The following is a 56296-nucleotide window of genomic DNA, read 5'->3' as shown; positions in this document are numbered from 1 at the left end:
GCTTTTTCAAGGTGGGAGTCAGGCAGCATGGCGCAGCAGTATCAACCGGGGCAACGCTGGATCAGTGACAGCGAAGCCGAGCTGGGTTTGGGCACCGTTCTGGCACAGGACGGCCGCTTGTTGACCGTGCTCTACCCGGCCACTGGCGAGACTCGCCAGTACGCGCTACGGAATGCGCCCCTCACCCGCGTGCGGTTTTCACCGGGTGACAGCATCACTCACTTCGAAGGCTGGAAACTGACCGTACAGGAAGTCGATGACGTCGATGGCCTGCTGGTCTACCACGGCCTCAACGCGCAAAACGAAGTGGTTACCCTGCCGGAAACCCAGCTGTCGAACTTCATTCAGTTCCGTCTGGCCAGCGACCGTTTGTTCGCCGGACAGATCGACCCGCTGGCCTGGTTCTCCCTGCGCTACAACACCCTGGAACACACCAGCCGCCAGTTGCAGTCCTCGCTCTGGGGCTTGGGCGGCGTGCGTGCGCAACCGATCGCGCACCAGCTGCACATTGCCCGTGAAGTCGCCGACCGCATCGCGCCGCGCGTTCTGCTGGCAGACGAAGTGGGCTTGGGCAAGACCATCGAAGCCGGTCTGGTGATCCATCGCCAACTGCTCTCGGGCCGCGCCAACCGCGTATTGATCCTGGTGCCGGAAAACCTCCAGCACCAATGGCTGGTAGAGATGCGCCGCCGCTTCAACCTGCAAGTCGCGCTGTTCGACGAAGAACGCTTCATCGAAAGCGATGCCGCCAACCCGTTCGAAGACACTCAGCTTGCATTGGTTGCGCTCGAATGGCTGGTGGATGACGAGAAAGCCCAGGACGCATTGTTCGCGGCCGGCTGGGATTTGCTGGTGGTCGACGAAGCGCACCACCTGGTGTGGCACGAAGACCAGGTCAGCCCTCAGTACTCCCTGGTGGAGCAACTGGCCGAAGTCATTCCCGGCGTATTGCTGCTGACCGCGACCCCGGAACAACTGGGTCAGGACAGCCACTTCGCCCGTCTGCGCCTGCTCGACCCGAACCGTTTCCATGACCTGCACGCCTTCCGCGCCGAGAGCGAAAACTATCGCCCGGTGGCCGAAGCCGTTCAGGAGCTGCTGGACAAAGGGCGTCTGTCGCCTGAAGCGCACAAGACCATCCACGGTTTCCTCGGCAACGAAGGCGAAGCCCTGCTGACCGCCGTCAATGATGGCGACACCGAAGCCAGCGCTCGTCTGGTCCGCGAACTGCTGGACCGTCACGGCACCGGCCGCGTGCTGTTCCGTAATACCCGCGCCGCCGTGCAGGGTTTCCCGGAGCGCAAACTGCACCCGTACCCGCTGCCGTGCCCGGCCGAATACCTCGAACTGCCATTGGGCGATCACGCCGAGTTGTACCCGGAAGTCAGCTTCCAGGCCCAGCCGGACGCCAATGAAGAAGAGCGCTGGTGGAAATTCGACCCGCGTGTCGAGTGGCTGATCGACACCCTGAAAATGCTCAAGCGCACCAAAGTGCTGGTGATCTGCGCCCACGCCGAAACCGCCATGGACCTGGAAGACGCCTTGCGCGTACGTTCCGGCATTCCGGCCACGGTCTTCCACGAAGGCATGAACATCCTCGAGCGTGACCGCGCCGCCGCCTACTTCGCCGACGAAGAGTTTGGTGCTCAGGTGCTGATCTGCTCGGAAATCGGCAGTGAAGGTCGCAACTTCCAGTTCTCGCACCATCTGGTGCTGTTCGATCTGCCGTCGCACCCGGACCTGCTGGAGCAGCGTATCGGTCGTCTCGACCGGATCGGTCAGAAGCACATCATCGAGCTGCACGTGCCGTACCTGGAAACCAGCCCGCAAGAGCGGCTGTACCAGTGGTATCACGAAGCGCTGAACGCGTTCCTCAACACCTGCCCGACCGGCAACGCCTTGCAGCATCAGTTCGGCCCGCGCCTGCTGCCGCTGCTGGAAAACGCCGATGACGGCGAGTGGCAAGCGCTGATCGACGAAGCCCGTGCCGAACGTGAGCGTCTGGAAGCCGAACTGCACACCGGTCGCGACCGCTTGCTGGAACTCAACTCCGGCGGTGCTGGCGAAGGTGATGCGCTGGTCGAGGACATCCTCGAACAAGACGATCAGTTCGCCCTTCCGATCTACATGGAAACCCTGTTCGACGCCTTCGGCATCGACAGCGAAGACCATTCGGAAAACGCGCTGATCCTCAAGCCAAGCGAAAAAATGCTCGACGCCAGCTTCCCGCTGGGCGACGACGAAGGCGTGACCATCACCTACGACCGCAACCAGGCGTTGTCTCGCGAAGACATGCAATTCATCACCTGGGAACACCCGATGGTTCAGGGCGGCATGGACCTGGTCCTGTCCGGTTCGATGGGCAACACCGCCGTGGCGCTGATCAAGAACAAGGCGCTGAAACCAGGCACCGTGTTGCTGGAACTGCTCTACGTCAGCGAAGTGGTTGCCCCGCGCTCGCTGCAACTGGGCCGTTACCTGCCGCCGGCCGCGCTGCGCTGCCTGCTCGACGCCAACGGCAACGACCTGTCGACCCGAGTGTCGTTCGAAACCCTGAACGACCAATTGGAAAGCGTACCCCGCGCCAGCGCCAACAAGTTCATCCAGGCCCAGCGCGACCAGCTGACGCCACGGATCAACGCCGGCGAAGAGAAAATCACCCCGCGTCACGCCGAGCGCGTGGCCGAGGCGCAACGTCGCCTGGCAGCGGATACCGACGAAGAACTGGCACGCCTGACCGCGTTGCAAGCGGTCAACCCGACCGTGCGCGACAGCGAACTGGTTGCCCTGCGCAAGCAACGTGAGCAAGGCCTGGCCATGCTCGACAAAGCGGCGCTGCGACTGGAAGCGATCCGAGTGTTGGTGGCGGGTTAACAACCCTCCCCCACCGCTATAAAAAGAAGGCCTGCAGCGATGCGGGCCTTTTTTTGTCTGCTTGATTGTTGCGCTGTTGCTGATGGCCTCATCGCGGGCAAGCCCGCTCCCACAGGGATTGGTGTTGAATATGAAATCTATCAGCAACCAAATTTACTGTGGGAGCGGGCTTGCCCGCGATGGCGATTAGGCAGTCGCCGCAGAACCCACAGGCTCAACCACCGCCACCAACCCTTCCTTCATCCGCTTGGCATCCCTAACAAAACACCGCGAGGCCAAAAACAGAAACACCATGGTAAAGAACAGCGCCACCGGAATCAGGTACATCGCGTCATGCAAACCAACAGCCTTGAACGCTTCGGTCATCTGCTCGGCGCCGGCCGAGAGCATCGCCGTGTGCGCGAAGTGATCCGACAATCCGCCCACCACCACCGGCCCCAATCCCCCACCCAGCAGATATAACCCGGCAAAGAACAGCGCCATCGCCGTGGCTCGCAGGCGCGGTTCGACCACGTCCTGGATCGCCGTGTACACACAGGTATAGAAGTTGTAGGCAAACAACCACCCCAGGCTGAACACCGCGACAAATACCCCGATCTCGATCCGTCCGGCATGCAGCGCCCAAGCCGTGCACACGGTCGAAATGATCAGACTGAATGCCGCGAACAGCAGCCGACCATTGGCCACGCGCTGGTGAATCTTGTCGGCGATCCAGCCGCCGAGCGTCAGGCCGAACAACCCGGTCACCCCAACGATCACCCCGGTCGCCACTGCTGCGTCCTGCAACGGCATCAGGAAATAGCGCTGCAGCATCGGCACCAGAAACGAGTTGCAGGCATAGGTCGCGAAGTTGAAGCACAGCCCCGCCATCACCAGCCACAGGAAAGTCGGCACCGCCAGCACTCGACGGATCGGCCGGTCCACGCGCTCCTGAGACACTTGCACGCTTTCCGCTGCGCCGCGTTTCGGCTCTTTTATGAAGAACATGAAGACCGCCAGGATCAGCCCCGGCACCGCAGCGATGAAGAACGGCGCGCGCCAGCTGTCGAACGCCTTGACCATCCAGCCGATGGTGAAGAACGCCAGCAACAGGCCCAACGGCAAACCGAGCATGAAAATGCCCATGGCCCGAGCCCGACGATGAGCCGGGAACAAATCGCCGATCAGCGAGTTGGCGGCCGGCGCGTAACTGGCTTCACCGATGCCGATGCCCATGCGCACGATCAGGAAACTCCAGAAACTGCCCACCAGCCCGTTGACCGCGGTCAGCCCACTCCACGCCGCCAGACCCCAGCCCATCAATTTGCTTCGCGAACCGGTATCGGCCAATCGCCCCAGGGGCAGGCCGGCAATGGCGTAAACAATGGTGAATGCGGTCCCGATGATCCCCAGTTGAAAGTCGCTGAGGTGCCACTCCATGCGGATCGGCTCGATGATGATGGCCGGGATGGTGCGATCGAAGAAGTTGAACAGGTTGGCGAGGAACAGCAGGAACAGAATGCGCCAGGCATTCGCCGCTTGGGTCGAGTTCTGCATGGGTCCGTCTCTTTATTGTTATTGGGGCTTCACTGCCAACGCATTCGAGCCCGGAGCCGTCAATCTAGTCAGGCCCGCCAGTGCTGTCTGTAATTATTCGTAATCCTGATACCCCTCCATGGCCACCAATGCGGGCCATGAAACAATTTATTTCCAATCGTTCTAAAAGCCATTCCAAAAACATTGGCATTAATAGGCCACCACCCCTTGCGCTCCATGCAAGGCCTCTATACTGCAAGCATTCGCCAGCGTACATGGCGCAGGATGATTCAGAGATGGGGCAATGCTATGGAGTGGCTTGGTTTGCATTTCATGACCGGGCTACCGGAGAGCGGGCAGGTCATACTCGATTGCACCCATAACCCTTTTCTGGTGCTGCTGGCCTATCTGGTGGCTTGCGTGGCCGGCTTCGCCACGCTGGACATGACCGAGCGGGTCGGCCATGTGGAAAAATCCGCCTCCCAACGACTCTGGCGCTGGGTCGGTGCCGGGTGTCTGGCAGGCGGTATCTGGGCCATGCATTTCATCAGCATGCTGGCGTTCCAGGCGCCGATCGAAATCCATTACCACCTGCCCACGACCCTGCTCTCGCTGTTGTTCGCCCTGACCGCCTCATGGCTGGCCATGCACACCCTCAGCCATCCTCAGTTGAATTTCTGGCAATACCTGCGAGCCGCAGTGTGGATCGGCCTGGGCATCGCAACCATGCATTACGTGGGTATGGCCGCCCTGCGCTCGAATGCGATGGCCTACTACCAACCCGTGCTGTTCGTGCTTTCCATCGTGATCGCCATCGGTGCCAGCCTGGCCGCCCTGTTGATTTCCAGTCACCTGCGCGATGGCGCCGGCGTGTTTCATCAATTGCTCAAATACACCGCCAGCCTGGTGCTCGGAGCCGGCATCTTCAGCATGCATTTCACCGGCATGGCGGCGTTCAGCCTAGTGCTGCCCGCTGGCAGCCTTGAGCCCCTGCCCAGCGACAACAATCACCTGCAATTGGGGCTGACGGTAGCGGTCATGACGCTGCTGATCATCGGCAGCGGCATCAGCGCTGCATGGGCGGACAAGAAACTGCAACACAAAGAGCATGACCTGCAGCGGGTCAACGCCCTGCTCAGTCAACTGGATCAGGCACGCATGTCGCTGCAACAGGTGGCGCATTACGACCCCTTGACCAACCTGATCAACCGCCGGGGCTTCAACCAGATCTTCGCCGAGAAACTCATCGAGAAAACCAACGAAGGCGGCATGCTGGCGGTGATGTTCCTCGACATCGACCACTTCAAGCGGATCAATGACAGCCTCGGCCATGACGCTGGCGACGAATTGCTCAAAGTCCTGGCCGGCCACATCAAGGCCTCGGTGCGCAGTCACGAAGACGTGGTGGCGCGCTTTGGAGGCGATGAATTCTGCATCCTCATCACTCTGTACGACCTTGAAGAAGCGCGGCAAATGGCTCAACGCATCATGCTGAAAATGAAGGAGCCCATCGAGTTGTCCGGACGGCGTATGGTCATGACCACCAGCATCGGCATCAGCCTGTTTCCGGAAGACGGCAAGACCTGTGAAGAATTGCTGAAAAACGCCGACCTGGCGCTGTATCAGTCCAAGGACTGCGGTCGTAACGCCCTGCACTTTTTCAGTTCAAACCTGAAAACCCGCGCCACCCTGGAGTTACAACTCGAAGAGGAACTGCGTCACGCCCTGCGCGAAAACATCGGGTTGATGCTGTATTACCAGCCGATCTATGACCTGAGAATCGGCCAGGTCACCAAACTTGAAGCGCTGATTCGCTGGCAGCACCCGGTTCACGGATTGCTCACGCCAGATCGGTTCATCGCCATCGCCGAAGCCAATGGCCTGATCGCCGATCTGGACAACTGGGTGCTGCGCAAGGCCTGCGAAGACTTGGGCGAGCTGTCCCGGCACGACTGCGAAGAACTCCGAATCGCGGTGAATTGCTCGCCCCTGAACCTGGCGCGAGAAGAACTGGCCGATGAAATCGAACACGCCTTGCACGCCTTCGGGGTGGCGCCACACCGACTGGAACTGGAAGTCACCGAGAATGCGCTGATGGGCAATATCAGCAACACCCTGGTGTTGCTGCGGCAGATTCGCGCCCTCGGGGTCTCGTTGTCGATCGATGACTTCGGCACCGGCTATTCATCCCTGGCCTACCTCAGGCGCCTGCCATTAAACACGTTGAAGATCGACCGCTCGTTCATTCAGGACATCCCCAAGGCTACCCAGGACATGGAGATCGTCCAGGCCATTATCGTCATGGCGCATACCCTGCATTTGCAGGTCGTTACCGAAGGCGTCGAAACCTTCGAGCAATACGATTTTCTCGAACGCCATGGCTGCGATTTCGTTCAGGGCTACCTGCTCAGCCGTCCGGTGCCGCTGGCCGAGTTGCGTCCGGTGCTGGCCGAAATCAACCAGCGCAAGCACGCGCACACCGTCAATCCTTTGAGTCTGGCTCGCGGTATAACTGCACTAGCGTCGACGGATCCTTTTCCAGGAACCCCTGCCCCCCATGGAGGCGCATCAGTTGTGCGGCCAATCCGCTGATCGGCGTGGCCGAGCCTTGTTCACGGGAGAATTTCACGGCAGTGTCGAGGTCCTTGAGCAGCGTGCGCACGTGCCATTTCACCGGCTCGAAACGGCTTTCGGCCATTTGCGGCGCGAGAATCTGCAACGGTTTTGAATCGGCGAAACCACCGGCCAGCGCCTCGGCGATCAGGCGGGCGTCGACCCCGGAACGCTCGGCCAGGGCTACTACTTCGGCAATGACCAAGGCATTGCAGGCGACGATCATCTGATTGCAGGCCTTGGTCACCTGCCCCGCACCGACGGCGCCCATGTGGGTCACGCGCTGGCCAAGGGTCAACAACACCGGCCGCACGCGCGCAAGGTCTGCCGCTTCGCCCCCGACCATGATCGCCAGGCTGCCGGCCTCGGCACCGACCACTCCGCCAGAGACCGGCGCATCGAGCCAACTCATACCGGTTTTACTCGCTAATGCGCTCGCCATTTCCCCCGTCGCGGTGGGTTCCAGGCTGGAAAAATCCACCAGCAACTGTCCGCTTTTCGCCCCCTCGGCAATGCCTGCCGGGCCAAACACTACCTCGCGGACAACCGCGGTATCGGCCAGACACAGCATCACCAGGTCCGCGTGCTGACACAGTTCGGCCGGTGTCGCCACTTGCCGCGCGCCGGCCTCGACCAGTGCTGCGCACTTGGCCGGGTTGCGGTTCCACACCGTCAGCGGATAACCCGCCGCCAACAGGCGTCGGCACATCGGCAAGCCCATCAGACCGATTCCGGCAAACCCCAGCGCAGGCAACGTTGCCATCATTTAGCCCCCTTTTGATTAAAGATCATCGAATATTGGCCGATTCATCATGATTAAGGAAAGGATTCCCCCGAGCGATGCTCAGGCCCAGGCCCTGATGCTTGGGCCACATTCGCGCAGCGAGAAAAGACGCGAGATCCCATTCCGTGATGACTCGATGACACTTGTCGCCGAGCCAACCAGTCCAGGTATATGGCGCACAATGACTTCTAAAAATAACCCGGCCACCGCGGTATCCGACCTGACCCTGAGCCCCGCGGCGAACAGCCCCTCATCGTCGAAGCCATTGAGCCCGTCACGTCCGCTGGCGACTCAGCAATACCTGTATTTCACCGAAACCAATACCGACCGCATCCTCGACAACCTCGACGGCCTGCGCGACCTGGTGTTCCCGCGCCCACCGCACCTGGAAGGCGACAACGAACAGCACAGCGATCAGGAATTCCCGTCGGTGTGCCTGATCGGCCTGGGCCGTTGTGGTTCGAACATCGCGCTGGACGTGGCGGAGCTTGTGTACAACGCCCGCAAGTTCTACCTCAACGAATTCAACAACGAAGACCGTCTGTCGCCGGATAAACGCTACGCCGAAAAGGGCTACAGCCCAGCGCAATGGATTCGCAATAACCTGCGCCTGGGGCCGAACAAGGCCAGCAAACCGGTGTTTCTGGTCGAACCGCTGGTGATGCTCGGCGACCTGGACAAAGACATCGCCGGTCGCATCCGCTTCTCGCGCAAAGGCGAAAAAAGCGGCTTTTTGCGCGACTACAGCAAAATGAAAATCATGGACTTGTCGGAAGTCCACGCCGGTGGCGCCGGTAACGCGCCGATCCTCGGCCAGTACCTGGCCAAGATCATCCTGAACAAGGACACCCAGCGGTTCTCCAGCCCTGACTGGAAGATGATTCACTCGTACCTGATCGACAGCTGCGGGATCAAGGCCAACCAGTCGCGCCTGTATTTCTCGATCTTCAGCGCGGGCGGCGGTACCGGTTCGGGCATGGCCTCGGAGTTCGGCCTGGCCCAGCAGCACTCGTACATGAACAAGACGTTCGACACCAAGCCGATGGACGAGCACGACAGCAAGAGCGGTCACTCCTTCGTCTTCGAGCCGATCTTCACCAGCGGTATTTGCGTACTGCCGAACATTTCCGATCACCGCAGCGAAATGTCCGAGGCGCTGCACATCAACGCCGGTCGCCTGCTGTGTAAATACCTGTCGGAAGAGTGGGACTTCTCCTACAACTTCGCCAACGAAGACAGCAGCGAAGCCAGCGTCATGGGCCGTATTCGCCCATGGAACGCGATGATGCTGATCTCTAACGACATCATGCGTTATGCCGAAGAAAGCGATGACGGCAATATCCAGAACATTGATGTCAATGCCATGGAAAAGCACGCCAACCAGTACATCTCACAGCAGATCTTCAACATTCTGACAGCGCAGGCGGTGACCACCGACTACGACCAGAACTATTTCCGTCGCGCCGGCATCGACATCGGCGAAACCATTCGCCTGGACGCCAACGACCTGTTCATGAGCCTGGCCGGCCCGGTGGCGATTGCCTACGCCGAGTCCGTGGTGCCGGAAACTCCACCGCCGAGCAGCGACAAGTTCAAGGTGTTCGAGAAAGAGCCGCAGCGCCTGAACATCGACGACCTGTTCTTCCGCTCCATCGACCTGCCGCACTTCAACAAGGTCACCCAGGCGATCGAAGGCATCAGCCTGTTGCCGATCGAGTCCAAGCGCTATCGCGCCTCGCTTGAGCAGTACAAGAATTCAGGCTATGACGCGGCTGCGTTGCACGACCTGCACTTCTTCAAGAATTGCTCGTCGGTGGTGTCGATTGTTTCGCTGCCCAAAGACTACAAGCTGTCCTACATGGACCTGAACCGGTTGAAGACCCACCTCAACAGCCTGTTCCCCAACACCACGCTCAAGCGTTATGCGCTGGTGATCGGCGCGTCGGCCAACTTGTCGCTGACTACATTGATCGCCAAGAGCCCGTGCCTGTCGGACGACTTTTTGACCCTGATCGTGGCCTTCATCAAGCGCTGTTTTGCGAAAAACCCGTACCGCTTCGACGAGACGCTGGACAACTCGATCCTGGACTTCATCATCAATGAAGACTTCGACGAAGACCGCATCAACGAACTGCTCAACGAATTCGAAAACCCGGCGAAAATCCTCGATACCAACTGGTACGCGATCAAACCGATGTACGAGAAGAAGTACCGCGAGCTGATCAACGACAAAGACAAGTTTGTCTCGATCAATGACATTCGTTTGTCCCGGGATTGCGTGAAGAAGGCGATCAAGTATCTGCGCGAGATTTACCGTCACCGGATTGGCAAGACCAAGGTTATTTCGCTTAATAATCATACCGGCAAGACAGCTTGAGCCAAGCCCGAAAAGATCGCAGCCTTCGGCAGCTCCTACGGGCTGCGGTTCACATGACATCGCAGCGCGCCTTTGTAGGAGCTGCCGAAGGCTGCGATCTTTTGATCTGATCTTTTGATCTTTTTTCCAACATTCAGAAACAATTAAGCAGCCAATCGGCTGCTCAATAAACTGTTCCCGTTACGTTTACGTCACCCTTGCCAAGACCCTTCTGTGGCCTTTCTCTACGGCAACATGCCATCACGCTACTCGGCTACACACTTTTAACCGACAAAGCCACGCACCAAATAAGTGCAAGCGCTCAGCTCGTCGCCCTTTCCTGGATCAGAATCCACGGCGAAACCACCACCGCCCAAAGCTCCGGATCGCGTTCGAAAAGATCCAGCGCCCGCGTTTCAGACAGCTTGGCGACCTTGTCGGCGGCCAGCCAGGCAGCGACTTTCTCGCCTTCATCGGTTGCCACTGCTTCTGCTGCAGCGATCAAATCCAGGCCTGGATCGACCCACAATAGGGCACCCCTGGCGAAGAACGGCTCCAACTCTTTCCAGGAAATAGATGCGGTCTCACCAAGCAGCTTGGCATAGAGGGTGCTAGGTTCTTGAGTCATGGGTTTCTGTCCGCAAAGAAAATCGACGTGAATGATAACGTCGGTATTGCGCCAGAAAAACCCGGATGCAATTGCGTTACCGATTGAAAAACGTAGGAAAGCCAAGGAATGCTGCTGAATCAAGTATTAGCCAGCTAACATCCCGCCGTGATTCTGTCTTTTTCTTTCAATAAAGCGACACCCTCAGGTTTTGCCCCCTGGCGCCAGCTTCCCAGGCTAACAATCGGCGCTCTACACTGTACCGGTACAGTTGCCGGGGGCATTTTCCGGAGGATATCAACGATATCTGACCCGGTTCTGCTGCTACGGCGCCAGGACTATAAAAACTACAACAGTAAGAGTGGAGCACTATGACTAAGGCTACTAAGCAGATTTCAAAACTGTTTGCCGCTATGGTTCTGGCCGGGGTTGCCAGCCATTCGTTCGCCGCTGACACCATCAAGATCGGTATCGCCGGCCCTAAAACCGGCCCTGTAGCCCAATACGGCGACATGCAGTTCAGTGGCTCCAAAATGGCCATCGAACAAATCAACGCCAAGGGCGGCGTCGACGGCAAGAAACTCGAAGCCGTTGAATACGACGATGCCTGCGATCCAAAACAAGCGGTTGCTGTTGCGAACAAAGTCGTCAACGACGGCGTCAAGTTCGTGGTCGGTCACCTGTGCTCCAGCTCCACTCAACCGGCTTCGGACATCTACGAAGACGAAGGCGTGATCATGATCACTCCGGCTGCCACCAGCCCGGACATCACCACCCGTGGTTACAAAATGATCTTCCGCACTATCGGTCTGGACAGCGCCCAGGGCCCTGCAGCCGGTAACTACATTGCTGACTTCGTAAAACCGAAAATCGTTGCTGTTCTGCACGACAAACAGCAATACGGTGAAGGCATCGCCAGCGCCGTGAAGAAAACTCTGGAAGCCAAAGGCGTCAAGGTTGCCGTGTTCGAAGGCATCAACGCCGGCGACAAAGACTTCTCTTCGATGGTCTCCAAGCTCAAGCAAGCCAACGTCGACTTCGTCTACTACGGCGGCTACCACCCGGAGCTGGGTCTGCTCCTGCGTCAATCCCAGGAAAAAGGCCTGAAAGCCAAGTTCATGGGTCCGGAAGGCGTGGGTAACGACTCCATTTCGCAGATCGCCAAGGAAGCTTCCGAAGGCCTGCTGGTGACCCTGCCGAAATCCTTCGACCAGGATCCGGCCAACATCGCCCTGGCTGACGCGTTCAAAGCCAAGAAAGAAGACCCGAGCGGTCCGTTCGTGTTCCCGGCCTACTCGGCTGTGCAAGTCATCGCCGAAGGCATCAAGGCCGCGAAGAGCGAAGACACTGCCAAAGTCGCTGAAGCTATCCACAAAGGCACGTTCAAAACCCCGACCGGCGATCTGTCTTTCGACGAAAAGGGCGACCTGAAGGACTTCAAATTCGTGGTTTACCAGTGGCACTTCGGCAAACCTAAAACTGAAGTTTCGCCTCAGTAAGGCCTTGGCCTGACTGACTGCCAATAAAGCCCACGGCGTGCCGTGGGCTTTGTTTTACGAACGTATTGGGCCGCGCTGGCGTGATCCGCCAGTCTCCCCACCTGAAAATCTCAAAACCGTCATCAGCGGTTCGCTGGCAAACCTCGAATTCGAAGTGGATGCAGATCCACGGGGCTCGAGCGGGAAAATGACTCCACCAGTGAAATGCGTATCAGGTTTTTAGGAGCGCTGTAATGCCTGACATCTATCACTTCTTCCAACAGCTGGTTAACGGTCTGACCGTTGGCAGCACATATGCCCTGATCGCCATCGGCTATACGATGGTTTACGGCATCATTGGAATGATCAACTTCGCCCACGGCGAGGTGTACATGATCGGCTCTTACGTGGCGTTCATCGCCATCGCCGGGCTGGCCATGATGGGACTCGACAGTGTCCCGCTCTTGATGACCGCGGCTTTCATCGCGACCATCGTCGTTACCAGTGCCTACGGTTACAGCATCGAACGGATCGCCTACCGCCCCCTGCGTGGCAGCAACCGTCTGATCCCGCTGATTTCCGCCATCGGCATGTCGATCTTCCTGCAGAACACGGTTCTGCTGGCGCAAGACTCCAAGGACAAATCCATCTCCAACCTGATCCCTGGCAACTTCGCCATCGGGCCAGGTGGCGCACATGAAGTGCTGATTTCCTACATGCAGATCGTGGTGTTCGTGGTGACCCTGGTCGCCATGCTCGGCCTGACGCTGTTCATCTCCCGTTCTCGCCTGGGCCGCGCCTGCCGCGCCTGTGCCGAAGACATCAAGATGGCCAACCTCCTGGGTATCAACACCAACAACATCATCGCCCTGACCTTCGTCATCGGTGCGGCACTGGCGGCCATCGCGGCCGTGCTGCTGAGCATGCAATACGGCGTGATCAACCCGAACGCCGGTTTCCTGGTCGGTCTCAAGGCCTTCACCGCAGCAGTATTGGGCGGTATCGGCAGCATCCCCGGCGCAATGCTCGGCGGGCTGGTGCTTGGGGTGGCGGAAGCCTTTGGTGCCGATATCTTCGGCGACCAATACAAGGACGTCGTGGCGTTCGGTCTATTGGTCCTGGTGTTGTTGTTCCGGCCAACCGGCCTGTTGGGCCGTCCGGAGGTTGAGAAAGTATGACTAGGAATCTTAAACAGGCGTTGTTCAGCGCCTTACTGGTGTGGGCTGTTGCCTACCCGGTACTCGGTCTGAAACTGACCATTGTCGGCATCAACCTCGAAGTCCATGGCACCAGCACTGCAACGCTGATCACCATCGCCGTGTGCTCGGTGCTGATGTTTCTGCGGGTGCTGTTCGACCAGCAGATCAGTTCGGCCTGGAAAGCCTCGCCCAACCTGCCGGTGATGCCGGCCAAGGCCAGTACCTTCCTGACCCTGCCGACCACCCAGCGCTGGATCATCATCGCGTTGATCATCGGTTCTCTGGTCTGGCCGTTCTTCGGCTCCCGCGGGGCGGTGGACATCGCCACCCTGGTGCTGATCTACGTGATGCTCGGCCTGGGCCTGAACATCGTGGTCGGCCTGGCTGGCCTGCTCGACCTCGGTTACGTCGGCTTCTACGCCGTGGGCGCCTACAGCTACGCGCTGCTGTCGCACTACTACGGCCTGAGCTTCTGGATCTGCCTGCCGATCGCCGGGATGATGGCGGCCACGTTTGGCTTCCTGCTCGGTTTCCCGGTACTGCGTTTGCGCGGTGACTACCTGGCGATCGTGACCCTGGGTTTCGGTGAAATCATCCGTCTGTTCCTGCGTAACCTGACCGACCTCACCGGCGGCCCGAACGGCATCAGCAACATTCCCAAGCCAACGCTTTTCGGACTGACCTTCGATAGAACTGCCGCAGACGGACTGCAGACCTTCCACGAGTACTTCGGCCTGACCTACAACCCGGTAAACAAGGTGATCTTCCTTTACCTGATCGCGGTGTTGTTGTCGCTGTTCGCCCTGTTCGTCATCAACCGTCTGCTGCGCATGCCCTTGGGCCGTGCCTGGGAAGCGTTGCGTGAAGACGAAATCGCCTGCCGTGCATTGGGTCTCAATCCTACGGTCATCAAGCTGTCGGCCTTCACCCTCGGTGCTGCGTTCGCCGGTTTCGCCGGTAGCTTCTTCGCCGCGCGCCAAGGCCTGGTGACACCGGAGTCCTTCACCTTCATCGAATCGGCGACCATCCTCGCCATCGTGGTGCTGGGCGGCATGGGCTCGCAACTGGGCGTCGTACTCGCCGCCACGGTGATGATCCTGTTGCCGGAAATGATGCGTGAGTTCAGTGAATACCGCATGTTGATGTTCGGCGCCTTGATGGTGCTGATGATGATCTGGCGTCCTCAAGGTCTGCTGCCGATGCAACGCCCCGAACTTAAATTAAGAGCGGAGCTACGCAAATGAGCCGCGAGATCCTAAAAGTAGACAACTTGAGCATGCGCTTCGGCGGCTTGCTGGCGGTCAACGGCGTAGCCCTGAGCGTGAAAGAAAAACAGGTGGTGGCATTGATCGGCCCCAACGGCGCCGGCAAGACCACCGTGTTCAACTGCCTGACCGGTTTCTACAAACCGAGCGGCGGCAGCATCCTGCTGGACGGCGAGCCAATCGAAGGCCTGCCCGGCCACAAAATCGCCCTCAAAGGTGTGGTGCGCACCTTCCAGAACGTGCGGCTGTTCAAGGACATGACCGCGGTCGAGAACCTCTTGATCGCCCAGCACCGTCACTTGAACACCAACTTCCTGGCCGGTCTGTTCAAGACGCCGGGCTTTCGCAAAAGCGAACGTGAAGCCATGGAGTTCGCCGAGTACTGGCTGGACAAGGTCAACCTCAAGGAGTTCGCCAACCGTCCGGCCGGCACCCTGGCCTACGGTCAGCAACGTCGTCTGGAAATCGCTCGCTGCATGATGACCCGTCCGCGAATCCTCATGCTCGACGAACCGGCAGCCGGTCTGAACCCGAAGGAAACCGAAGACCTCAAAGCGCTGATCAGCATGCTGCGTGAAGAGCACAACGTCACCGTACTGTTGATCGAACACGACATGAAACTGGTCATGAGCATTTCCGACCACATCGTCGTGATCAACCAGGGCACGCCCCTGGCCGACGGCACGCCGGAACAGATCCGCGACAATCCTGAAGTGATCAAAGCCTACCTGGGGGAAGCGTAAATGCTGCAGTTCGAAAACGTTTCCACCTTCTACGGCAAGATCCAGGCGCTGCACAGCGTCAACGTCGAAGTCCGCCAGGGCGAGATCGTGACCCTGATCGGCGCCAACGGTGCCGGCAAGTCGACCCTGCTGATGACCCTCTGCGGTTCGCCGCAAGCCCACAGCGGCAGCATCCGCTACATGGGCGAAGAGCTCGTCGGCCAGGACTCGTCGCACATCATGCGTAAAAGCATCGCCGTGGTTCCGGAAGGTCGTCGGGTGTTTGCCCGTCTGACCGTGGAAGAGAACCTCGCCATGGGCGGATTCTTCACCGACAAGGGCGATTACCAGGAACAGATGGACAAGGTCCTCGGACTTTTCCCACGCCTGAAAGAACGCTTCGCCCAACGCGGCGGCACCATGTCTGGCGGCGAACAGCAAATGCTCGCCATCGGCCGTGCGCTGATGAGCAAGCCCAAGCTGTTGCTGCTCGACGAGCCATCGCTGGGCCTGGCACCGATCATCATCCAGCAGATCTTCGACATCATCGAACAGCTGCGCAAGGACGGTGTAACGGTGTTTCTGGTTGAGCAAAACGCCAACCAGGCCCTGAAAATCGCCGACCGTGCCTACGTGCTGGAAAACGGCCGTGTAGTGATGACAGGGACAGGTGAAGCGCTGTTGACCGACCCGAAAGTGCGCGAAGCGTATTTGGGTGGTTGAGCCTTAGCGGTAAACAAAAAAACGGCCCTCCCGGCCGTTTTTTTATGCCTGCCACAAACTCAGCAACGATGAAAATCCCCTGTGGGAGCGAGCCTGCTCGCGAAGGCGTTTTCACCTTCACAGAGATGTTGGCTGATCTACCGCTATCGCGAGCAGGCTCGCTCCCACAGGGAATTCGTGTGTTTTGAGAATTTCTGAAAAAGTTTTGGGGTGAGCTGTAACGCATCGCCCTGTCGTTTCTCTAGAGCAGTAAGCAAGCACAAACGCTTGCCAATCCAAGCTCAATTTCGGAGAAACATCATGACTGCTACCACCCGCACCCTGTCCGCCACCGCCCTGGTTCTGGCCCTCGGTTCTGCCCTGAGCATCGCCGCTGTCTCCACTGCCCATGCCGCTGACGACAACATGGAAAAATGCTTCGGCGTGGCCATGAAAGGTCACAACGATTGCGCCGCAGGCGCTGGCACCACTTGCGCCGGCACTGCAAAAACCGACTACCAGGCCAATGCCTGGAAACTCGTCCCTAAGGGCACCTGCACCACCACGATGAGCAAAACCTCGCCAACCGGTTTCGGCCAGATGGAAGCCTACAAAGCCAAGTCGTAATCAGAACCCAGCCTGAGTGTCGACCATGAACCATTCATCTTCCGGGCTCCCGCCCCGCTCCGGGCTGGGGCTCAAGACCGAGCACTTTCGTGAAGTGCTCGGTGCACAACCGGACATCGGTTTCTTCGAAGTCCACGCCGAAAACTACATGGTGGCCGGCGGCCCGTTTCATCATTTTCTGGGGTTGATCCGCGAGCAATATCCGCTATCGCTACACGGCGTCGGCCTGTCCATTGGTGCCGAAGGTCCGCTGGATAATCAGCACCTGCAAAGACTTGCCGCGCTGATCGAACGCTATCAACCCCAGTCCTTTTCCGAACATCTGGCCTGGTCCAGCCATGGCCCGGTATTCCTCAATGACCTGCTGCCCTTGGCCTACGATGTGCCAACGCTGAACCGCGTCTGCGAGCATATCGATCAGGTGCAGAGCACCCTCAAACGCCCGATGCTGCTGGAGAACCCAGCGACGTATCTGGCGTTCCAGCGCTCGACCATGGATGAAGCTGATTTCATCAGCGAAGTCATTCGCCGCACTGGCTGCGGCCTGCTGCTGGACGTCAACAACGTCTACGTCTCCTGCATCAATCACCAAAGATATCCGCTGACCTATATCGACGCGCTGCCGCTGCAGGCGGTGGGAGAGATTCATCTGGCAGGGTTTGCCGAAGACACCGACAGCCTCGGCGACCGTCTGCTGATCGACGATCATGGTGCGCCCATCGATAACGCGGTATGGGCGCTGTACAGGCAGGTGCTGGATCGAGTTGGCCCGATTGCCACGTTGATCGAACGCGACAACCAATTACCGGCCTTCAGCGTGCTGCACGCGGAAGCCCGCCAGGCTGACGAGTTGCTGCATTGCGCGCGGGGCCGATCATGAGCACTCAAGCCGCGTTTGCCGCCGCCCTGCTCGATCCGCAACGGCCCTGCCCTGACGGCTTGTTCAGTGCCAACGGCGCCGATCCGGCCAGCCGTTTCGCGGTGTATCGCAACAATGTGCAGAGCTCGCTGATCAACGCATTGGCGGATAGCTACCCAGTGCTTTTGCAGTTAGTCGGTGATGATTTTTTCCGGGCGATGGCGGGGTTGTATGTGCAGCGTTGCCCGCCTCAAGGCCCACTCATCAACGACTACGGCAAGGACTTCGCCGAGTTCATCGATAGCTTTGAACCGGCAGCCAGCGTGCCTTATCTGGCCGACATGGCGCGGCTGGAGCGGTTGCGCGTTCAGGCCTATCACGCCGCCGATGCACAGCCCTTGCGCCATGAGCAGATCGCCGCCGCGCTATCGGACCCGCAGGCGCTGAGCGAGCTGACGGTGGGGTTTCATCCCTCCCTGAATCTGCTGACTTCAGCTTTTGCCGTGGTTGCGATCTGGGCCGCGCATCAACAGGACGCGACGCTGGCCGGAATCGACCTCGACCACGGGCAAAACGCGCTGGTGTTGCGCAATGGTCTGGAGGTTGAGGTCTTTGCCATCGACCACGGCGCCAGCATCTTCATTCAGCACCTGCAAAACGGCCAATCCCTGACCCAAGCGTTAGAGACAGCGCCCGCCTTCGACCTCAGCCAAACCCTGGCGCTGCTCATCAGCCACAACGTCATTACCCATTTACACCACAATCAGGTATCGCCATGAACACCCATTGGAACCCCATCGCCCGCGTCATCGCGCTGCTGGAAAAAATCCCCCACAGCCTGATCTCCTTTATCGCGCGCTTTTCCATTGCCGCGGTGTTCTGGAAGTCAGGGCAAACCAAGGTGGAAGGCCTGGCCATCGACTTGATCGACGGCACCTTTCAACTCGGCGTACCAAGGCTGGCGGACTCGACTATTCCGTTGTTCCAGAGCGAATATCACCTGCCGTTGCTCTCCCCGGAACTGGCGGCGCACCTGGCGGCCTTCGCCGAGCATTTCTTTCCGGTGCTGATTCTGATCGGCTTCGCCACACGTTTTTCGGCGCTGGCACTGCTGGGTATGACGCTGACTATTCAGCTGTTTGTATATCCCGATGCCTATCCGACTCACGGCACCTGGGCGGCGGTGTTGCTGTACTTGATGGCGACCGGACCGGGCAAGTTGTCGATTGATCATCTGATTGCCCGACGTTACGCCCGCTAATCCCTACCTCAGAACTCCAGACAATGAAGCCCCACTGTGTGAGCGAGCTTCTGTGGCGAGGGGGCTTGCCCCCGTTCGGCTGCGAAGCAGTCGCAAAGCTTTTGGGGCCGCTTCGCGACCCAACGGGGGCAAGCCCCCTCGCCACAGAAGCTCGCTCCCACAGGGGGTTGCGTGGTGAGACGTCATCGTTGAAGCCGATCCAATGCCTCGCCACTGCGCTTGAACCAACCCATCAGATGATCCGCCAGCACTTGGGTGCGCTTCGGCAAACCACCTTGATACGGGTGCACCAGGTACATCGGCATGCTGCGGGTCTGATAATCGCGCAGGAGCCAGCGCAAACGCCCGTCAGCCAACTCCTCTTGCAGCAAGTACGACGGCAAACGCGCAATGCCCGCATCCGCCAGCGCGGCTTTCTTCAAGAGGTTGTAGTGGTTGCTGGCGAACGGCCCCGACACTCGCACCCGCAGTAACTCGTGCTGCTGGTGATAGAGCCATTCTTCGCGACCGCTGTAATGACTGTTGAGCAGGCAGCGGTGTTCAGCCAGCGCCTGAGGCGTCAGTGGCTCGCCGAATCGCTCAAGGTACGCAGGGCTGGCGCAGGTCATCTCGTGCCAGGCCAGCAGCGGGCGGGCGACCAGGCGTTCGTCGTTGGCCACTTCCGAGCGGATCGCCAAGTCGAAACCGTCCCGGGACAGGTCACGGTAGTTATTGTTGAGCTCCAGTTCGATCTGCACCTCGGGGTACTGCCGGGAAAACTCCAGCAGCGCGCCGTCAAAGAAGGTTTCCCCCAGTGAAACCGGAACCGTCATCCGCACCGGGCCGGCCATGTCGTCTTTCAACCGCGCCAAAGCCTGACGCGCCCGCTCGACTTGAATCACCAGCGCCTGGGCTTGCGGCAACAGCGCCGCGCCCGCCGCCGTCAGGCTCAAGCGGCGCGTGGTGCGTTGCAGCAACACCACAGCAAACCGCGTTTCCAGCAGGCTGATGCGTTTGGAGAGTTGCCCTTTGCTGCAACCCAGTTGCTGGGCGGCCAAGGTGAAACTGCCCGCCTCGATCAACACCGCGAATGCCGCCAGATCGTCCATTTCGCTCATGGGATTGTTTCCATTTGAAAACCAAAGGTTGCCTATTAGCCCGCTTATCAATGGAAAAAACCACTCTAAACTTAAATTTAAATCCAACCCATTCAGGTACAGCACGATGAAAATTCTTTTGATTGGCGCCTCTGGCACCGTCGGCTCGGCGATTGACCATGAACTGTCCCAGCGCCACGAAATCATCCGTATCGGCCGTAAAAGCGGTGAGTTCCAGGTCGACATCAGTGACAGCGCCTCGATCCGCAAATTGTTCCAACAGACCGGCAACTTTGATGCCCTGATCTGCGCCGCTGGCAGCGTCAACTTCGTGCCGCTGGCGACTATGACCGAACAAGACTTCGAGCTCGGCTTGCGGGACAAGCTGATGGGCCAGGTCAACCTGCTGCTGATCGGCCGGGAATTCGCCAATGACGGTGCATCATTCACCTTCACCACCGGCATCCTCAGCCACGATCCGATTCGTACCGGCAGCTCAGCCTCCATGGTCAACGGCGCCCTGGACAGCTTCGTCCGTGCAGCGGCGATCGAACTGCCGCGCGGCTTGCGCATCAACTCGGTCAGCCCGAATGTGCTAGTCGAAGCAATGGGCAGCTACGCCCCGTACTTTCGTGGTTTCAAACCGGTTCCCGCCGCCGAAGTAGCGCTGGCCTACGCCAAAAGCGTGGAAGGCTTACAGACCGGCCAGACTTACCGCGTCGGCTAAACCAAACACGACCCGTAGGAACGCGAGGACATTGCAGGGTTGTGATGAACGGTCAGGCTAAGTAACGTGGCGACACTTGTCAGGAGACTCAAAGATGCGTGTTGCCCGTTCCTTAGTGCTTGTTGCCCTGCTTCCGCTGTTCGCCGCCTGCCAGTTGCTTGATGGCCCGCGCGAAAGTGCTTCCCATGTGGGCCAGACCCGCATGCAGGGCCAGTTGACGGCGGCCGACGGCAAGTTGCTGTTCCAGCCGTGCAATGAGCAGCGCAGTTATGTGGTCAACGACACCGGCGGCACCAGCGTCCTGCAAGAGGCCGCGGCCCTGGCCGACGACCAAGGCAAGTTGTTTGCCGACGTGCGTGGCCGGATCGTTGCCGGTGGTGCCGATAGCCGGCTCGATCTGGAGCAGCTGTACCGAGTCGAACGCTCGGGCACAGCGTGCGACGATCCCAATTTCAAACAGCTGACTCTGCGCGCCGCCGGCCATGGCCCTGAATGGAACGTCAAAGTCAGTGGCAAAGGCATGGTCATCGACCGCGCCGGCCAGCCGCCCTTGGCCCTGCCGTACGTTGAAGAGCAACTGGGCGACGGCCGCTTCAACCTCAGCACCGAAGCCAATAATCAGCGCATCGAGCTCTGGGTCGCGCCGCAACGTTGTGTCGACAGCAGCACCGGCAGCGTGCAGCACATGAGCGCCGAGCTGCGCATCGATGGCCAGGTGCAACGCGGCTGTGGGTATTTTGGCGGATCGCGTAACGACTGATCGTTTTTGCCTCACGGGAATCATCCTTTGAGGCTTATAATCGCGGGCTTCAAACGCCTTGGCGCAGTTGTGCGCCCCGCGAACCGGATCCCGTCATGTTACGAATCACCGAACTCAAGCTGCCGATCGACCATCCCGAAGAAGACCTGCGCCCTGCCATCGTGCAGCGCCTGGGCATCGCCAGTGATGACCTGCTCGATTTCACCTTGTTCAAGCGCAGCTACGATGCGCGCAAAAAGTCCTCCGAACTGTGCTTCATCTACACCATCGACCTTAACGTTCGCGATGAGGCGTCGGTGCTGCACACATTCGCCGATGACCGTAACGTCAACGTGGCGCCGGATGTCAGCTACAAAGTGGTCGGCCAGGCGCCGGCTGATCTTGAGCAACGTCCTGTCGTCGTGGGTTTCGGCCCGTGCGGAATCTTCGCCGGCCTGCTGCTGGCGCAGATGGGCTTCAAGCCGATCATCCTCGAACGCGGCACCGAAGTGCGTCAGCGCACCAAGGACACCTGGGGCCTGTGGCGTAAAAGCGTGCTCAACCCCGAGTCCAACGTGCAATTCGGTGAAGGCGGCGCGGGGACGTTCTCCGACGGCAAGCTCTACAGCCAGATCAAAGACCCGAAATTCATCGGTCGCAAAGTCTTGCACGAGTTCGTCAAGGCCGGCGCGCCGGAAGAAATCCTCTACGTCAGCAAACCGCACATCGGTACGTTCCGTCTGACCGGTGTAGTCGAAAACATGCGTGAGCAGATTCGCGCCATGGGCGGCGAAGTGCGCTTCCAGCAGCGCGTCACCGATGTGTTGATCGAGGACGGCCAACTGGTCGGTGTCGAGCTCAATGGCGGCGAGCAGATCCATTCGAAACACGTGATTCTGGCCCTCGGCCACAGCGCCCGGGACACCTTCCGCATGCTCCACGGCCGTGGCGTGTACATGGAGGCCAAGCCGTTCTCGGTGGGTTTCCGCATCGAGCACCCACAATCGCTGATCGACCGCGCGCGCCTGGGCAAATACGCCGGGCACCCGAAACTCGGCGCTGCCGACTACAAACTGGTGCACCACGCCAGCAACGGTCGTTCGGTCTACAGCTTCTGCATGTGCCCGGGCGGCACCGTGGTGGCGGCGACTTCCGAGCCGAACCGCGTGGTCACCAACGGCATGAGCCAGTACTCGCGTAACGAGCGCAACGCCAACTCCGGGATCGTCGTCGGGATCACCCCGGAAGTCGATTATCCAGGTGGCCCGTTGGCTGGCATCGAGTTGCAGGAACGCCTGGAATCCCACGCCTTTGTGCTGGGCGGCAGCAATTACGAAGCGCCGGCGCAACTGGTTGGCGACTTCATCGCAGGCAAGCCATCGACTGAATTGGGCAGCGTCGAGCCGTCCTACAAACCGGGCGTTGCCTTGGGTGATTTGGCCCTGGCTTTGCCGGCGTTCGCCATCGAAGCGATTCGCGAAGCCTTGCCGGCGTTCGAGAAGCAGATTCGTGGCTACTCGCTGCACGACGCCGTGTTGACCGGGATCGAGACGCGCACGTCATCGCCGCTGCGGATTACCCGTAACGAGTCGATGCAGAGCCTGAACGTGAAAGGCTTGTTCCCGGCCGGTGAAGGCGCGGGTTATGCGGGCGGGATTTTGTCGGCGGGTGTCGATGGCATTCGGATTGCCGAAGCGGTGGCCCGAGACATTCTTGGCCTGGAGGCCTGATACACAAATACCGAAACAACACATTACCTGTGGGAGCGGGCTTGCCCGCGATAGCGGTGGATCAGTCAACATCTCTGTTGAATTTGAATCCGCCATCGCGGGCAAGCCCGGCTCCCACAAGGGTCTTCAGTGTCTGAAACATCTCAGATATTGGCGCGCAACACGCTGGCCGGCAGCGGCTCGCCGCGCTCGACACTCGCCGCCACGGCATCCATCAAACCACTCAACTCATACCCTTGGGCCTTGAGCCAGGCCTGATCGTAATAGGTGGTGGCATAGCGCTCGCCGCCATCGCACAAAATCGCCACGATCGACCCCGACTCCCCCGCCGCCACCATCTGCTGGGCTGCCATCAAGGCGCCGATCAGGTTGGTCCCGCTCGATCCGCCGACCCGTCGCCCCAAACGCTGCGCCAGATAATGCATGGCCGCCAGCGACAACGCGTCCGGTACTTTGACCATCGCATCGATCACCTTGGGCAGGAACGACGCTTCCACCCGAGGCCGACCAATGCCTTCAATCCGTGACCCGCAATCCAGGCGCAGGCTGGCATCGCCGGTCTGGTAATAATCGAAGAACACCGAACGCTCAGCATCGGCGCACAGCACGCGGGTGCAGTGCTGGCGATAGCGCACATAACGACCGAGCGTCGCGGTAGTGCCGCCGGTGCCGGGGCTGGAAATCAGCCAGCTCGGTTCCGGGTGCAGCTCGAAGCGCATCTGCTGGAAGATCGATTCGGCGATGTTGTTGTTCGCCCGCCAGTCGGTGGCGCGTTCGGCGTAAGTGAACTGGTCGATGAAGTGCCCGTCATGTTCGCGAGCCAGGCGTTCGGATTCGGCGTAGATCTGCGTCGGATCGTCCACCAGATGGCTCTTGCCACCGTAGAAAGCGATCTGCGCGATCTTTTCCTTGGACGTGGTCGCGGGCATCACCGCAATGAACGGCAACCCCAACAAGCGGGCGAAGTACGCCTCGGAAATCGCCGTCGAACCACTGGAGGCTTCGATCACCGGCGCACCGGGTTTGAGCCAGCCGTTACACAGGGCGTAGAGGAACAACGAGCGCGCCAGCCGGTGTTTCAGGCTGCCGGTGGGATGGCTCGACTCATCCTTGAAGTACAACTCGATGCCCGGCAACCCCGGCAGCGGCAAGGGGATCAGATGGGTATCAGCGCTGCGCTGGAAGTCGGCTTCGATAATCCGGATGGCTTCGCGGGCCCACTGTCGGTTGTCGCTCATGATGGTTTTCTCGTTGAATCAGGCAATGAGTCGGCCTTGTCGCAAGGCTCAGCCCACAAGCTTAGGAAAGAACCTACATCATGCACAGATACAGCTGAGGTCCAATACGTCCGGCAACTGCTAGGCTCAGGCCTTTGCTGACCGTCCGCGTTGTAACGGCATATAACAAAAAAGAATATAACTTTTGTTTTAACAACTAACGGTACGGGTTAGGGTGTGCCACCTTTTGAATTCATCGATGGAGAGCGACCTTGCCTCTGCGTAGCACGTTCACGCGTTTCTTTCAGTTGGAAGCTGCCAGCGGTCTGTTATTGATCGCCGCGGCCGCTCTCGCCCTGATCATCAACAATTCATCGCTGTCGTGGCTCTATAGCGGCTTGCTGGACACCCCCGTGGTGGCTCAGATCGGCGCGCTTAAAATCGCCAAGCCACTGCTGCTGTGGATCAACGATGGCCTGATGGCCCTGTTCTTCCTGCTGATCGGCCTGGAAGTGAAACGTGAGGTCCTCGACGGCCAGCTGTCAAAACCATCGCAGATCGTGTTGCCCGGCGCGGCGGCGATTGGCGGCATGGTGGTGCCGGCGCTGATCTACTGGTTCCTCAACCGCGACAACCCGTCCGCCTTGGGTGGCTGGGCCATTCCGACCGCCACCGACATCGCCTTCGCCCTCGGCGTACTGGCCCTGCTGGGTAAACGCGTGCCTGTGTCGCTGAAACTGTTCCTCATGACCCTGGCGATCATCGACGACCTGGGCGCGATCATCATCATCGCGATCTTCTATTCCGGCGCACTGTCGACCTTGTCCCTGGCATTGGCTGCGGCCTGCATCGCGGCCTTGATCGGGATGAACCGACTCGGCGTGGTCAAGCTCGGGCCGTACATGATCATCGGGCTGATCCTCTGGGTCTGCGTGCTCAAGAGCGGTGTACACGCCACGCTGGCAGGCGTGACCCTGGCCTTCTGCATTCCCCTGCGCACGAAAAACGCTGAGCCTTCGCCACTGCTGACCCTGGAACATGCCCTGCATCCGTGGGTGGCCTACGGCATTCTGCCGCTGTTTGCCTTCGCCAACGCCGGCCTGTCACTGAGCGGCGTGACCGTCGAAAGCTTCACCCACGACGTGCCGATGGGCATCGCCGTCGGCCTGCTGCTGGGCAAGACCATCGGAGTCTTCGGCCTGACCTGGCTGGCGGTAAAAATCGGCATCGCCACCCTGCCCCAAGGCGCCAACTGGGGTCAGGTTCTGGGCGTGGCGATCCTCTGCGGCATCGGTTTCACCATGAGCCTGTTCGTCGGCTCCCTGGCCTTCGTGCCCGGCAGCAGTGAATACGCCGGGATGGATCGAATGGGGATTCTGACCGGCTCGATACTGGCGGCATTGATCGGTTATGCGGTGACAGCGGCGGCGAGTCGCAAAAGCACTGCGCTGCAGTCCTGAACGATAGAGAACACTCTTAGCGACATTCAGGATTCGTCCTACAGCCACGATTAGCCACGTTCGTTAACGTCGTGCAGCCCCTCTTTCGGGGGTTGCCGATGGACGAGCGAAAGGACAATCAGTGGCTGGCAACAAGGACATTCCCCGGGTTCAAAACCCACCATCAGGCGACGGGCATCACGTCACCCACCGCTACATGACTGCCACTGAATTGGCCGAGCGGGACGCCAGGCAAAACGCCTACGACGCCATGCTCGCCAGGCAGCAGATCTTCGAAGACAGCCTTCAAGTCACTGCGAAAAAGGACGACGTTGCCCGCGCGGGATGCGTATTCGCCAAGTCCTGCAAGCTGCCCGACGCAATCATCGACTACGCGAACCCCTCCAGCGTTGTTCCGACTGACAGCCTGAAAGACTACGGCGAGCTGGTTCTGCTCGGTGCTCGCGAGGCCGATGAAAGCGGTGTCGTGCCGCTCAAGAAAATCAGTAGCACTGCGATTCCGGCAGGTTTCGGCAGCTTTGCTTTGACCGGCTCAGCGTTCGCCGCACTGCCCGCTGTCGCCGCCAGCAGCGCTGCGGCCACCTTGGCAGGCTTGGTGGCCCTGGTCATACCGTCGAGCCTTGGCGACAGCTCGCTCTACACCGAAGATCAACTACGCGCCCTTAAACAGGCGCGCACTCGCGTGCGCCTCAGAGTCGAGCAACAGGCTGACGGCAGTCTCAAGGGATACGGTTTCTACACCGGCAAAAACCGTGACTGGGAAATGGTCGATGTCGTGCAATTCACCTTGCGTGGCAGTCAGCAAGTGGCTGATCTTGGGGACGGCATCGAGCTGATCTGGACACCGGCCGAGGACGGTTCAAACGTCCTCGGCATCCCCGCTTTGGAAGCCGCACCACAAGCGCCGCACATCTGGGTTTATCCGCCAACTAAGGCGGCTGACAGCATCATCGTGAATCCGGTTTACCCGCCTGAGTACAAGGATTTCATTCTTGTGTTTCCGGCGGATTCGGGGGTTCGGCCGCTATACATCGTAGTCAACACGTCACGTAAAGGCCTACCATCAGCGGGGCATAGCTATCATAAACCTCCGAAAACAGAACAAATCGCCGCGTTTCCCGGCCTGAAAAAAGCAAAAAAAATGAATCCTATACAAGGAGGTGGTGGTCTTCGAGAACGTTGGATAGATGCCAAGGGCAGGAGAATTTACGAGTGGGATTCGATGCACGGAGAATTGGAAGTATACCGCGCAAGTGATGGAGCCCACTTAGGAGCGTTTGACCCCATTACAGGTGAACGGCGCGAAGACCCGAAAGATGAAAGAAGCATCAGGAAAAAATATTTGTGAGGTAATGATGGGATTAAAACTGAGACTGGAGTGGTACGACAAGCAAACCCAACTGTGCCAAGGCGAGGAATCGTCCAAAGACTTAGGCGATGATGAGTCAGTATTGAATGCCTTGGGTATCCCGGTGGAAAACAACATCAATAATGGCGGTTTCAATGTAATCGAAAAATGGGTCGCTACAATTCAGCCTTTTTTTCAACACGACATCGCCTTGACCACTTACGACTATCAGATTGCGTTTGATTACAGTGAAGCCTGGTAACAAGCCCCCCATGATCTACAAAATTGAAGCCTTTGATAAAAAAACAGAGTTTCTTGTATTCGCGGAAGAATTTCCCAGCGGATGCGACGAGCAAATAGCAGCCATCATGGGATGGACGGTAGAACAGCAAGGCTGGGAAGGCTACGACCTGACAAGTGATCAACTTAACGCTTTGGAGAAACTGTTGAGAAAGGCGGTTTTTGATCCGGCGCATTTTTTTCAGTTAAGTTGCAACGCTTATTAAGCATTTCTGAATCAATACCAATCTTAAAACAAAAACCCCGACCAGCTCACCTGATCGGGGTTTTCTTTCACCCTACATTCCCGCTTAGTGCGTAACGCGGCTAGTCCCATCAACAGTAGCAATCCGCACACGCTCACCCACACGGAACACTTCGTTTTCCTGAACCTGTTGTACGTAGGCGCGCATGCTGCCATCGTCTTCGCGCACGGTGATTTCAACACCTTGAGTACGGGTCAGGCCTTCTTCGGCAGCCGAACCCACCAGGCCGCCGGCGACGGCGCCGATAACCGCTGCGACGATACTGCCGCGACCGCCACCGATGGCGCTACCGCCGACACCACCCACGACTGCACCGGCAGCGCTGCCGATCGGGGTTTTGGTGCCTTCGATTTTCACCGGACGCAGGGCTTCGATAGTACCCATGCGAATCGTCTGCACACGACGCGCTTCGTCACGGGAGTAGGAGTCACCGGTCAAGCTCGATTGGCAGCCAGTGAGCAACATCGCCATCGTGGAAAAGGAAGCAACCAGCAGAACAGACTTACGCATAGCATCAAACTCCATAGGACAGGTATCCATTAAACTCCGCAGCTTGACGCCTGTCACGACTTCACCCGGATAAAATTGGTTTCATTCAGGCCCGATACAGGCGCTTTTTCGAACTCACCACACAGTAGCGTCAAATTACAAAATCTGCGCCGCTGACCCAAGGATTTTCATGGATTACTTCATCATTGTCGTCACGACCGTCGCCGGCTTGTACTTCCATTGGTGGCTGTACGTGCGGATCAAACGCTGGATGGACCGTGATCTGGCGTTGTCACTGGCGGGTAAAGACCAACAGAAAAGAGCCTTTATGCTCCAGCAACTGGCGAACGCTCAAACGCAGAAGATCAAGCGGCGGGACCTGCCTCAGTGGCTGGAGGCCGCTGCGGCAGGGTATCCCGATCGGTAGACTATTTACGGCGCCAGGCGTTCACGAACCCAGTCGGCGCCTTGCAAGCGGTAGTTGAGGCGATCGTGCAGACGGCTCGGACGGCCCTGCCAGAATTCGATGCGCTCGGGTAGCAAGCGATAGCCGCCCCAGTGCTCGGGGCAGTGAGGCTGAGTATCGCTGAAACGTTGCTCGGTGTTCTTGAGCAGCGCTTCCAATTCGCCGCGATCGGCGATCACCCGGCTCTGGGGCGAGGCCCAGGCACCGAGACGACTGCCCAGAGGACGAACCTGATAGTAGGCGTCGGACTCTTCAGGCGTGACCTTCACCACCCGCCCTTCGATGCGCACCTGGCGCTCCAGGGCCGGCCAGAAGAACGTCATGGCCGCAAATGGATTGGCTGCCAGTTGCTGACCCTTGTCGCTTTCGTAGTTGGTGAAGAAGGTGAAGCCCTGCTCGTCCAGGCCCTTGAGCAGCAGGATGCGGCAATGCGGCCGACCGTCCTGATCGACGGTAGCCAGGGTCATGGCATTCGCCTCCACCGGCACCTGCTCGGTATTCACCGCATCGGCAAACCACTGGTGGAACAGCGCGAACGGCTCGGCCGGGGCTTGCGCCTCGGTCAGGCCATCTCGGGTGTAGTCGCGACGCATATCTGCCAAGGGCCGGGTCATGGCGCATTCCTTTTGGTTAACGAATCACTTCTTTGTGTCATCGGCGACAGCGACTTTCTTGGTGTCGACAGCGGCTTTGGCGGGCGCAGTCTTTTTCACCACTGCTTTTTTGGCTGGAGCCTTGGCAGCCGCTTTCTTGGCCGGTGCCTTTTTCGTCGCCGGCACAGCCGCTTTCTTCGCTGCAGGAGCCGGGGTCACAGGCTTGGCCACTGGCTTGATGTCTTGCGCAGCGACCATAGTTTTCACCGGTGCAGGAGCCGGCATGTTGTACTTGCTCAGCAACGCGACCATGGTATTTGCCGGGGTCACCAACAGCTCGACGCGACGGTTCAAGGCACGACCTTCAGAACTGTCGTTGGCGGCACGCGGAGCCTCACCACCCATGCCGCGCAGCATCAGGCGATCACGCTGCAGACCGCTGAGACGGAAGATCGCCGCCACTGCCTGGGCGCGTTCCTGGCTCAGCTTCACGTTGGCCGGTGCGGCGCCCGACGTATCACTGTGACCGAGTACCAGCACGGCAGTCTTTGGATCGACTTCGAGGATTTTCGCGACACGGGTGAACGGGCCGAGGGTCACCGGCAGCAGCATGGACGGACGATCAGGGTTGAACGAGCCTTCTACCGGTGCCGTGACGACCAGCACGTTTTCGCGGCGCTCAAGTTTCAGGTTGCTGTCCTTGATCGCTTCGCGCAGGCGCGGTTCGTAGTCGTCGAGCCAGGCCTGGGTGACTTTCGGGTCGGGCATCGGCACGGCCTTAGCGGTGCTCTGCTCCTTGCCGCCGAACGGCCACCACCAATTGCCACCGGCATCGGCTTCAGTCTTGGCTGCAACGGCCGGCTTGGCTTCAGGTTTAACGTCCGGTTTCACGTCCAGTTTGGCCACTTTATCGGCAGCGTCATCGGAACCGAACGGCCAGTACCAAGGGGATGCACTGTCAGCCTTGGCGACGGGTGCTGTTGCAGCAGGTTTCAGCGGGGCTGGGGCTGGGGCTGGGTCTTTGGTCGCAACCTTGTCGGAAGAGCCGAACGGCCACCAGCTGCCGCCGTCTGCGTCATTTTGTGGGGTTTGTGCGCAACCGGTGATAGCGAAGCACAGGGCCAGGGCGAGAGTTTTATTGGATGACATTGGATATCCACAAAATGAAGTAATGAAAAATCAGACCGGGTTGCCCCGGATAAACAGCGCTTTGAAACCACAAAGGCTTTCGGGTTCCGGCCCTGGCCCCCTTAAGCGTGATTTACAGACAAGTGGCCAGTACTCGCACAAGCTTTTGGGCTCGTGGATCCATCAAGACGTACGGCCCCAGGGTATTTGTCACAAAGCCGAAGGCCACATCGTATTCCGGGTCAGCAAAACCGATGGAGCCGCCGGCGCCCGGGTGACCGAACGCCCGTGGGCCGAGGCCGTAGGTGGCGTTGGGTACGTCCGGTTGATCGAGCATGCAACCCAGGCCGAAGCGGGTCCGGGTCAGTAAAGTCTTGTCTTCGCCGACGCTGTGTTCGCGGGTTAGCTCCTCGAGCATTTCGCTTTCCAGCAGGCTGCCGTCGAGCAGACCGGCGTAGAAACCGGCCAGGCTGCGGGCATTGCCATGGCCATTGGCGGCCGGCTGCTGCATGCGCCGCCATTCCGGTTTGTTGGTACTGGTCATTATAGACGGCGGGTTGGTGAAGGCCCGGGTGCTCATGGCCGTCGGTTCGCGCATGGTCACTTGCAGCAAGCGCTGGGCCGCGGAATCGCCGAGGTTGCCCTTGCTACGGGCAATATGCGCCACGCGATGGAACTCTTTGTCGGCGAGGCCGACGTGGAAGTCCAGCCCCAAAGGCTTCGCGACCCGTGCCACGATGGATTCGCCCGGCCCACGACCGTCGGCGCGACGCAGTAACTCACCGACCAGCCAGCCATAGGTGATCGCCGCATAACCGTGACCTTCACCCGGCGTCCACCATGGCGCTTCGGCGGCCAGGGCATCGACCATGGTCTGCCAGTCGTAAAGTGCTTCAGGGGCCAGCAACTCGCGCAACGCAGGCAGGCCGGCCTGATGGCAGAGCAAGTGGCGCAGGGTCACGGATTCTTTGCCGGCGGCAGCGAACTCGGGCCAGTAGCGAGCGACTGGAGCATCCAGTTGCAGCTTGCCTTCGGCCACCAGTTGCAGCGCGGTCACGGCGGTGAAGGTCTTGGTGCAGGAAAACAGGTTGGCAATGGTGTCGCTGTGCCAGGCTTCGGTGCCGTCCTTGTCGGCGGTACCGCCCCAGAGGTCGAGAACGGTTTCCCCGCCAATCCGGATGCACAACGCCGCGCCACGCTCCTGAGGATCGTCGAACAGCGCCGCAAAAGCTTCGCGTACCGCTTCGAACTTAAGCTCGTAATGACCCTGAATCTGCACCCGCAACTCTCCCGGATAAACGCTCTACAAAGTGGCCCGCATTGTTCCAGCCCTTGAGGGTTTTGGGAACAGGGTTGGGCCGGGCGGTCGCCCGGCCTTGAGAATGCCTCAGACATCGATGGTGCGATCCCTGTGGCGAGGGGGCTTGCCCCCCGTTGGGTCGCGAAGCGCCCCCATGTCTCTACAGATAAACCGCAAATTCAGGCTTTGCGACCGCTTCGCAGTCGAACGGGGGGCAAGCCCCCTCGCCACAGGGTTTGTGGTGTATCAGACTCAATGACCATTGCCCGAATGCCCACCCGCATGGCCGGCGCCCTGCTCCGCCCCCTTGTCGGCAGCACCTTGCTTGCCGCCCTCGCCCTCATGGTTCTCGGTGGCTTTTTCCGCCTCGGCTTTGGCCTTCTCGGCCTCTTTGCCGAGTTGATCGACAGTCTGCAAATTGCTTTTGCGCACAGTGTCGACAAAGCCCTGGAACGGCAGATCAGTAATGCCCACCAGACCGAAGTGACCGTTCTCACCGTCAAGCAGGCGACCGGTCACCGGTTGATCGAGGTACTGGAACCAGTGCACCCCGACAATCGACGGTTCGCTCATCGCTTGTTTGAGGAAGTTGGCGTAGGCCGGGCCGCGGTCTTCTTCTTTCGCCAGTTGCGTCACGCCGCCCCAGAACGGGCCGCGATCCTTTGAACCGAAGTTGAATTCGGTGATCAGCACCGGCTTGTCCAGGCTGCGCAGTCTGGCGAAGTCGTAACCGTCCTGGGGTTGCAGGGTGTACATATTGAAGCTCAGCACGTCGCAGTATTGCGCGCAGGACTCGACGGCTTCCGGGGTGCTGACGGCAAAACGGCCACCCAGCAGCAACTGGTTCGGCGCATGCCACTTGAGCGAATCGGAGACGGTTTTGAAGTAGGTGTCGGCGAACACTTTCTGGAAGTATTTGAAATCGGCTTCGATTTCCGGGTATTCGATGCTCGGCTGCGGCGGCACGAAGCCCGGGTCTTCCATCAATTCCCAAGCCGGCAGATCAATGCCCCAGGCTTTGGAAAGGCCCGCCTGGTTGCGGTACTTATCACGCAGCTGTTTGAGGAAGGCACGTTTGGCCGGCACATCGGTGGTCATTTTCAAGGTGCCGTAGGCCAGCGCGTAACGGGCCTTCGGGTCATCGCCTGGACCGGCCCAGGCCAGTTCATTGTCGGCGAAGTAACCGATCAACCACGGATCGTCGCGATGGTCGCGAGCGGCGATGGCCACGGCGCGTTCGGTGGCCATGGCGAAACGCGGATCGAACGGGTCAGGCATGCCGCCCCACCAATCGGTACCGGTGCTGATGCTGGCGTAATCGCCGACGATCGACAGCGGCAAGGTGTATGGCACTCGGTCCGCGTTGCCAAACACCGGGGCGCTCCAGTTGCCGAGGGTATTGAAACCCCAGGCTTGCAGGCGATCGAGGGTATGACTGGCCCAACGCTGTTCGTCGAAAACCACTTTGCAGGGTTCGGCGGCCGTTTGCTCGGCCGCTTTTTCGACTGACGCTTCAACGGCGCCGGTCTTGGCCGCGTCGGCAACACCAGCCGCGGATTCGGTCGCCGCAGGAGCGGCTGATTGCTCGGCAGCCTTATCGGTCGCCGCCTCGACCGCATCGGCCTTGGCCGCTTCGGCGACACCGGCCTTGGTGTCGCTGCCCGGTGCGCAAGGTTTGCCATACAGACGCTGCAGGTTGGCGCCGTAGAAATCGTACCAGCGACCGGCGTTGTAGGCTCGGCCCTGATCGGCGCCATTGCCGCCACGGTTGTCGCCTTCGCCATAATAGCTGGCAAGGGGCTCGTCGGGTTTGGGCAGGGACTCGAACATCCACTCGCGACCGGCGACGTAGGTCTGGTTGACACTCGGGTTCACGCTGTTGACGCCGAGGGAATAGAACGGATGCCCTTCCGGGGTCACCAGGTACCAGCGGCCGTCACGCTTTTCGGTGCGGAAAAAGCCGCTGGCCTTGAACGCCGGGCCTTTGGTCCAGCCGCCGAACTTGTCCAGCGAGGCCTTCTCGCGGTCAGCCAACCAGGTTTTCAGTTGTTGCTGTTCTTTGGCCGCGGCGGACTTCAGTTGCTCGTCGCTGCTGACCTTCTCCGGCCACTTGGCCCGGGTCGATTGGCCGTAAGCATCCACCAGAGCGCCATAAGCGGCCTTGGTGACCGCCTCGCCATCCTGCACGCCGAAGCGCTCGAGCAGGATGCTTTGGGCGACTTTCGGCTGATCCATCGACAAGGTCACCGATACCACTTGGCTGCGGTCCAGCTCACCGGTGCTGCTGGCCAGCAATATACGCTGCCCTTCGAAGTTGATCGGCATCGGCGGGCCGGCTTTCATGCCCTGGCTCAAAGGTGAACTCGGCTGCAGTGGCACCAGCAGGGTTTGTGCAGGGCCGGCCGGCAGATCGACGCGGCTGACCAGGGTCTTGCCGTCGTTGCTCTGGATTTTCACGTACAAGGTCACGGCCCAGTTCATCGCGCTCTGGATCCGCAGGCTCATGACACCCGACTGCGACCAGTCCCAGGCACCGGTCTGCGGCGTCAGGCGCAAGGTCGGCTGGGCGACCGGATTAAAAGTCACGCGACGCAGCACTTCGCCTTCGGCCGTTTGCTCCGCGTTCGATTGCGGCAGGCTGGCGTCTTGGGTCGCCACCTGGACCACGTCGGCGGGACGCACAAAGTTGAACAACGTTTGCTGGCCGGCAGGGGCCGCCAGCAAAGGGGCTGCGAACATCAAGGCAAAAACAGCAGGCAACGAACGGCGAATCATAGGAACGTGGATCTCCCAAGCGACCATCAATGGGCCAGTGGAAAAGCGGTGGCAGTGAGGTAGACAACGCGGTGGGCCTATTTGCCCACCGGTGCATCAGGAAATTTCACGACGGAATGGCGGCAATGCATTGAGAATAGCTTTGCCGTAGCGTTGCGTGACCAGGCGACGGTCGAGCAAGGTGATGGTGCCGCGGTCTTCTTCGGTCCGCAGCAAGCGACCGCAGGCCTGGACCAGCTTCAGCGAGGCGTCCGGCACGGAGATTTCCATGAACGGATTGCCACCGCGGGCCTCGATCCATTCCGCCAGCGCCGCTTCGACAGGATCGTCGGGCACCGAGAACGGAATCTTGGCGATCACCACGTGCTCGCAGTACGCACCGGGCAAATCCACGCCTTCGGCGAAACTCGCCAAGCCGAACAGCACACTGGAATCCCCGCCATCAACCCGCGCCTTGTGCTTGTTCAGGGTTTCCTGCTTCGACAGGTTGCCTTGAATGAACACTTGCTTGCGCCAGTCGCGATCCAGACCGTCGAACACGTCCTGCATCTGCTTGCGTGAGGAGAACAGCACCAGGGTGCCACGGGAGCCTTCGACCAGTTGCGGCAGGTCGCGGATGATCGCCGCGGTATGAGCCGGCGCGTCACGCGGGTCGGCTTTCAGGTCCGGCACCCGCAGCACGCCGGCGTCGGCATGATGAAACGGGCTCGGGACCACCGCGGTGACGGCTGTTTTGGGCAGGCCGGCACGCATGCGGAAGCGGTCGAAGGTGCCGAGAGCGGTCAGGGTCGCCGATGTCACCAGCGCCCCGTAGGCCACGTTCCACAGGTTGCGCCGGAGCATGTCCGCCGCGAGGATCGGGCTGGCATTGACCTCGATGTCGAACAGCGAACCGCTTTCGGCCAGGGTCAGCCAACGGGCCATGGGCGGGTTGTCTTCCGGGTCTTCCACGGTGAAAGCGGTCCACAACTCCCAGTTGCCCGAAGAACGCGACAACAGGCTGCCGAACAGCGGATACCACTCTTCGGCCTGGTTGCTGGCGATGCCGATATTGACCTCGCCGTCCATGCCTTCCTTGAGCAGTTCGGTGAGCCGGGTGAACAGGTCCGTCAGGCGGGCAAAGCCCTTCTTCAGCTCGATACCCATTTCGCGCATGTGCTCGGGAATCACCCCGCCGACGAAACGGTGACGTGGCCGCTCGCGACCTTCGACGTCTTCGCCGGGTTTGAAGTCGGCGGCTTGCTCGCAGGCACTGAACATGAACTGCTGCTGGGTCTTGATCTCCCGGGCCAGCTCCGGCACCTGCTCGATCAATTTACCCAGATCGCCCGGCAGCGGGTGCTGGGCCAACAATTTGGTGAGGTTCTTGGCGGTGGTTTCCAGCCAGTCGGCGGTGGAGCGCAGACGCGTGTAGTGAGCGAAGTGACCGATAGCCTTGTCCGGCAGGTGATGGCCTTCGTCGAACACGTAGATGGTATCGCGCGGATCGGGCAGAACCGCGCCGCCGCCCAAGGCCAGGTCGGCCAGGACCATGTCGTGGTTGGTAACAATCACGTCGACTTTGCCCATACCTTCGCGGGCCTTGTAGAAGGCGCACTGGCCGAAGTTCGGGCAATGACGGTTGGTGCACTGGCTGTGATCGGTGGTCAGGCGCGCCCAATCGGCGTCTTCCAGCGCCGTCGACCAACTGTCGCGGTCGCCGTCCCACTTATTGCCGGCGAGCTTCTCGATCATGCTGGTGAACAGCTTCTGGCTGGCCTCATCGACCTCGATCTTGAAGCCTTCTTCTTCGAACAGCTGCGCGGTGGCAGTCTGCGCATGACCTTCCTGAAGCAACATGTCGAGTTTGGACAGGCACATGTAGCGCCCGCGGCCCTTGGCCAGGGCGAAGCTGAAATTCAGCCCGCTGTTGCGCATCAGGTCGGGCAAATCCTTGTAGACGATCTGCTCTTGCAGGGCCACGGTGGCCGTGGCGATCACCAGACGCTTGCCGGCGGCCTTCGCGGTCGGGATGGCCGCCAGGCTGTAGGCCACGGTTTTGCCGGTACCGGTGCCGGCTTCCACCGCGACAATCGCGGGGTCACCACTGCGCCGGCCTTCGTCGTCGGTGTCGATGGCACCGAGGACCTTGGCAATTTCGGCGATCATCAGGCGTTGGCCGTAGCGCGGCTTGAGGCTCTTGGCTTCGAGAAAACGCGAGTAGGCGCCCTGGATCGTGGTTTTGAGTTCGGTGCTGATCATTGGTTGTCGGGCGCAAAAAACGCTGGATAAATTTTCAGTGGTTCGGATCGGCCGCTATCATACCCCGCTAATTAATCCCGCGCAGAACGGAGTACCTCAATGACACCTTTTGGCATCGTTTATACCCTGCATGTCCTGGCCGCCCTGGTGTGGGTCGGCGGCATGTTTTTCGCCTGGATGGTCTTGAGGCCCGCGGCGATGAAGGCGCTGGAAGGCCCTGCCCGATTGAAGCTGTGGGTGGAAGTGTTTCAAGGTTTTTTCCGCTGGGTCTGGATCGCCGTGGTGCTTTTGCCGATCAGCGGCGTGGGCATGATTCATCTGCAGTTCTCCGGATTTGAAGCCGCGCCGCGGTATGTGCAGGTGATGATGGGATTGTATGTGGTGATGACGGCGCTGTTTATCCGGATTCAGGCGTTGCTGCTGCCGGAACTGCGCACCGCGGTGGCCTCTCAGGATTGGCCGACGGGTGCGGCGGTGCTGGGTAAAATTCGGCGGTTGGTAGGGATTAACCTGCTGGTCGGGTTGGCGCTGGTGGCGATTGCTGCGGCTCGGCCAATGTTTTGAGGAATACGTAGTTTGGGGGGAGCTTTTGTGGCGAGGGGGCTTGCCCCCGTTCGGCTGCGAAGCAGTCGTAAACCAGTCACCGCGTTCATTCTGAAAGAATGGGGTCGCTGGTTTTGGGGCCGCTTCGCGACCCAACGGGGGCAAGCCCCCTCGCCACAGGGTGGGAACAATTGCTTGAGGGCTTACATCCGCTGAATGCTCACCGAACCCGCCACTCCCGCAGGCCCTGGCTGGCCATCGGCGCCGGGACGACCACTCTTGCCACCATCGGCTTTATAGACGACGCAGCCCTTGGCTTTGCCACCCGCTCCCGGTTTGCCACCCGGCCCTGCCGCGCCACCAACCCCGCCTGCAACCTCGACCTTGATCTGCTCCGTCGGGTAATCACGCGGCACTTCCAGCCGAACCAGCGCCCCAGGCGCACCCGACTGGCCGTCGCTGCCATTACTGCCATCGGCGCCGCGACCGGCCTGGCCCCAGGTACAACCCGGTGCTTGACCATTAGCCCCATCAAGGCCGACAAAACCTGGAGCACCCGCGCCACCGCGAGCGTCTACGGACAATTGCGGCGCGTTCAACGCTTTGATCTGCACATCCAGATTGCGCCCGGAGCGAGCGGCCTTGAGGTAAGTCCCCGGCGCGCCCCGCGCAGTGATCTGGCTGCCTTCGGCCAACTCGGCACGGCTGACCTTCAACGCCAGAGCTTGTTCGCTCGGCACAATGGCAATCCGCGCGTCGCGTCCCAGGCGCAGTTCGCCGACAGTCACTTCGGTCACGTTCGAGGGAATCAGCAAGGTGCCGTAATCGGCGACTTCCAGCCGTTCCAGTTGCAAGGTACTGGCGGTGTTGGGCAAACGCATCAGCGAGTTGGTTTCGACGCTCACCACCTGCGCGCAGGCCAATGGGCTGATAAGTGCAGCGAGCAGACAGCGTTTACGCATGGGAGGCCTTCGAAGCGGCCGGGGCCGGAATGGTTTGCAGGTGGAAAACGCCGAAAAAGACAATCTTCAGACGATCACGCCAAGGGTGGGCTCGACCTTTGAGGCTGCGGTTGCAGAACACCAACTCCAGAAGATGGAGCCCTGCCAACAGGCTGCCTGCAAAATTGATCAGCAGGTGAAAGGGATGGATAAACGGTATGAGCAGATTGACCAGCGCCACCAACCAGAACAGCAGGGTCAATAACTTTCCCAGCCCCCAAAACACCTTCATACGCGCCCCCGTTGAGAATTATTCTTTGCGCGCACAGTAACGGCTTACGCGCGGGATAAGCCAGAGGCCAACAAAAAATTCTTCCGGAAGGTCGCCACTTGGCCGCCGGACCCACTGAATAGTCGTCCGACGGCTCTATCACAGGCCTTAGTCACGGAGCTTAACGATTGACGTGCAACTCCACGCGACGGTTTTGCGCCCGCCCTTCTTCCGTGTCGTTATCGGCCACCGGCTGGCTTTCGCCCCGGCCTTCGCTGGTGAGTTTGTTCGGCGCCAGCCCCTGACTCAACAGGTAGGCCGCCACGCTGCTGGCACGACGTTCCGACAGTTTCTGGTTATAGGCGTCCGAACCCTGGCTGTCGGTATGACCGATGACTTTAACGCTCACCACATCGGCGTTCTGCAATTTGGCCATCAGCGAATCCAGCTCACTGCGCGCTTCGGGCATCAGGTCGGATTGGTTGTAAGCGAACAACACATTACCGTTCAGGGTGATGACTTCAGATACCGGTGGTTCGACAGGTTTCACACTGGCCGGGTATTGCGGCAGCGGGCAACCGTGATGTTCGACAGGCGTATCGGCAGGCGTATCGGGGCAGCGATCACGTCGATCGAAGACGCCATCATCGTCTTCATCGCCATCCTGGGCGTAACAGATCAGGCCACCGGTCAAGATCCCGAGCGCCGCTCCACCCGCTGCCCAGGCACTGCTTTCAATTGCTCCCAAACCGCCACCGACCAGTCCGCCAATGACGCTGCAGATCGGCCACGTACGTTGATTGAGGGGGGCAGTGCCATCGCTGTGAGTCGCACAACCGGTCAGAAGACTGCCAAGCAGCAGAACCGGGAAGACGGTCCTTGTGAGAACGCTCATTGTGAATGCTCCTGTGTCACCGGCCCATACCGGTCACACAGGAGTAAAGACCCGCATCCGCGACTGTACAAGCCGCGGAGCACAAGGGATCTAGCGGTTGATTTTGATTTCCGTGCGACGGTTCAACGCACGACCGTCCGCAGTTTTGTTATCGGCCACCGGCTGGCTTTCACCGGCACCGGTCACAGTCACGAAACTGCTGCGTGGCACGCCTTGGGAAATCAGGTATTCCACCACCGAATGGGCGCGTCTATCCGACAGTTTCTGGTTGTAGGCATCGCTGCCGACGCTATCGGTATGACCGGTCACGGTCAGTTGGGCGCTGGAGGATTCCTGTTTCAGGCGCGTGGCAATGGTGTTGAGTACGTCTTTATCGGCAGGGGTGAGCTTGGCCGAGTCGAACTGGAAGTGCACATCACGGATAACGATGACTTCTTCCTTGACCACCGCAGCCTCCTCGACCACCGGCGCAGGCGCTGGTGGAGGGCAGCCGTCGGCATCGACCCGCACGCCTTTAGGTGTACCCGGGCACTTGTCGCGACTGTCCAGCACACCATCGCCGTCTTCATCTCCATCGCCGTGCACCCAGCAATAGGCGGCTGCCGTGCCGCCGACCAGCAGCGCGCCATACCCCGCCCATGCCGAGCTCTCGGTTGCGCCGAGCCCTGCACCGACGACACCACCTACCGCCGCACAGGTCGGCCAGTCGGTTTTCTGCAAACCTGCGCAACCAGTCAACACACTGGTTAGCAGAACCAAGGGTAATGCTGTCCGAATTATGCTCATCTAGTTCTTCTCCTGAGGGATCGGCTTAAAACCGATTCTAGGGAGTAAAGACCCGACTTTTAATCTCCGCCAGCAATACGCCATTGCTGTTTTGCCCCATGTTCAGGGAGGATCGCCGCTTTTTGGTTAATTGCGCGAGACAGGAACACTAGGCCCGGACGTTGGGGCAGGCTAGTCTTGGCGCTCTGATTGAGGATCTTCGATGATTGCAGGTATTTCTTCGCGCACGCCCCAGCAGGCGTTGGCCGCTTTGCTTGATCGTTATGCCCCGGCGCGTCTGTTGCTGATTGGCGCTAGCGAATTCCCCGCGCTTGAGGCATTCAAGCTCGCGCACCCGGACAGCATCGTCGCCTTTGCTGCACCCGGGCCACTGCCCGCCGAGTTGGCAGCACAACGGTTTGATCTGGCGCTGGTGGTCGATTGTCTCGAACACTTGCCCAAGCGCGACGGCCTGAATCTGCTTGGCGGCATACGTAACCTTAATGCCAGTCGTATTGCGGTACTGGCCGACTTACCGGCATGCGGTTGGCAGGAAACGGACTTTTTCTCCCTGGCGCTGCAAGCCAGTGAACGCTTCCAGCGCGACGATCAAGTACTGACCCTGTTCACCTATGATCTGCTTGACTATAAACAGGTGCCCGACTGGCTTAACTCACGCTTCTGGGCCAATCCGGAAAATTTCGGGAAATATTGGTGGTAACCCAATGAGTACATCCATTTGCCCTTGCGGCAGCGGCACGCTGCTCGATGCCTGCTGCGGTCATTACCACGCCGGCCACCCCGCTCCCAGCGCCGAAGTCTTGATGCGTTCGCGCTACAGCGCCTATGTACTGGGGTTGATCGACTATCTGGTGGCGACCACCCTGCCCGCACAACAGGCCGGCCTGGATCGCCAGTCGATCAGCGACTGGAGCGCCCAAAGCACCTGGCTGGGCCTGGAGGTCGAAAGCGCCGAGGTTTTCGGCGGTCAGCCGGAGCACGCTTTCGTCACCTTCACCGCTCGCTGGCACGACAGCAGTGGCGAACACAGCCACCGCGAACGTTCATCATTCGTACAGAACGCCGGCCACTGGTATTTCATCGACCCCACCGTGTTACTCAAGGCCGGGCGTAACGATGCGTGCCCGTGCGCCAGCGGGCAGAAGTTCAAGAAGTGCTGCGCGAGTTACTTTGGCGCTTGAGGTGATCCCTTTAGCAGCTGCCGAAGGCTGCGTTCGGCCGTAGCAGCTGTCGAGCTTGCGAGGCTGCGTTCGCTGTAGCAGCTGTCGAGCCCTAGCGAGGCTGCGTTCGCTGTAGCAGCTGTCGAGCCCTAGCGAGGCTGCGTTCGCTGTAGCAGCTGTCGAGCCCTAGCGAGGCTGCGTTCGCTGTAGCAGCTGTCGAGCCCTAGCGAGGCTGCGTTCGGCTGCGAAGCAGTCGTCAAACCAGAACTTGCGGTGCCTCAGGCAAACCGCGTCAGCCGGATTCACGACTGCTGGGCAGCCGAACGCAGCCTCGCTAGGGCTCGACAGCTGCTACAAAGGGAGAAACACGACCATGAACACCCAGCGGCGCGCATTACAGCTGCTCACCCTGCTCCTGTTTCTGGGGCTCGGCGGCTGCGCGTCGTGGTTCGGCGACGACTTGCCGGAGCCGCAAGTGCATCTGGTCAAGGTCGAGGTGGTCCGGGCCAAAATACTGGAGCAGAAGTTCCTGCTGCACTTTCGCGTCGACAATCCCAATGACCAAGACCTGACGGTGCGCGCCCTGGAATATCGCATTCACCTCGGGGACATACTGCTGGCCGAAGGTGAGCACGAACACTGGTTCACGGTCGGCCCCAAACGCAGCGCTCATTTTAAAGTGCCGATTCGCACCAACCTTTGGCCGAAAGTCCGGGACCTGGTGAAATTGCTGAAAAAACCCGACCAACCCATTCCCTATCGTCTGGAAGGTGAACTGGAAACCGGTTTATTCATCGCGCACTACGTGCACCTGGCGCGTAATGGCGTGATAATCGCCGCCGATTTAATTCCGGAGTGACCCCGATGACTCAGCAACCCCATGTCCATGGCCCTGACTGCAACCACGATCATGACCATCACGACCACCATGATCACGACCATGGCCATGTCCACGGCCCGAACTGCGGCCACGCCCACCAGGAACCGGTGCGCAACGCCCTGAAAGACGTCGGCCGCAACGACCCTTGCCCATGCGGCAATGGCAAGAAATTCAAGAAGTGCCACGGCGCTTGATGCTTCGGGCGGATATTTTTTTCGCCTGTTGAATCGCTATCGCGAGCAGGCTCGCTCCCACAGGGATCTTTTGTGAACACACAAAATTGTGAGCACCGCCGATCAACTGTGGGAGCAAGCCTGCTCGCGATGACGGCGGCACATTAACTATCACCGCTATCGCGAGCAGGCTCGCTCCCACAGGTTTTCAGCCAGCCGTTAATATTTCTGCTGTGCCGACAACCGTCGCATATTCCCCATGCAAATTACCCAGCGACATCGCATGCACTTCCTCGGCTGAATGGGCGTTACCGAAAAAATCCGCCTTGTCGAAGGTAAAGCACGCATCCTGCGCAACCCACGCTTCAAACCCCAGATTCCCGGCCGTTCGCGCCGTGGACTCCACCGAGTTGTGGGTCGCCACGCCAACGATGATCAACTGATCGATCCCCGTCTCGCGCAAACGCGCCTCCAGCCTCGTCGAACAAAAGGCATCCGGCACTTGCTTCTGAATCACTTGCTCGCCGGTCATGGGTTGAAAACGCTCCTGAAATTCCACCCCCGATTGCTGCGGCCAGAACACTGAATCCTCTGAGCGGGACAGGTGCTGCACATGAATCACCGGCCGCCCGGTTCGGCGCCAATGTCCCAGCAATTCCAGGATGCGCTCTTCGGCTTGAGGGTTGTTTCGACGACCCAGTTTGGGATGCAGGATGCCTTTTTGTTGATCGATGATGATCAGCGCCGCGTTTGTCTTGAGCTCCATGCCGACTTTTCTCCTGCTGGGGCATTGAATTCCCCGCACTTCAGCATCACCTCTTGCTACTGGCAAGCCATCAAACGCAAACAGGACGACCTGATGCCGACGGTCGCTGTCCGTACCTGACGATGTCTCTTGATTTGGAGTACTTCATGATCGACTTGTATTACTGGACCACCCCCAACGGCCACAAGATTTCGATATTCCTGGAAGAAGCCGGCCTGCCGTACAACGTTTACCCGATTAACATCAGCCAGAACGACCAGTTCAAACCCGAGTTCCTGAAGATCTCGCCGAACAATAAAATCCCGGCCATCGTCGATCATGAGCCGGCCGATGGCGGTGAACCGTTGGCACTGTTCGAGTCGGGGGCGATTCTGCTGTACCTGGCAGAGAAAACCGGCAAGTTCCTGCCCAAAGACCTGCGCGGTCGCCAACAAGCGCTGCAATGGCTGTTCTGGCAGATGGGAGGCCTGGGGCCGATGGCCGGGCAGAATCATCACTTCAGCCAATTCGCACCGGAAAAAATCCCCTATGCGATCAAGCGCTACATCGACGAAACTGCCCGCCTCTATGGTGTGCTCGACAAGCAACTGGCCAACAATGACTTTGTTGCTGGCAGCGAATACAGCATTGCCGACATGGCGATCTACCCGTGGATCGTTTCTCACAAGTGGCAGAGCCAGAATCTGGAAGACTTCCCCAACGTGCTGCGCTGGTTCAACCACATCCAGAACCGCCCTGCGACGCTGAAGGCGTATGCGTTGGTGGCCAAGATTAATCCGCCTAAATCCTGATAGAGAAAGATCAAAAGATCGCAGCCTTCGGCAGCTCCTACAGGGGATCGGCGTACACCCGTAGGAGCTGCCGAAGGCTGCGATCTTTTGGGTTTAACAATTAAATCCCGAAATAAGATCTGTACCCCGCTTGCGCGCCCACCTCCTGCTCACTAACGTAGCGCCTTTATTGTGCCCCGCCTCGGAAGCCGTTCAGTTTTGGCGAGTGGCTAATGTTGTCAGGCAAGGCGCCGCGACGAGTCATAGCCCGCTATGGCGAGGAGCGGCAACGCAGTCTGACGACATTAGACGCCGTCAACACTGAACAGCGACTTTCGAGGCGGGGCACCACTACCCCCGCAGGAGCTTTGCCATGGCCTCGCCAGCCCTCACACATTTTCTTCCCCGGTTCGGCGTTGCCGCAGCAGTGGCCGGTGTTTTATGCCTGACGGGTTGTCAGACCTGGAACACTCAAGACACCCTCCCGCCGGCCTCAGGCGTGCAACCGCTCAAAGGCTTGGCGCAGAACGTTTCGATTCGACGCAATGCCATGGGCATGCCGCTGATCGAGAGCAATAGCTTCCACGATGCGCTGTTCACCCTCGGCTACGTGCATGCCAGCGACCGCATCAGCCAAATGGTCACTCTGCGTTTGCTCGCCCAAGGCCGTCTGGCGGAGATGTCCGGCTCGGACCTGCTCGACGCCGACCGCTACATGCGTGCAGTCAATCTGAAGAAAAGCGCGGGTGAGCTGTACAAGGCCTCCTCGCCACGCCTCAAGCGTTTCTTCGAAGTCTATGCCCGTGGGGTTAACGCCTACCTGTTCCGCTACCGCGACAAACTGCCTGCCGACCTCGCGGCCACTGGCTACAAACCGGAGTACTGGAAACCGGAAGATTCGGCGCTGATTTTCTGCCTGCTGAATTTCAGTCAATCGGCGAACCTGCCGGAAGAAATTTCCTCGCTGATGCTGGCCCAGACGGTCAGTACCGACAAACTGGCGTGGCTTGCGCCATCCGCTCCCGACGAAAAACTGCCAGTCGCAGAAGCGGAAAAACTTCAAGGCATCAAACTCAACGGGCAAATCCCGGGGTTGAGCGAAATCAGCAAATCCATCGGTCAACTGTCCGACCTGAACCTGCTGGGCGCCACGTCTTCGAACAACTGGGCGATTGCCCCGCAACGCAGCCGCAGCGGCAAAAGCCTGTTGGCCAGCGACAGCCATGGGCCGCTGGGCGTGCCGTCGCTGTTCAGTTACGTGCAGATTCGCGCGCCGAAATACCAGGCCTCCGGCGTGACCATTGCCGGGTTACCCATGGTGCTCGGTGGTTTCAACGGCAAAGTGGCGTGGAGCATGACCACGGTCATGGGCGACAACCAGGACCTGTTCCTGGAAAAAATCAAACGTCAGGGCAATGGCCTTTCCTACGAAGTCAGCGGCAAATGGCAACCGGCTATCGTGCGTAACGAAACCTACTTCGTTAAAGGCCAGAAGCCGATTCGCGAAGCCGTGTACGAAACCCGTCACGGGCCGCTGCTCAACAGCGCTCAAGGCACCGCGCTGGCGAATGGTTTCGGCCTGGCCTTGCAGACGCCGAACTTCACCGACGACAAAACCCTGGACGCCTTTTTCGATCTGTCCCGAGCCCAGAGCGTCGAGAAGGCCTCGGACGCCAGCCGTGAGATCCGCGCCATTGCCCTGAATCTGGTGTTTGCCGATGCCAGCAACATCGGCTGGCAAGTTACCGGTCGCTACCCAAACCGTCGCGAAGGCGAAGGCTTGCTGCCGTCGCCGGGCTGGGAAGGTCGCTACGACTGGGACGGTTACGCCGACCCGATGCTCCATCCGTATGACCAGGACCCGGCTCAAGGCTGGCTCGGCACCGCCAACCAGCGGGTCATTCCCCATGGCTACGGCATGCAGCTGTCCAATTCCTGGTCAGCGCCGGAGCGCGGCGAGCGCATGGCCGAACTGGCGGGCGTGGGCAAGCACGACACACGTAGCCTGATCGCCATGCAATACGACCAGACCACCACCTTCGCCGCCAAGCTGAAGAAGGTGTTTGAAGCGCCGGGCATGGCTCAGCCACTCAAACAGGCCATCGAAGCGCTGCCGGTTGCCGATCGCGGCAAGGCTCGTGAGGCTTATACGCGCTTGATGGCTTTCGACGGCAAACTCAGCACGACCTCCGCCGACGCGGCGATCTACGAGCTGTTCCTGCAGGAAAGCACTAAGCAGATTTTCCTCGATGATCTGGGCCCGGAAAGCACTCCGGCGTGGAAAGCCTTTATCGCCAACGGCAAGTTGTCTTACGCGGCTCAGGCCGATCATCTGCTGGGGCGTGAGGACAGTCCGTTCTGGGACGATCTGCGCACCCCGCAGAAAGAAGACAAACCGGCGATCCTCGCCCGTAGCCTCGCGGCCGCGATCAGCGCGGGTGACAGCCAGTTGGGCGGTGATCACAAAGCCTGGCAGTGGGGCAAACTGCATCGCTACGAGTGGAAGAACGCCAGTGGCCAGACCGTACGCGGTCCACTGGCGGCCGGTGGCGACCACACCACACTCAACACCGCTGCGTTCACCTGGGGTCAGGACTTCAACACCACGCTGGCGCCGGCCATGCGCTTTATCGTCGATTTCGGCCAGGCCGAACCGCTGATGGGCCAGAACGGTACCGGTCAATCCGGCAACCCGGCCAGCCCGCACTATCTCGACAGCGTCGATCCATGGCTCAAGGGGCAATACATGAGCCTGCCGATGCAGCCGCAGAACTTTGACAAGGTGTATGGCAAGACGCGGTTGACGCTGACGCCTGGCAAATAACCTCGAGTGGGACCGGGCTTGCTCGCGAAAGTATGCTGTCGGTCCCATTGATGCTGAATATCCATTGTGGCGAGGGAGCTTGCTCCCGCTCGGCTGCGAAGCAGTCGCAAAACCGACGCTGGTGTTCTATCTGGATTCCCTCGGTGGCAGATTCGGGGCCGCTGCGCGCCCCAACGGGAGCAAGCTCCCTCGCCACAAGTGCGATGTTCCTCTCTAAAAACCTTAACTGGCTTGTTCGCGAAAGCGGCCTGATTAACGCCTCCATTCTTCCTCGAAAATAAATAGAACTTCTCGTCTCGCGTAAACCTCCTAGCTAGCAGGCCTCTCCATTTGGGTAACAATATGGACCTTGTTATCGCCCGTCCTGAAGGTTTGTACTGCCCGCCTGGTGATTTCTATATCGACCCATGGCAGCCGGTCGAACGCTCCGTAATCACCCATGCCCACAGCGACCATGCTCGCCGTGGCAATCAACATTATCTGGCGGCGGCACCGGGTGCAGGCATTCTGCGCGCGCGTCTGGGCCAGGACATCAATCTGCAAACTCTGCCCTATGGCGAGCCATTGCTGCACCGCGGCGTAAAACTGAGCTTTCACCCCGCGGGCCACGTGCTCGGCTCGGCCCAGGTGCGCCTGGAATACGACGGAGAAGTCTGGGTCGCCTCGGGGGATTACAAAACCGAACCCGACGGCACCTGTGCGCCGTTCGAACCGGTGCGTTGCCACACGTTCATCACGGAATCGACGTTCGGCCTGCCGATTTACCGCTGGCAACCCCAGACGCAAATCTTTGCCGAGATCAATCAATGGTGGCAGACCAACGCCGCAGCCGACAAAACCAGCGTGCTGTTCTGCTATTCCTTCGGCAAGGCTCAGCGGATTCTCCACGGCATCGATGCCAGCCTCGGTCCCATTCTGGTACATGGCGCAGTTGAACCCATCAATCGGATTTATCGCGAGAGCGGCATTTATTTACCGCCAACGATCTATTCCGGCGACGTAAAAAAACATGACCCGATGATGCGCAAAGCCTTGGTTCTCGCGCCGCCTTCGGCGGGTGCCAGCCCTTGGGTACGGCGTTTCGGTGACTACAGCGATGGCTTCGCCAGCGGTTGGATGCGCTTGCGCGGAACACGGCGGCGGCGCGGCGTGGACCGCGGTTTCGTGCTGTCCGATCACGCCGACTGGCCCGGCCTGCTCTGGGCCATCGAACAAACCGGAGCCGAACACGTGATCGTCACCCATGGTTCGATTGGAGTGCTGGTGCGCCATCTGCGCGAACTAGGCCTCGATGCCATGAGTTTCAGCACCGAATACGGCGATGATGAAGACACCACAGTCCTCGAACCCGAGAGCGCTGAGGTGCTGGCATGAAAGCCTTCGCCGACTTGTATGCCGAACTCGACGCCACCACCTCGAGCAACGCCAAACTGACGGCGATGCAGAACTATTTCGCCCAGGCCGCGCCTGAAGATGCCGCCTGGGCGGTGTACTTTCTGTCCGGTGGACGACCTCGGCAATTGGTGCCGGTACGAATACTGCGGGAAATGGCAACAGCGTTTTCCGGACTCTCGCCCTGGTTGTTCGAAGAAAGTTATCAGGCCGTCGGTGATCTGGCGGAAACCATCTCGCTGGTGCTGCCCGAAACGCACCACACCTCTACCGACGGGCTGGCGGTGTGGATTGAAAACAAACTGCTGCCGCTGCGTAACGCGCCCCCGCTGACCCTCGCCGAATGCTTGCCCGCCCTGTGGGCGCAACTGGATCGCCAGAGTCTGATGCTGTGCATCAAATTGATCACTGGCAGTTTCCGTGTCGGAGTCTCCAAATTGCTGGTCACTCGCGCGCTGGCGGCGATGGCTGGGCTCGATAGCAAGCGCGTGGCCCAGCGGCTGGTGGGTTACACCGATCTGTCGAACCGCCCAAGCGCCGCCAGTTACCTGAAGCTGATCGCCCCCGAATCACCCGATGAACATGCCCACCGAGGTGGCCAGCCGTACCCGTTTTTCCTCGCCCATGCGTTGTCGCACCCGGTCGAGCAGTTCGAAACCCTGCTCGGACCGGCCAGTCAGTGGCAAGTGGAATGGAAGTGGGACGGCATCCGCGCCCAAGTGGTCAAGCGCGATGGGCGCCTGTGGATCTGGTCGCGAGGTGAAGAACTGGTGACCGAACGCTTCCCCGAACTGGAAAGCCTGGTTCATAGCTTACCCGACGGTACGGTGATCGACGGAGAAGTCGTCGCCTGGAAAGCCACACAACCAGGCACCAAGGACGCCTTCGACCCACAATCGCCGTCGTCCCCTTCCGTGCAGCCTTTCGCCCTGTTGCAACAGCGGATCGGCCGTAAAATGCTGAGCAAAAAAATCCTCGATGAAGTGCCCGTGGTCGTCCAGGCCTATGACCTGCTGGAATGGCAGGGTGAGGATTGGCGTAACCAGACTCAAGCCACGCGCCGCACTCAGCTGGAACAACTCATCCTCACCTGCGCAAACCCGGTGTTACTGAGCTCGCCCGTGCTGACCGGTGAAAACTGGTTCGACCTCGCCCGCCAACGAGAAGCCTCCCGCAGGTTGGGCGTCGAAGGCATGATGCTCAAGGCCCGCGATGCGCTGTATGGCGTCGGGCGGACCAAGGACATGGGGGTGTGGTGGAAATGGAAAGTCGACCCGTTCAGCGTCGATGCGGTGCTGATCTATGCCCAGCAGGGTCATGGCCGCCGGGCCAGTCTCTACACCGATTACACCTTCGCTGTGTGGGACGGCCCGCCCTCTGCCCGCGAGCGAACGCTGGTGCCTTTCGCCAAGGCCTACTCTGGGTTGACTGACGAAGAAATGCGCCAGGTCGATAGCATCGTACGCAAGACCACGGTGGAAAAATTCGGACCGGTGAGCAGTGTGAAGCCGACCCTGGTGTTTGAGCTGGGATTCGAGGGCATTGCCCTGTCGAAACGACACAAGAGCGGGATTGCGGTGCGGTTCCCGAGGATGCTGCGTTGGCGGCAGGACAAGTCGGTGGAGGACGCTGACAGCTTGGCGACGTTGCAGGATTTGCTCGCCTGACCTGATTTCTGTGGACTGATCAGCTGGCGAAGCCTGCTGTAGCAGCTGTCGAGCCCCAGCGAGGCTGCGTTCGGCTGCGAAGCAGTCGTGAACCGGTTAACGCGGATTGCCTGACGTACCGCAGTTTCTGATTTTACGACTGCTGCGCAGCCGAACGCAGCCTCGCTGGGGCTCGACAGCTGCTACAGCGGGCAAGCCGCTACGCACCACCCTGGCGCAGGAATTTGGCGATGCCCATTTTCGTGCACACATCGCGCTTTGCCACTTCTTGTATTACCTTTTAAACGCTTGTTCGGGACTCTGGTTCGGAAATTGCTACTTTGAATAGGTCTTACGCTTTCCAGTAACAGTACTTCTGCGCCACAAGCGCTCATATTGGTTCTTAGGGATTGAATAATGAAAAAAGCATTGCTGACCCTTTCTGCACTGGCGTTGTGCATGGCTGCCGGCTCCGCGCTGGCCAAGGAATACAAAGAATTGCGTTTTGGCGTTGACCCATCTTATGCGCCGTTCGAGTCCAAAGCAGCTGACGGCAGCCTGGTAGGTTTCGACATCGACTTGGGCAATGCAATCTGCGCCGAACTGAAGGTCAAGTGCAAATGGGTCGAAAGCGATTTCGACGGCATGATTCCGGGCTTGAAAGCCAATAAATTCGACGGTGTGATCTCTTCGATGACCGTCACCCCGGCCCGCGAAAAAGTCATCGACTTCTCCGACGAGCTGTTCTCCGGCCCAACCGCTTATGTCTTCAAGAAAGGTTCCGGCCTGAGCGAAGATGTCGCTTCGCTGAAGGGCAAGACCGTCGGCTATGAGCAAGGCACCATCCAGGAAGCCTACGCCAAGGCCGTGCTGGACAAGGCTGGCGTGAAAACCCAGGCCTATCAGAACCAGGATCAGGTGTATTCGGACCTGATGTCCGGTCGCCTCGACGCAGCAATCCAGGACATGCTGCAAGCCGAACTGGGCTTCTTGAAGTCACCAAAAGGCGAAGGCTACGAAGTCAGCAAGCCGGTCGACAGCGAATTGCTACCGTCGAAAACAGCTATCGGTATCTCTAAAGGTAACAAAGACCTCAAAGACCTTTTGAATAAAGGTATCAAAGCGTTACACGACGATGGCACCTACGCCACCATTCAGAAGAAACACTTTGGCGATCTGAATCTGTACAGCGGCAAATAATGCCCGGCGCCCATCTCGCGATGGGCGCTTTTTTTACCCGATCAGGTTGCTGATTTATGTTCGAAAACCTATTACAAAACCTGGGGCTCTCTGCCTTCAGCCTCAAGGGCTTCGGTCCGTTGCTGATGGAAGGCACCTGGATGACCATCAAATTATCGGTGTTGTCACTTTTACTGGCCGTATTGCTCGGTCTGCTCGGTGCCAGTGCCAAGCTGTCAAAAGTCAAACTGGTGCGCGTACCGGCCCAGATCTACACCACCCTGATTCGCGGGGTGCCGGACTTGGTGCTGATGCTGCTGATTTTCTACAGCCTGCAAACCTGGCTGACCTCTTTTACCGATTTCATGGAATGGGAATACATCGAAATTAACCCGTTCAGCGCCGGGGTCATCACCCTGGGCTTCATTTATGGCGCGTACTTCACTGAAACTTTCCGTGGCGCGATTCTCGCCGTACCGCGGGGCCAGGTCGAAGCCGCCACCGCCTATGGCCTAAAACGCGGTCAGCGTTTTCGTCTCGTGGTGTTCCCGCAAATGATGCGCTTCGCCCTGCCGGGCATCGGCAACAACTGGATGGTGATGCTCAAGGCCACCGCGCTGGTTTCGATCATCGGCCTCGCCGATTTGGTCAAAGCCGCACAGGACGCCGGTAAAAGCACTTATCAACTGTTCTACTTCCTGGTGCTTGCCGCATTGATTTACCTGCTGATCACCAGTGCCTCCAACGTCGTCCTGCGCTGGCTCGAACGCCGCTACGCCGCCGGTTCCCGGGAGGCGGTACGATGATCGAACTCTTGCAGGAATACTGGAGACCCTTCCTTTATACCGACGGCTACAACATCACTGGCCTGGCCATGACCATGTGGCTGCTCAGCGCGTCGATCTTCATCGGTTTTGTGGTGTCGATCCCGCTGTCCATCGCCAGGGTTTCGCCCAAGGTCTACGTCCGCTGGCCGGTGCAGTTTTACACCTACCTGTTCCGGGGTACGCCGCTGTATATCCAGCTGCTGATTTGCTACACCGGCATCTACAGCCTGGCTGCCGTGCGTGCCCAGCCAATCCTCGATGCGTTCTTTCGCGATGCGATGAACTGCACGATCCTGGCTTTCGCCCTGAATACCTGCGCCTACACCACGGAGATCTTCGCCGGGGCGATTCGCAGCATGGCGCATGGTGAAGTCGAAGCGGCCAAGGCCTACGGTCTGACAGGCTGGAAGCTTTATGCCTACGTCATCATGCCGTCGGCCCTGCGTCGCTCGTTGCCTTATTACAGCAACGAAGTGATTCTGATGCTGCACTCGACCACCGTGGCGTTCACCGCGACTATCCCGGATGTATTGAAAGTCGCTCGTGATGCGAACTCGGCGACCTTCATGACATTCCAGTCGTTCGGCATCGCCGCGCTGATCTACCTGACCGTTACCTTTGCACTGGTCGGCCTGTTTCGCCTCGCCGAACGCCGATGGCTGGCCTTCCTCGGGCCGACTCACTAGGACAACTCGTACATGCGCCACCAGATTCATGACCTGCTGGCCCCGCTGCCGGGGACCGTGCGACAGATTCACAGCTTCCACTTCGGCCCGCAGTCGGCCAAAGGCAAGATTTACATCCAGTCCTCCCTGCATGCCGATGAATTGCCCGGCATGTTGGTGGCCTGGCACCTCAAGCAACGTCTGGCGGAGCTGGAAGCCGCCGGCCGGCTGCACAGCGAAATAGTGCTGGTGCCCGTGGCCAACCCGGTCGGCCTGGAACAGGTGTTGATGGACGTTCCACTGGGCCGCTACGAGCTGGAAAGCGGGCAGAACTTCAATCGCTGGTTTGTCGATTTGAGTGAAGAAGTCGGCAACGAAATCGAAGGCTTGCTCGGCGACGATCCGCAACACAACCTTGAATTGATCCGCGACCGCCTGCGTAAGGCGTTGGCGCGGCAGACCGCAGGCACTCAACTGCAATCCCAAAGGCTGACCCTGCAACGACTGGCCTGCGATGCAGACATGGTGCTGGACCTGCATTGCGATTTCGAAGCCGTGGCGCACCTTTACACCACGCCCGAGGCCTGGCCGCAGGTCGAGCCGCTGGCGCGCTACATCGGTTCCGAAGCCAGCCTGCTGGCCACCGACTCTGGCGGCCAGTCGTTCGATGAATGTTTCACCCTGCTCTGGTGGCAGCTGAAAGAGCGCTTCGGCGAGCAGTTCGAGATTCCGCTGGGCAGTTTTTCAGTCACCGTCGAATTGCGCGGCCAGGGTGACGTCAATCACCCGCTGGCCAGCCTCGATTGCCAGGCGCTGATCGATTATCTGATTCATTTCGGCGCGATTGCCGGTGAGCCGGCGTCATTACCGGAACTGCCCTACCCGGCCACACCGCTGGCCGGCGTCGAACCGGTGGCGACGCCGGTGGGCGGGCTGCTGGTGTTCACGGCCCTGCCTGGGGAATACCTGGAGGCCGGGCAACTGATCGCCGAAATCATCGACCCGATCAATGATCGCGTCACCCCTGTTCATTGCACCGCCGCCGGGCTGATGTACGCCCGTTCGCTGCGGCGCATGGCCACTGCCGGCATGGTGATCGCCCACGTCGCGGGCACCGAAGCCTATCGCAGCGGCTACCTACTTTCGCCTTGAGGATGCATGCCCCATGTACAAATTGACCATTGAAGGCCTGCATAAAAGCTATGGCGATCATCAGGTGCTCAAAGGCGTTTCGCTCAAGGCCAAAACCGGCGACGTCATCAGCCTGATTGGCGCCAGCGGCTCAGGCAAAAGCACCTTTTTGCGCTGCATCAACTTTCTCGAACAACCCAACGACGGCGCCATGAGCCTGGACGGCCAGTCGATCCGCATGATCAAGGATCGCCATGGCATGCACGTGGCCGATGCAGATGAACTGCAGCGGATCCGCACCCGCCTGGCCATGGTGTTCCAGCACTTCAACCTGTGGAGCCACATGACGGTGCTGGAAAACATCACCATGGCCCCGCGCCGGGTACTGGGTTGCAGCAAGCAAGAGGCCGAAGACCGCGCCCGGCGTTACCTCGACAAGGTTGGCCTGGCGGCCCGCGTCGCGGATCAGTACCCAGCATTCCTTTCGGGCGGCCAGCAACAACGGGTAGCCATTGCCCGCGCACTGGCCATGGAACCGGAAGTCATGCTGTTCGACGAACCGACCTCGGCGCTCGACCCGGAATTGGTCGGCGAAGTGCTCAAGGTGATCCAGGGCCTGGCCGAAGAAGGCCGGACCATGATCATGGTCACCCACGAAATGAGCTTCGCCCGCAAGGTATCGAGCCAGGTGCTGTTCCTGCACCAGGGTCTGGTAGAAGAAGAAGGTGCGCCAGAGGATGTGCTGGGTAATCCGAAGAGTGAGCGACTGAAGCAATTCCTCAGCGGCAACCTGAAATAAGCACAGGTTTCGCCCACTGCTACGGATCACCGTAGGAGCTGGCGAAGCCTGCGATCTTTTGATGTTGATTTTTTAAGATCAAAAGATCGCAGCCTTCGGCAGCTCCTACAGAATCTTAGGCAACAGGCGCAGGAGGCGGCTCATCCGGCAGCGTGGGCTCTCCGGGCTCTGTCGGCTGTTCGTTGGGGGTGTCGGGATCAGGCTGACCGGGGATGCCCCCTGCCATGCTGACTGGCGGATGTGCCAATAAGGACCAGGCCAGCACGCCAACCTGATTGGGCTCAAGCCTTGCCAGTTCGGCACTTATTCGCGGATCGATCTTCATGAAGCACTCCTGAGCGATGGCCCGATCCGCCTTGCGCGAATCGGAGCAGTACATTCCATAGAGTGTACGCCCGCCCAGGAATTCCAACGGTTTGTCAGACGGCTGACTCAGGTACGCGGCAGGGTCACGCCACGCTGGCCCTGATACTTGCCGCCACGGTCCTTGTAGGAGACTTCGCACTCTTCGTCCGACTCAAGGAACAACATCTGCGCCACGCCTTCGTTCGCGTAGATTTTCGCCGGCAGGTTGGTGGTGTTGGAGAACTCCAGTGTCACGTGACCTTCCCACTCAGGCTCGAGCGGCGTGACGTTGACGATGATGCCGCAACGCGCGTAGGTGCTTTTACCCAGGCAAATGGTCAATACGTTACGCGGGATGCGGAAGTATTCGACGGTGCTGGCCAGAGCGAAGGAGTTCGGCGGAATGATGCACACGTCGCTGTGGATGTCGACGAAGCTGCCAGCATCGAAGTTTTTCGGGTCGACGATCGCCGAATTGATGTTGGTAAACACCTTGAAATGATTGGTGCAACGCACATCGTAGCCGTAGCTGGACACGCCGTAGGAGATCACACGGCTATCGTCGCTGCCGCGCACCTGGCGCTCGACGAAAGGCTCGATCATGCCGTGTTCCTGCGCCATGCGGCGAATCCACTTGTCCGATTTGATGCTCATGGCGGGTGTCCTGAATAGCGAGGTGGAAAAATTCTGTCCGGCATCTTACCGGGCAGGCGCTCCGGGTTCAAAGTCCGGGAGACAATTCTCGACGATCCCCCGTGAATTCCGGGCCTTCACCGCTATTCGATGCACCGTCAGTCATGAAAACAGAGAAACCTTCGCAAGAACCATTGGCACGTTCCGGAAAAAGGGTTAAGGTGGCGCCACTGTGCTGCTTGTGTCACTGAGAATCTCTACACGATATGTTGAATTTCGATCCAACCATCTACAAGAATTTTTCCTGCTCTTTGCACTCAGTCTCGGCCAGGGTTCTTCCTGCGTCGCAGTTATCTTTGTTCAAGGAGTTACACCATGTCTAATCGCCAAACCGGTACCGTTAAGTGGTTCAACGATGAAAAAGGCTTCGGCTTCATCACTCCACAATCCGGTGACGACCTGTTCGTTCACTTCAAAGCTATCCAATCCGACGGCTTCAAAAGCCTGAAAGAAGGCCAACAGGTTTCTTTCATCGCTACCCGCGGTCAGAAAGGCATGCAAGCTGAAGAAGTTCAAGTTATCTAACTTGTAACTGCTTTAGTAAAAAGCCCCGCCCTTAAAAGCGGGGCTTTTTTGTGCCTGTGTGTTTTGCATGGCCAAAAAAGATCGCAGCCTTCGACAGCTCCTACAGGGTGTACCTCAATCCTGTGTAAGAGCTGCCGAAGGCTGCGATCTTTTTATCTTTCAGTGTTACCAGGTCACGCCAAAACCTGCGGTATATCGAGTCTTGCTCAGGTCAGCCTCATCGCTACCGCTGATGATGTCTTTCTCGGCTTTCAGGTTCAGCGACGCCCAATCGGTGACTTTGTAGCGCAGGCCGACCTCGGCATCGAGGGCGTAATCCGCCACGCCCGACAGCGGCTTGCCGACCTCGCCATTGGTGAAGAACTCAACCTTCTTGCCGACCAGATAGC

Annotated in this window: 54 protein-coding genes (1 of these 54 only partly in view); 35 read left to right on the top strand and 19 right to left on the bottom strand. The window is 59.4% G+C overall.

Annotation, left to right across the window (positions count from 1 at the left end; translation table 11 throughout):
• Window positions 1-27 precede the first annotated feature (27 nt).
• Window positions 28-2874, top strand: a complete 2847-nt coding sequence (rapA, locus tag KGB18_RS19750) for an RNA polymerase-associated protein RapA (protein WP_123719763.1) — start codon at window positions 28-30, stop codon at window positions 2872-2874.
• A gap of 186 nt (window positions 2875-3060) precedes the next feature.
• Here the strand turns inward: rapA and KGB18_RS19745 are convergent, their stop codons facing one another.
• Window positions 3061-4410, bottom strand: coding sequence for a spinster family MFS transporter (locus tag KGB18_RS19745; protein WP_038979255.1), 1350 nt, complete (start codon window positions 4408-4410; stop codon window positions 3061-3063).
• 288 nt (window positions 4411-4698) lie between these two features.
• On the opposite strand from KGB18_RS19745, the gene KGB18_RS19740 reads away from it, so the two are divergent.
• Window positions 4699-6981 (top strand): putative bifunctional diguanylate cyclase/phosphodiesterase, encoded by a 2283-nt coding sequence (locus KGB18_RS19740; RefSeq protein ID WP_123719765.1) that lies wholly within the window; start codon window positions 4699-4701, stop codon window positions 6979-6981.
• Here the strand turns inward: KGB18_RS19740 and KGB18_RS19735 are convergent.
• Entirely contained in the window at window positions 6872-7768 is an 897-nt protein-coding gene (locus KGB18_RS19735) for an NAD(P)-dependent oxidoreductase (protein WP_123719766.1), read from the bottom strand. The genes KGB18_RS19740 and KGB18_RS19735 overlap by 110 nt on opposite strands.
• Window positions 7769-7967: 199 nt before the next feature.
• Between KGB18_RS19735 and KGB18_RS19730 the strand changes: the two genes are divergently transcribed.
• On the top strand, window positions 7968-10163 hold the full coding sequence (locus KGB18_RS19730) for a hypothetical protein (RefSeq protein ID WP_123719767.1): 2196 nt from the start codon (window positions 7968-7970) through the stop codon (window positions 10161-10163).
• A 301-nt stretch (window positions 10164-10464) separates the two neighbouring features.
• Here KGB18_RS19730 and KGB18_RS19725 read toward each other — a convergent pair whose 3' ends face one another.
• Window positions 10465-10770: a DUF2288 domain-containing protein gene (locus tag KGB18_RS19725; protein WP_038979251.1), complete on the bottom strand. Its 306-nt coding sequence runs from the start codon at window positions 10768-10770 to the stop codon at window positions 10465-10467.
• 350 nt (window positions 10771-11120) lie between these two features.
• Between KGB18_RS19725 and KGB18_RS19720 the strand changes: the two genes are divergently transcribed.
• The 9 genes from KGB18_RS19720 to KGB18_RS19680 all read left to right on the top strand — a co-directional run bounded on the left by KGB18_RS19720 (window position 11121) and on the right by KGB18_RS19680 (window position 18862).
• Complete coding sequence (locus tag KGB18_RS19720; protein ID WP_223570360.1) at window positions 11121-12248, top strand: branched-chain amino acid ABC transporter substrate-binding protein; 1128 nt, start codon at window positions 11121-11123, stop codon at window positions 12246-12248.
• A gap of 233 nt (window positions 12249-12481) precedes the next feature.
• Complete coding sequence (gene livH / locus KGB18_RS19715) at window positions 12482-13405, top strand: high-affinity branched-chain amino acid ABC transporter permease LivH (protein WP_030128345.1); 924 nt, start codon at window positions 12482-12484, stop codon at window positions 13403-13405.
• Window positions 13402-14670: a high-affinity branched-chain amino acid ABC transporter permease LivM gene (locus tag KGB18_RS19710; protein WP_223570359.1), complete on the top strand. Its 1269-nt coding sequence runs from the start codon at window positions 13402-13404 to the stop codon at window positions 14668-14670. Before livH ends, KGB18_RS19710 begins: the two co-directional genes overlap by 4 nt.
• Entirely contained in the window at window positions 14667-15434 is a 768-nt protein-coding gene (gene livG, locus KGB18_RS19705; protein ID WP_123719770.1) for a high-affinity branched-chain amino acid ABC transporter ATP-binding protein LivG, read from the top strand. Before KGB18_RS19710 ends, livG begins: the two co-directional genes overlap by 4 nt.
• A complete protein-coding gene (locus KGB18_RS19700) occupies window positions 15435-16136 on the top strand; it encodes an ABC transporter ATP-binding protein (RefSeq protein WP_007906649.1) in 702 nt (233 codons plus the stop codon).
• 300 nt (window positions 16137-16436) lie between these two features.
• Window positions 16437-16742: a DUF2282 domain-containing protein gene (locus KGB18_RS19695; RefSeq protein WP_201059833.1), complete on the top strand. Its 306-nt coding sequence runs from the start codon at window positions 16437-16439 to the stop codon at window positions 16740-16742.
• Between the two features lie 25 nt (window positions 16743-16767).
• Window positions 16768-17622: a DUF692 domain-containing protein gene (locus tag KGB18_RS19690; RefSeq protein WP_223570358.1), complete on the top strand. Its 855-nt coding sequence runs from the start codon at window positions 16768-16770 to the stop codon at window positions 17620-17622.
• The gene (locus KGB18_RS19685) at window positions 17619-18380 is read left to right on the top strand and encodes a DUF2063 domain-containing protein (protein WP_223570357.1); all 762 of its coding nucleotides are present in this window, start codon (window positions 17619-17621) and stop codon (window positions 18378-18380) included. Before KGB18_RS19690 ends, KGB18_RS19685 begins: the two co-directional genes overlap by 4 nt.
• Window positions 18377-18862: a DoxX family protein gene (locus tag KGB18_RS19680; protein WP_123719773.1), complete on the top strand. Its 486-nt coding sequence runs from the start codon at window positions 18377-18379 to the stop codon at window positions 18860-18862. Before KGB18_RS19685 ends, KGB18_RS19680 begins: the two co-directional genes overlap by 4 nt.
• A gap of 182 nt (window positions 18863-19044) precedes the next feature.
• Here KGB18_RS19680 and KGB18_RS19675 read toward each other — a convergent pair whose 3' ends face one another.
• Window positions 19045-19959, bottom strand: coding sequence for a LysR family transcriptional regulator (locus KGB18_RS19675; RefSeq protein WP_123719774.1), 915 nt, complete (start codon window positions 19957-19959; stop codon window positions 19045-19047).
• Window positions 19960-20065: 106 nt separating this feature from the next.
• Between KGB18_RS19675 and KGB18_RS19670 the strand changes: the two genes are divergently transcribed.
• From KGB18_RS19670 to KGB18_RS19660, 3 genes are all read left to right on the top strand, one after another.
• Window positions 20066-20665, top strand: coding sequence for a short chain dehydrogenase (locus KGB18_RS19670; protein WP_038979242.1), 600 nt, complete (start codon window positions 20066-20068; stop codon window positions 20663-20665).
• A gap of 94 nt (window positions 20666-20759) precedes the next feature.
• Entirely contained in the window at window positions 20760-21425 is a 666-nt protein-coding gene (locus KGB18_RS19665; protein WP_123719775.1) for a COG3650 family protein, read from the top strand.
• 95 nt (window positions 21426-21520) lie between these two features.
• On the top strand, window positions 21521-23134 hold the full coding sequence (locus tag KGB18_RS19660; protein WP_052966952.1) for an NAD(P)/FAD-dependent oxidoreductase: 1614 nt from the start codon (window positions 21521-21523) through the stop codon (window positions 23132-23134).
• 143 nt (window positions 23135-23277) lie between these two features.
• Here KGB18_RS19660 and KGB18_RS19655 read toward each other — a convergent pair whose 3' ends face one another.
• The gene (locus tag KGB18_RS19655) at window positions 23278-24375 is read right to left on the bottom strand and encodes a PLP-dependent cysteine synthase family protein (RefSeq protein WP_187326393.1); all 1098 of its coding nucleotides are present in this window, start codon (window positions 24373-24375) and stop codon (window positions 23278-23280) included.
• 248 nt (window positions 24376-24623) lie between these two features.
• On the opposite strand from KGB18_RS19655, the gene nhaA reads away from it, so the two are divergent.
• The 4 genes from nhaA (at window position 24624) to KGB18_RS19635 (ending at window position 27665) form a co-directional block, all read left to right on the top strand.
• Window positions 24624-25811 (top strand): Na+/H+ antiporter NhaA, encoded by a 1188-nt coding sequence (nhaA, locus tag KGB18_RS19650; protein ID WP_123719777.1) that lies wholly within the window; start codon window positions 24624-24626, stop codon window positions 25809-25811.
• A gap of 121 nt (window positions 25812-25932) precedes the next feature.
• Window positions 25933-27159, top strand: a complete 1227-nt coding sequence (locus KGB18_RS19645; RefSeq protein ID WP_123719778.1) for an S-type pyocin domain-containing protein — start codon at window positions 25933-25935, stop codon at window positions 27157-27159.
• A complete protein-coding gene (locus tag KGB18_RS19640; protein WP_410003835.1) occupies window positions 27128-27421 on the top strand; it encodes a colicin E3-like toxin immunity protein in 294 nt (97 codons plus the stop codon). Before KGB18_RS19645 ends, KGB18_RS19640 begins: the two co-directional genes overlap by 32 nt.
• A 10-nt stretch (window positions 27422-27431) precedes the next feature.
• Complete coding sequence (locus KGB18_RS19635) at window positions 27432-27665, top strand: hypothetical protein (RefSeq protein WP_123719779.1); 234 nt, start codon at window positions 27432-27434, stop codon at window positions 27663-27665.
• Window positions 27666-27749: 84 nt separating this feature from the next.
• On the opposite strand, the gene KGB18_RS19630 is transcribed toward KGB18_RS19635, so the two are convergent.
• Complete coding sequence (locus KGB18_RS19630; RefSeq protein WP_123719780.1) at window positions 27750-28214, bottom strand: glycine zipper 2TM domain-containing protein; 465 nt, start codon at window positions 28212-28214, stop codon at window positions 27750-27752.
• A gap of 169 nt (window positions 28215-28383) precedes the next feature.
• Between KGB18_RS19630 and KGB18_RS19625 the strand changes: the two genes are divergently transcribed.
• Entirely contained in the window at window positions 28384-28620 is a 237-nt protein-coding gene (locus KGB18_RS19625; RefSeq protein WP_052966960.1) for a hypothetical protein, read from the top strand.
• A gap of 5 nt (window positions 28621-28625) precedes the next feature.
• Here KGB18_RS19625 and pdxH read toward each other — a convergent pair whose 3' ends face one another.
• The 5 genes from pdxH to dinG all read right to left on the bottom strand — a co-directional run bounded on the left by pdxH (window position 28626) and on the right by dinG (window position 36696).
• The gene (gene pdxH, locus KGB18_RS19620) at window positions 28626-29273 is read right to left on the bottom strand and encodes a pyridoxamine 5'-phosphate oxidase (protein WP_052966961.1); all 648 of its coding nucleotides are present in this window, start codon (window positions 29271-29273) and stop codon (window positions 28626-28628) included.
• 24 nt (window positions 29274-29297) lie between these two features.
• The gene (locus KGB18_RS19615) at window positions 29298-30401 is read right to left on the bottom strand and encodes an OmpA family protein (protein WP_223570356.1); all 1104 of its coding nucleotides are present in this window, start codon (window positions 30399-30401) and stop codon (window positions 29298-29300) included.
• A 112-nt stretch (window positions 30402-30513) separates the two neighbouring features.
• Complete coding sequence (locus tag KGB18_RS19610) at window positions 30514-31659, bottom strand: serine hydrolase domain-containing protein (protein WP_223570355.1); 1146 nt, start codon at window positions 31657-31659, stop codon at window positions 30514-30516.
• A 273-nt stretch (window positions 31660-31932) separates the two neighbouring features.
• The gene (locus KGB18_RS19605; RefSeq protein ID WP_223570354.1) at window positions 31933-34455 is read right to left on the bottom strand and encodes a beta-galactosidase; all 2523 of its coding nucleotides are present in this window, start codon (window positions 34453-34455) and stop codon (window positions 31933-31935) included.
• Window positions 34456-34551: 96 nt separating this feature from the next.
• Window positions 34552-36696, bottom strand: a complete 2145-nt coding sequence (dinG, locus tag KGB18_RS19600; protein ID WP_008005800.1) for an ATP-dependent DNA helicase DinG — start codon at window positions 36694-36696, stop codon at window positions 34552-34554.
• 99 nt (window positions 36697-36795) lie between these two features.
• Here dinG and KGB18_RS19595 point away from each other — a divergent pair, with 99 nt between their 5' ends.
• A complete protein-coding gene (locus tag KGB18_RS19595; protein WP_123719785.1) occupies window positions 36796-37260 on the top strand; it encodes a CopD family protein in 465 nt (154 codons plus the stop codon).
• 182 nt (window positions 37261-37442) lie between these two features.
• On the opposite strand, the gene KGB18_RS19590 is transcribed toward KGB18_RS19595, so the two are convergent.
• From KGB18_RS19590 to KGB18_RS19575, 4 genes are all read right to left on the bottom strand, one after another.
• Entirely contained in the window at window positions 37443-38201 is a 759-nt protein-coding gene (locus KGB18_RS19590) for a hypothetical protein (RefSeq protein WP_201059848.1), read from the bottom strand.
• A complete protein-coding gene (locus KGB18_RS19585) occupies window positions 38194-38472 on the bottom strand; it encodes a DUF1145 domain-containing protein (RefSeq protein WP_123719787.1) in 279 nt (92 codons plus the stop codon). The genes KGB18_RS19590 and KGB18_RS19585 overlap by 8 nt, the downstream gene beginning before the upstream one ends.
• Before the next feature lie 160 nt (window positions 38473-38632).
• Window positions 38633-39346 (bottom strand): OmpA family protein, encoded by a 714-nt coding sequence (locus tag KGB18_RS19580; protein WP_201059849.1) that lies wholly within the window; start codon window positions 39344-39346, stop codon window positions 38633-38635.
• Window positions 39347-39436: 90 nt separating this feature from the next.
• On the bottom strand, window positions 39437-40132 hold the full coding sequence (locus KGB18_RS19575) for an OmpA family protein (protein ID WP_123719789.1): 696 nt from the start codon (window positions 40130-40132) through the stop codon (window positions 39437-39439).
• A 202-nt stretch (window positions 40133-40334) separates the two neighbouring features.
• Here KGB18_RS19575 and KGB18_RS19570 point away from each other — a divergent pair, with 202 nt between their 5' ends.
• From KGB18_RS19570 to KGB18_RS19555, 4 genes are all read left to right on the top strand, one after another.
• On the top strand, window positions 40335-40832 hold the full coding sequence (locus KGB18_RS19570; protein ID WP_123499293.1) for a DUF6231 family protein: 498 nt from the start codon (window positions 40335-40337) through the stop codon (window positions 40830-40832).
• Between the two features lie 4 nt (window positions 40833-40836).
• A complete protein-coding gene (locus KGB18_RS19565; RefSeq protein ID WP_123719790.1) occupies window positions 40837-41313 on the top strand; it encodes a YchJ family protein in 477 nt (158 codons plus the stop codon).
• Window positions 41314-41665: 352 nt separating this feature from the next.
• Window positions 41666-42151 (top strand): LEA type 2 family protein, encoded by a 486-nt coding sequence (locus KGB18_RS19560; protein WP_201059853.1) that lies wholly within the window; start codon window positions 41666-41668, stop codon window positions 42149-42151.
• Window positions 42152-42156: 5 nt separating this feature from the next.
• Window positions 42157-42366 (top strand): SEC-C metal-binding domain-containing protein, encoded by a 210-nt coding sequence (locus tag KGB18_RS19555; protein ID WP_007906737.1) that lies wholly within the window; start codon window positions 42157-42159, stop codon window positions 42364-42366.
• 187 nt (window positions 42367-42553) lie between these two features.
• On the opposite strand, the gene KGB18_RS19550 is transcribed toward KGB18_RS19555, so the two are convergent.
• Complete coding sequence (locus KGB18_RS19550; RefSeq protein ID WP_123719792.1) at window positions 42554-43111, bottom strand: cysteine hydrolase family protein; 558 nt, start codon at window positions 43109-43111, stop codon at window positions 42554-42556.
• Between the two features lie 146 nt (window positions 43112-43257).
• Between KGB18_RS19550 and KGB18_RS19545 the strand changes: the two genes are divergently transcribed.
• The 9 genes from KGB18_RS19545 (at window position 43258) to KGB18_RS19505 (ending at window position 54344) form a co-directional block, all read left to right on the top strand.
• Window positions 43258-43902: a glutathione binding-like protein gene (locus tag KGB18_RS19545; RefSeq protein WP_123719793.1), complete on the top strand. Its 645-nt coding sequence runs from the start codon at window positions 43258-43260 to the stop codon at window positions 43900-43902.
• A 352-nt stretch (window positions 43903-44254) separates the two neighbouring features.
• Window positions 44255-46705: a penicillin acylase family protein gene (locus KGB18_RS19540; protein ID WP_123719794.1), complete on the top strand. Its 2451-nt coding sequence runs from the start codon at window positions 44255-44257 to the stop codon at window positions 46703-46705.
• 342 nt (window positions 46706-47047) lie between these two features.
• The gene (locus tag KGB18_RS19535) at window positions 47048-48079 is read left to right on the top strand and encodes a ligase-associated DNA damage response exonuclease (protein ID WP_123719795.1); all 1032 of its coding nucleotides are present in this window, start codon (window positions 47048-47050) and stop codon (window positions 48077-48079) included.
• The gene (locus KGB18_RS19530) at window positions 48076-49764 is read left to right on the top strand and encodes an ATP-dependent DNA ligase (protein ID WP_123719796.1); all 1689 of its coding nucleotides are present in this window, start codon (window positions 48076-48078) and stop codon (window positions 49762-49764) included. The genes KGB18_RS19535 and KGB18_RS19530 overlap by 4 nt, the downstream gene beginning before the upstream one ends.
• A 396-nt stretch (window positions 49765-50160) precedes the next feature.
• Complete coding sequence (locus tag KGB18_RS19525; RefSeq protein ID WP_038979216.1) at window positions 50161-50943, top strand: transporter substrate-binding domain-containing protein; 783 nt, start codon at window positions 50161-50163, stop codon at window positions 50941-50943.
• 56 nt (window positions 50944-50999) lie between these two features.
• Complete coding sequence (locus tag KGB18_RS19520) at window positions 51000-51728, top strand: ABC transporter permease (RefSeq protein WP_123719797.1); 729 nt, start codon at window positions 51000-51002, stop codon at window positions 51726-51728.
• Entirely contained in the window at window positions 51725-52435 is a 711-nt protein-coding gene (locus tag KGB18_RS19515) for an ABC transporter permease (RefSeq protein ID WP_052966409.1), read from the top strand. The genes KGB18_RS19520 and KGB18_RS19515 overlap by 4 nt, the downstream gene beginning before the upstream one ends.
• 12 nt (window positions 52436-52447) lie before the next feature.
• A complete protein-coding gene (locus tag KGB18_RS19510; protein ID WP_123719799.1) occupies window positions 52448-53566 on the top strand; it encodes a succinylglutamate desuccinylase/aspartoacylase family protein in 1119 nt (372 codons plus the stop codon).
• Window positions 53567-53579: 13 nt separating this feature from the next.
• Window positions 53580-54344 (top strand): ABC transporter ATP-binding protein, encoded by a 765-nt coding sequence (locus KGB18_RS19505; RefSeq protein ID WP_052966407.1) that lies wholly within the window; start codon window positions 53580-53582, stop codon window positions 54342-54344.
• 115 nt (window positions 54345-54459) lie between these two features.
• Here KGB18_RS19505 and KGB18_RS19500 read toward each other — a convergent pair whose 3' ends face one another.
• Both KGB18_RS19500 and dcd read right to left on the bottom strand, forming a co-directional pair.
• On the bottom strand, window positions 54460-54669 hold the full coding sequence (locus tag KGB18_RS19500) for a hypothetical protein (protein ID WP_008060697.1): 210 nt from the start codon (window positions 54667-54669) through the stop codon (window positions 54460-54462).
• Window positions 54670-54776: 107 nt separating this feature from the next.
• Window positions 54777-55343 (bottom strand): dCTP deaminase, encoded by a 567-nt coding sequence (gene dcd, locus KGB18_RS19495; protein ID WP_007904652.1) that lies wholly within the window; start codon window positions 55341-55343, stop codon window positions 54777-54779.
• Between the two features lie 354 nt (window positions 55344-55697).
• Between dcd and KGB18_RS19490 the strand changes: the two genes are divergently transcribed.
• Window positions 55698-55907 (top strand): cold-shock protein, encoded by a 210-nt coding sequence (locus KGB18_RS19490; protein WP_002554837.1) that lies wholly within the window; start codon window positions 55698-55700, stop codon window positions 55905-55907.
• Between the two features lie 165 nt (window positions 55908-56072).
• Here the strand turns inward: KGB18_RS19490 and KGB18_RS19485 are convergent, their stop codons facing one another.
• Window positions 56073-56296, bottom strand: the 3' portion of a protein-coding gene (locus tag KGB18_RS19485) for a DUF481 domain-containing protein (protein WP_123719800.1). The gene runs 784 nt beyond the window's last position; 224 of the gene's 1008 nt are visible here — the last part of the coding sequence; the start codon falls outside the window, past its right edge; the stop codon is at window positions 56073-56075.

This window comes from Pseudomonas sp. BF-R-26 (assembly GCF_019947395.1).
Classification (GTDB): Bacteria; Pseudomonadota; Gammaproteobacteria; order Pseudomonadales; family Pseudomonadaceae; genus Aquipseudomonas; species Aquipseudomonas farris.
Note: the sequence above shows the minus strand (reverse complement) of the source record. Positions and strands in the feature narration are given on the sequence as shown.

Coding starts and splice junctions, on each gene's coding strand:
- KGB18_RS19725 (WP_038979251.1), bottom strand. CDS start 10,770: ATGACTCAAGAACCTAGCACCCTCTATGCCAAGCTGCTTGGTGAGACC.
- KGB18_RS19625 (WP_052966960.1), top strand. CDS start 28,384: ATGGATTACTTCATCATTGTCGTCACGACCGTCGCCGGCTTGTACTTC.
- livG (WP_123719770.1), top strand. CDS start 14,667: ATGAGCCGCGAGATCCTAAAAGTAGACAACTTGAGCATGCGCTTCGGC.
- KGB18_RS19660 (WP_052966952.1), top strand. CDS start 21,521: ATGTTACGAATCACCGAACTCAAGCTGCCGATCGACCATCCCGAAGAA.
- KGB18_RS19550 (WP_123719792.1), bottom strand. CDS start 43,111: ATGGAGCTCAAGACAAACGCGGCGCTGATCATCATCGATCAACAAAAA.
- KGB18_RS19515 (WP_052966409.1), top strand. CDS start 51,725: ATGATCGAACTCTTGCAGGAATACTGGAGACCCTTCCTTTATACCGAC.
- KGB18_RS19505 (WP_052966407.1), top strand. CDS start 53,580: ATGTACAAATTGACCATTGAAGGCCTGCATAAAAGCTATGGCGATCAT.
- dcd (WP_007904652.1), bottom strand. CDS start 55,343: ATGAGCATCAAATCGGACAAGTGGATTCGCCGCATGGCGCAGGAACAC.
- KGB18_RS19490 (WP_002554837.1), top strand. CDS start 55,698: ATGTCTAATCGCCAAACCGGTACCGTTAAGTGGTTCAACGATGAAAAA.
- KGB18_RS19640 (WP_410003835.1), top strand. CDS start 27,128: ATGAAAGAAGCATCAGGAAAAAATATTTGTGAGGTAATGATGGGATTA.
- KGB18_RS19540 (WP_123719794.1), top strand. CDS start 44,255: ATGGCCTCGCCAGCCCTCACACATTTTCTTCCCCGGTTCGGCGTTGCC.
- KGB18_RS19565 (WP_123719790.1), top strand. CDS start 40,837: ATGAGTACATCCATTTGCCCTTGCGGCAGCGGCACGCTGCTCGATGCC.
- livH (WP_030128345.1), top strand. CDS start 12,482: ATGCCTGACATCTATCACTTCTTCCAACAGCTGGTTAACGGTCTGACC.
- KGB18_RS19635 (WP_123719779.1), top strand. CDS start 27,432: ATGATCTACAAAATTGAAGCCTTTGATAAAAAAACAGAGTTTCTTGTA.
- KGB18_RS19675 (WP_123719774.1), bottom strand. CDS start 19,959: ATGAGCGAAATGGACGATCTGGCGGCATTCGCGGTGTTGATCGAGGCG.
- KGB18_RS19685 (WP_223570357.1), top strand. CDS start 17,619: ATGAGCACTCAAGCCGCGTTTGCCGCCGCCCTGCTCGATCCGCAACGG.
- rapA (WP_123719763.1), top strand. CDS start 28: ATGGCGCAGCAGTATCAACCGGGGCAACGCTGGATCAGTGACAGCGAA.
- KGB18_RS19710 (WP_223570359.1), top strand. CDS start 13,402: ATGACTAGGAATCTTAAACAGGCGTTGTTCAGCGCCTTACTGGTGTGG.
- KGB18_RS19605 (WP_223570354.1), bottom strand. CDS start 34,455: ATGATTCGCCGTTCGTTGCCTGCTGTTTTTGCCTTGATGTTCGCAGCC.
- KGB18_RS19665 (WP_123719775.1), top strand. CDS start 20,760: ATGCGTGTTGCCCGTTCCTTAGTGCTTGTTGCCCTGCTTCCGCTGTTC.
- KGB18_RS19575 (WP_123719789.1), bottom strand. CDS start 40,132: ATGAGCATAATTCGGACAGCATTACCCTTGGTTCTGCTAACCAGTGTG.
- KGB18_RS19740 (WP_123719765.1), top strand. CDS start 4,699: ATGGAGTGGCTTGGTTTGCATTTCATGACCGGGCTACCGGAGAGCGGG.
- KGB18_RS19580 (WP_201059849.1), bottom strand. CDS start 39,346: ATGAGCGTTCTCACAAGGACCGTCTTCCCGGTTCTGCTGCTTGGCAGT.
- KGB18_RS19680 (WP_123719773.1), top strand. CDS start 18,377: ATGAACACCCATTGGAACCCCATCGCCCGCGTCATCGCGCTGCTGGAA.
- KGB18_RS19525 (WP_038979216.1), top strand. CDS start 50,161: ATGAAAAAAGCATTGCTGACCCTTTCTGCACTGGCGTTGTGCATGGCT.
- pdxH (WP_052966961.1), bottom strand. CDS start 29,273: ATGACCCGGCCCTTGGCAGATATGCGTCGCGACTACACCCGAGATGGC.
- KGB18_RS19585 (WP_123719787.1), bottom strand. CDS start 38,472: ATGAAGGTGTTTTGGGGGCTGGGAAAGTTATTGACCCTGCTGTTCTGG.
- KGB18_RS19535 (WP_123719795.1), top strand. CDS start 47,048: ATGGACCTTGTTATCGCCCGTCCTGAAGGTTTGTACTGCCCGCCTGGT.
- KGB18_RS19555 (WP_007906737.1), top strand. CDS start 42,157: ATGACTCAGCAACCCCATGTCCATGGCCCTGACTGCAACCACGATCAT.
- KGB18_RS19560 (WP_201059853.1), top strand. CDS start 41,666: ATGAACACCCAGCGGCGCGCATTACAGCTGCTCACCCTGCTCCTGTTT.
- KGB18_RS19520 (WP_123719797.1), top strand. CDS start 51,000: ATGTTCGAAAACCTATTACAAAACCTGGGGCTCTCTGCCTTCAGCCTC.
- KGB18_RS19615 (WP_223570356.1), bottom strand. CDS start 30,401: ATGTCATCCAATAAAACTCTCGCCCTGGCCCTGTGCTTCGCTATCACC.
- KGB18_RS19595 (WP_123719785.1), top strand. CDS start 36,796: ATGACACCTTTTGGCATCGTTTATACCCTGCATGTCCTGGCCGCCCTG.
- KGB18_RS19690 (WP_223570358.1), top strand. CDS start 16,768: ATGAACCATTCATCTTCCGGGCTCCCGCCCCGCTCCGGGCTGGGGCTC.
- KGB18_RS19630 (WP_123719780.1), bottom strand. CDS start 28,214: ATGCGTAAGTCTGTTCTGCTGGTTGCTTCCTTTTCCACGATGGCGATG.
- KGB18_RS19545 (WP_123719793.1), top strand. CDS start 43,258: ATGATCGACTTGTATTACTGGACCACCCCCAACGGCCACAAGATTTCG.
- KGB18_RS19500 (WP_008060697.1), bottom strand. CDS start 54,669: ATGAAGATCGATCCGCGAATAAGTGCCGAACTGGCAAGGCTTGAGCCC.
- KGB18_RS19530 (WP_123719796.1), top strand. CDS start 48,076: ATGAAAGCCTTCGCCGACTTGTATGCCGAACTCGACGCCACCACCTCG.
- KGB18_RS19695 (WP_201059833.1), top strand. CDS start 16,437: ATGACTGCTACCACCCGCACCCTGTCCGCCACCGCCCTGGTTCTGGCC.
- KGB18_RS19570 (WP_123499293.1), top strand. CDS start 40,335: ATGATTGCAGGTATTTCTTCGCGCACGCCCCAGCAGGCGTTGGCCGCT.
- dinG (WP_008005800.1), bottom strand. CDS start 36,696: ATGATCAGCACCGAACTCAAAACCACGATCCAGGGCGCCTACTCGCGT.
- KGB18_RS19510 (WP_123719799.1), top strand. CDS start 52,448: ATGCGCCACCAGATTCATGACCTGCTGGCCCCGCTGCCGGGGACCGTG.
- KGB18_RS19670 (WP_038979242.1), top strand. CDS start 20,066: ATGAAAATTCTTTTGATTGGCGCCTCTGGCACCGTCGGCTCGGCGATT.
- KGB18_RS19735 (WP_123719766.1), bottom strand. CDS start 7,768: ATGATGGCAACGTTGCCTGCGCTGGGGTTTGCCGGAATCGGTCTGATG.
- KGB18_RS19720 (WP_223570360.1), top strand. CDS start 11,121: ATGACTAAGGCTACTAAGCAGATTTCAAAACTGTTTGCCGCTATGGTT.
- KGB18_RS19700 (WP_007906649.1), top strand. CDS start 15,435: ATGCTGCAGTTCGAAAACGTTTCCACCTTCTACGGCAAGATCCAGGCG.
- KGB18_RS19730 (WP_123719767.1), top strand. CDS start 7,968: ATGACTTCTAAAAATAACCCGGCCACCGCGGTATCCGACCTGACCCTG.
- KGB18_RS19745 (WP_038979255.1), bottom strand. CDS start 4,410: ATGCAGAACTCGACCCAAGCGGCGAATGCCTGGCGCATTCTGTTCCTG.
- KGB18_RS19590 (WP_201059848.1), bottom strand. CDS start 38,201: ATGCGTAAACGCTGTCTGCTCGCTGCACTTATCAGCCCATTGGCCTGC.